A 57671-nucleotide genomic window follows, 5' to 3' on the forward strand; every position below is an offset into this window, starting at 1 on the left:
GACCGTGAAAGGCTTGACCACGTAGGCCATGGCCCCGGCCTCGCGGGCGCGCTCCACGAGCTCGCGCTGGCTGAACGCCGTGAGCAGGACGACGGGCGCGATCCGCTGGCCCGCGATCTGCTCCGCCGCTGTGATGCCGTCCATCACGGGCATCTTCACGTCCATGAGCACCACGTCCGGGCGGTGCTCCGCGGTCAGGGCCACGGCCTGCTCGCCGTTCTCCGCCTGCGCCACCACGCGGTAGCCGGCGTCCTGGAGCATCTCGACGATGTCCATGCGGATCAGCGCCTCGTCCTCCGCCACCACCACGGTGCGGGTCTCGCCGGCGCCGGGCGCGGCAACGGTGTCCTCCTGCGAGGCTTCCGCCGGGACGGGCTCGGGCGCGGCGTTGTCCGGGGTGCTGGGTGAATCCGTCACGGGATCTCCTCGGTTCGGGGTCGGACGTCCGTCACGGGCGGACGCGGTACGGCGGTGCAGACGACATGTGGACGACGACGCCGCACGGCACGGGTCCTCACGGTCGGGGCCCGTGGGCGCGCCGCCCGGTGTCCCGCGCAGCCGTTCTTACGGCCTCTGCGGGGGCCTCCGGGGCGTCGTCGCAACGGTCTCCAGCCTAGTCCCATCATGTATGCTGTGAGCCGCGCCAGCGGGGTGCCTCCGGTGAGAGGCCCACCACTGACCGGCCCAAGTGGCGGAATTGGCAGACGCGCCGCACTCAAAATGCGGTATGGAGACATGTGTGGGTTCGAGTCCCACCTTGGGCACCGCAACGCTCCCGGTGGGAGCAGCACAGGAACGGCCTCGTTGACGCGGGGCCGTTTTTCGTTGCCACCGTGCCGCCCGTAAGGACCCCGGGCCATGAGCAGTGCCCCGTGAGCCACGTACGCGGACCCCGGCCGCCAAGGCGCCAGGCCTCACTCGCCGCACGCCACGGGTTCGACGCCCGTCACGACACGTTGTGACGTAGAACGCAGTCAGTGGCCCTCCCCGGTAGGTTGGTGCGCACGCACTCATTTGCTATCGCAAGAGCGATCCGTCACGCAGACCACAGCAGGGAGAACACCATGAGCACCCCCACCAACGGACCCGCCCCGAGGGGCAGCCCGGGAACCACCGCCCCCAGGACGGCCAGCCCTACGGGCAGCAGGGCCATCCGCAGCAGGGCTACTACCAGGAACCGCCGAAGAAGAAGCGGAAGAAGTGGCCGTGGATCGTGGGCATCATCGTGGTGGTCGTCCTCCTGCTCTTCGCCGGGTGCGTCACCCTCATCGGCGGCGCCGCGAAGACCGTGAACGACTCCATCCAGTCCAGCGCCGCGACCAGCTCCGCGGACAGCAACAGCAGCGCGGGCTCGGCGGACGGCAAGGACCAGCTGAAGCTCGACGCCACCGCTTCGGAGTCGGCCTCCGTCTCCTACGGTGCCGGCGGCTCCATGAGCACCGCCGACATGACCACCACGTGGACCGAGACCGTGACCGCCAAGACCACGGACTTCTACTCGGTGACGGTGCAGGACAAGTCCGGCGCGTCCGACGCAAAGGTCAGCTGCACGCTCACGCGCGACGGCAAGAAGACGAAGGAGAACAGCGCCACCGGCGCCTACTCCATCGCCACCTGCTCGGACACGCCGTAGGCACCACGGCGCAAGGCACGCATCAGGGCGGGGCCGGATTCGTCCCGGGCCCCACCTGATCTGCCCACCGCCACCACAACCTGGTTGAACGCACGTTCCACCAGCGACGAACGGCCCCGTGGGAACGGGGCCGTTCGCATGTCCGCACCGTTTCGCACCGTCGCGCCCGCGGGCACCGGCGCGCGGGCCCCGGACATGGAACGACGACGGCGCGGGGCTGCGGATCTGCTCGATCCACGGCCCCGCGCCGTCGTCGTTCACTCAGCGTGTCGCCGGGCAGTGCTCACCGCGCGGCGCGCCGATCACGGCTCGCGCTAGGACGCGGAGCCGTGCAGCTCCCCGCCGCCCCAGGGGCGAACCTCCTCGTGGCGCTCACGCTGGGGCGCCTCGCCGGCGTCCTGCAGGTCGCCCACGCGGTGGACCTTGACCAGGTTGGTGGACCCGGCGTGTCCGGGAGGAGACCCGGCGCAGATGACGACCATGTCCTCGGTGCTCGCGAGCTCGTGCTCGAGCAGGTAGTGGTCCACCTGGCGGGTCATGTCGTCCGTGTGCTCCACGCGCTCCACGCGGATGGGCTGCACGCCCCACAGCAGCTGCAGCCAGGACTGCACGCTGCGCTCCGGGGTGAAGGCGAGGATCGGGCGGTCCGGGCGCAGGCGGGAGAGCCTGCGGGCGGAGTCGCCGGACTGGGTGAACGTGCAGATGTAGCTCACGTCCAGCTGCCGGGCGATGGTCACCGCGGCGAGGGTGATCGCACCGCCGCGCGTGCGGGGCTCGGTGCCCAGCGGCGGCATGCGGTCCATGCCCTGGGTCTCGGTGGCCACGATGATGTTCGACATGGTCTCGAGCGTCTTGATGGGGTACTTGCCCACCGAGGTCTCGCCCGAGAGCATCACGGCGTCCGCGCCGTCGAGCACGGCGTTCGCGCAGTCCGAGGCCTCCGCGCGCGTGGGGCGCGGGTTGTCGATCATGGACTCGAGCACCTGGGTGGCCACGATCACGGGCTTGGCCCAGCGGCGGGCGAGCTCGATCGCGCGCTTCTGCACGATCGGCACGGCCTCCAGCGGCAGCTCGACGCCCAGGTCACCGCGGGCGACCATGATGCCGTCGAACGCGTCGATGATCTCGTGCAGGGCGTCCACGGCCTGCGGCTTCTCGATCTTGGCGATCACGGGGAGCTTGCGCCCCTCCTCGGCCATGATCTCGTGCACGCGCTCGATGTCCTTGGCGTCGCGCACGAAGGACAGCGCGATGATGTCCACGCCGCGCTGCAGCGCCCAGCGCAGGTCCGCCTCGTCCTTCTCGCTCAGGGCGGGCACGTTGACGGCCACGCCCGGCAGGTTGATGCCCTTGTGGTCCGAGACGGTGCCCGGGACCACGACCTCCGTGGTGACGTCCGTGTCCGAGACGGCGGTGGCGCGCAGGGCGACCTTGCCGTCGTCGATCAGCAGCGGATCGCCCACGCTCACGTCACCGGGCAGGCCCTTGTGCGTGGTGGAGCAGATGTCCTTGGTGCCGGGGATGTCCCGCACGGTGATCGTGAACGTGTCCCCGACCGCGAGGTCGTGGGGGCCGTCCGCGAAGTTGCCGAGGCGGATCTTGGGACCCTGCAGGTCCGCGAGGATGGCCACGGTGGTGTCCAGCTCCTCGCTCGCGCGCCGCAGGTTCTCGTAGGACGCGTTGTGGACCTCGTGGTCGCCGTGGCTCATGTTCAGGCGAGCCACGTTCATCCCCGCCTGGATCGCTCGGGTGATGTTCTCGTACGAGGAAATGGCGGGGCCGATGGTGGCTACGATCTTCGCTCGACGCATGGGGTGACTCCCTTTCGATTGGCGGATGGTCTGCACACACGGCAAAGCGGCCGGGCCGGGCAACGAAGTGCTGCATGGCCGCGGCCGCTCCGCCGATGTCTGCCTCCACCTTAGCAACGTGCACCGTGAATGGATACGACCTCGTTCACGCCACGGCGTCCCGTGGATCACGTCCGGACGTGCTCGGACAATCGTCCAGACGTTCGGTCAGACACTCAGGTCGATCGCGCGCTCCGACGGCTCCACGGGCTCGGGCAGCCGGGTCTGACCGGTGAGGTGGCGCTCCACGTGCGCCGCGCACGCCCGGCCCTCCGCGATGGCCCACACCACCAGGGACTGCCCGCGCCCGGCGTCGCCGCACGAGAACACGCCGTCCACGGCGGTCATGTAGGTCTCGTCCCGCGCCACGTTGCTGCGCCGGTCCAGGGACACGGGCAGCTGGTCGGTGAGCTCCTCCGACTCGTTGCCGGTGAAGCCCAGGGCCAGGAAGACGAGGTCCGCCGGGAGCACCTTCTCCGTGCCGGGCTTCGGCACGCGGGAGCCGTCCTCGCGGTACTCGGTCTCGGCGACCCGCAGACCGGTCAGCACGCCGTCGTCGTTGCCCACGAACTCCACGGTGGAGGCGAGGTACGTGCGCTCCCCGCCCTCCTCGTGGGACGTGGAGACCTCGAAGACCCGCGGCATCATGGGCCACGGCTCCTCGTCCGCGCGGTCCGCCGGCGGCTTGCGGCCGATGGCCAGGGACGTCACCGACGCCGCGCCCTGCCGCAGCGCGGTGCCGATGCAGTCGGAGCCCGTGTCACCGCCGCCCAGGACGATGACGTTCTTGCCCTTGGCGTCGATCAGGTCCGGAACCTCCTGGCCGGCCACGTGCTTGTTGGAGCGCACCAGGTAGTCCATCGCGTAGTGGATGCCGTCCAGCTGCCGGCCGGGGATGTCCAGGTCGCGCGGGCGGGTGGCACCGGTGGCGACGATCACGGCGTCGTAGCGGCGGCGCAGCGCGTCCCACGTGATGTCCTGGCCGATCTCCACGCCGGGGCGGAACTTGGTGCCCTCCTGGCGCATGATCTCCAGGCGGCGCTCCAGCACCGACTTCTCGAGCTTGAAGTCCGGGATGCCGTAGCGCAGCAGCCCGCCGATGCTGTCGTCGCGCTCGTACACGGCCACGGTGAAGCCCGCCTGCGTGAGCTGCTGCGCCGCGGCGAGACCCGCCGGACCGGAGCCCACGACCGCGATGGTCTTGCCCACGAGCCGCTGCGGGATGTACGGCTTGATGAGCTCGTCCTCGAACGCCTTCTCGCCGATCGCGTACTCGACCTGCTTGATGGTCACGGCCGGCTGGTTGATGCCCAGCACGCACGAGGACTCGCACGGCGCCGGGCACACCCGCCCGGTGAACTCCGGGAAGTTGTTGGTGGCGTGCATGCGCTCGGACGCCTCGTCCCACTGCTCGCGCCACACGAGGTCGTTCCACTCCGGGATCAGGTTGCCCAGCGGGCAGCCCTGGTGGCAGAACGGCACGCCGCAGTCCATGCACCGGCCGGCCTGCTCGTTGATCGTGCCGTCCTCCTGCCGCTGCTGGACCTCCTTCCAGTCCATGAGTCGCACGGGAACGGGTCGCTTGGGGCGGTCCTCACGCGTGCGGACCTTGAGAAAACCACGGGGATCAGCCACGGTCGGTCACCTCCAGGATCTTGTGCCAGGTGGCGTCGCCGTCCGGGTCGTCCCCGGCGGCCTCGGCCTCGTTGCGCAGTGCGAGCACCGCGGAGTAGTCCCGCGGGAGCACCTTGGTGAAGCGGGTCGCCAGGGCGTCCGGGTCCGCGAGCAGCTCGCGGGCGAACTCCGAGCTGGTCTCCTCTCCGTGGCGCTTGATCAGCCCGGTGAGCAGCTCGCGGTCCTGCGGGTCCAGGTGATCCAGCTGCAGGTCCCCGCTGTCGCGGGCCTGCTTGTTCACGTCCACCGGGTCCAGGTCCAGCACGTAGGCCACTCCCCCGGACATGCCGGCACCGAAGTTGCGGCCGGTCTCGCCCAGGACCACGGCCACACCGCCGGTCATGTACTCGCAGCCGTGGTCGCCGATGCCCTCGACGACCGCCGTGGCACCCGAGTTGCGGACCAGGAAGCGTTCGCCGACGACGCCGTTGAAGAACATCTCGCCGCTGGTCGCGCCGTAGCCGATCACGTTGCCGGCGATCACGTTCTCGTGGGCCACGAACCCTGCGTCGCGCGGGGGCCGCACGACGATCCGACCACCGGAGAGTCCCTTGCCGGTGTAGTCGTTGGCGTCTCCCTCGAGCCGCAGCGTGATGCCGCGGGGGATGAACGCGCCGAGCGACTGCCCGGCCTGGCCCGTGAGGGTCACGTCCACCGTGTCGTCCGGCAGCTCGCGCAGGCCGAGGGCGTTCGTGACCGTGTAGCCGAGCATGGTGCCCACCGCGCGGTCCGTGTTGACCACCCGTTCCTGGATCCGCACGGGCTCGGCGGAGTCGATGGCCGGGCCCACGAGCGGGATCAGCTTGTTGTCGAAGTGCTTCTCGAGCTCGTGGTCCTGCACGGTGGTGTTGCGCAGCCCGTCCTTGACGCCCTCGGCTCGGAACGAGTCCAGCACCGGGCTCAGGTCCAGGCCCTTGGCCTTCCAGTGCGCCACGGCCTCCTGCGTGCGCAGCACCTCGGCGTGGCCCACGGCCTCCGCGATGCTGCGGAAGCCCAGCTCCGCGAGCAGCTCGCGCACCTCCTGCGCGATGAACTCGAAGAAGTTCACCACGTGCTCGGCCTTGCCGGTGAAGCGCCGGCGCAGCTCCGGGTTCTGGGTGGCCACGCCCACGGGGCACGTGTCCAGGTGGCACTTGCGCATCATGATGCAGCCCTCGACCACCAGCGGGGCGGTCGCGAAGCCGAACTCCTCCGCCCCGAGCAGCGCGGCGACGACGACGTCGCGTCCGGTCTTCAGCTGCCCGTCCGCCTGCACGACCACGCGCTCGCGCAGCCCGTTGAGCCGCAGCGTCTGCTGCGCCTCGGCCAGGCCCAGCTCCCACGGCATGCCCGCGTGCTTGAGCGAGTTCAGGGGCGCGGCACCCGTGCCGCCGTCGTGGCCGGAGACCAGCACGACGTCGGCCTTGGCCTTGGTCACCCCCGCCGCGACCGTGCCGATCCCCCGCTCCGACACGAGCTTGACGTGCACCCGCGCGCGGGGGTTCGAGCGCTTGAGGTCGTAGATCAGCTGCGCGAGGTCCTCGATCGAGTAGATGTCGTGGTGCGGCGGCGGCGAGATCAGGGACACACCCGGGGTGGAGTGCCGCGTGCGGGCGATCCACGGGTAGACCTTCTGCGCCATCAGCTGGCCGCCCTCGCCGGGCTTGGCGCCCTGGGCCATCTTGATCTGCAGGTCGTCCGCGGAGGCCAGGTACAGGCTCGTCACGCCGAAGCGCCCGGAGGCCACCTGCTTGACCGCCGAACGGCGCTGCGGGTCCACGAGTCGCTCGGGGTCCTCACCGCCCTCGCCCGTGTTGGACTTGCCACCGAGCATGTTCATGGCGATCGCGAGCGTCTCGTGGGCCTCCATGGAGATCGAGCCGTAGCTCATGGCCCCGGTGGAGAACCGCTTGACGATCTCGCTGACGGGCTCGACGTCGTCGATGTCCACGGGCTCGCGCCTGGAGGCGAAGCTCATGAGGCCACGCAGGGTGGCGATCTCCTTGGCCTGGTCGTTCACGCGGGAGGTGTAGGACTTGAAGATGTCGTAGCGTCCGGTGCGCGTGGCGTGCTGCAGCCGGAAGATGGTGTGCGGGTCGAAGAGGTGGCGCGGGCCCTCCCTGCGCCAGTTGTACTCGCCGCCGGTCGCGAGGTCGCGGTGCGGCTCGGTGACACCGTCCTCGGGGTACGCCAGGCGGTGGCGCGACTCGGTCTCCGCCGCGATCACGTCCAGGCCCACGCCCTCGATCTGGGTGCGGGTGCCCGCGAAGTAGTCGTCCACGAGCTCGCTGGACAGCCCCAGTGCCTCGAAGGTCTGGGCACCGCAGTAGGACTGCACCGTGGAGATGCCCATTTTGGACATGATCTTCTGGACGCCCTTGCCGAGCGCCTTGATGAGGTTGGCCACGGCCTGCTCCTCGGTGACGCCCGTGATGCGCCCGCGGCGCACGAGCTCCTCCGCGGACTCCATGGCGAGGTACGGGTTCACCGCCGAGGCCCCGTAGCCCAGCAGCAGCGCCACGTGGTGCACCTCGCGGACGTCGCCGGACTCCACGATCAGCGCCACCCTGGTGCGGGTGGCCGAGTGCAGCAGGTGGTGGTGCACCGCGGAGGTCAGCAGCAGCGACGGGATCGGCGCCCACACGCCGTTGGAGTCGCGGTCGGAGATGATGACGAACTGCACCCCGCGGTTCACGGCGGCGGAGACCTTCTCGCAGATCTCGGCGATCCGGGCGCGCAGGGACTCCGCACCGTCCAGCGGGCGGTAGAGTCCGCGCACGCGCAGGCTCAGCGGCACACCGTCCTCGTCGTCCAGGTGCACGAACTGGTCCAGCTGGTCGTTGTCGATCACCGGGAACGTCAGGCGGATCTGCCGGGTCCGGGTCTGCTGCGTGGAGAGCAGGTTGGCCGTGGGGCCCACGGAACCGGCCATGGACGTGACGAGCTCCTCGCGGATCGCGTCCAGCGGCGGGTTGGTCACCTGGGCGAAGGACTGCACGAAGTAGTCGTAGAGCAGCCGGGAGCGGTTGGAGAGCACGGCCACGGGAGTGTCGGTGCCCATCGCGTAGATCGGCTCGGCCCCGGCCAGCGCCATGGGACCGATGATCATCTTCAGCTCTTCCTCGGTGTACCCGAAGGTCTTCTGTCGCAGCCGCACCGAGTGCGCCGGGTGGGTCATGTGCTCGCGCTCGGGCAGCTCGCCCACCGGCAGCACCGAGTCGCGGACCCAGTCCTGCCAGGGCTTCGCGGCGGCGAGCTCGGCCTTGATCTCGCTGTCCTCGACGATCCGTCCCTCGTCCGTGTCCACCAGGAACATGGTTCCCGGGGAGACCCGGCCCTTGCGCACGACCGTGCGGTCCCCCACGTCCACGACGCCCACCTCCGACGCGAAGATCACCAGGCCGTCATCGGTCTGCCAGAAGCGGCCCGGGCGCAGCCCGTTGCGGTCCAGCACCGAGCCCACGCGCACACCGTCCGTGAAGGACACGCACGCCGGGCCGTCCCACGGCTCCATGAGCGTGGAGTGGTACTCGTAGAACGCCTTGAGCTGCGGGTCCATGGTCTCGTGGTTCTGCCACGCCTCCGGGATCAGCATGAGCATGGTCTCGGTCACCGGGCGGCCGGACAGCTGCAGCAGCTCCGCGACCTCGTCCAGCGACTGCGAGTCCGAGGCCCCCTCGGAGCAGATGGGGAACAGGTCCTCCGGCTGACGGCCCAGCACCGCGCCGGACATGGAGGACTGCCGGGCGCGCATCCAGTTGCGGTTGCCCACGACCGTGTTGATCTCGCCGTTGTGCGCCAGTGTGCGCATGGGCTGCGCGAGCGGCCAGGACGGGAACGTGTTGGTGGAGAAGCGCGAGTGCACGACCGCGAGCTTGGTGGTGTAGTGCGGGTCCGAGAGGTCCGGGTAGAACGGCTCGAGCTGCGCGGTGGTCAGCATTCCCTTGTAGACCAGGGTCCGGGAGGAGAAGGACGGGAAGTACACGCCGAACTTGTTCTGCGCGCGCTTGCGCACGCGGAACGCCTTCTGGTCCAGCTCCAGCTGGGCGGCGGCGGGATCGTACGACGTCGCGTCGCGGGCGAAGAGGGAGGCGGCACGTTCGTTGTGGCTCTTGTCCGAGACGAAGAACTGCACGAACGTGGGCATCACGGCGCGCGCGGAGGCGCCCACGACGTCCTCCTCGACCGGGACGTCGCGCCAGCCGAGCACCGTGAGGTGCTCCGTGCGGGCGAGCTCCTCGAGGGAGCGCTTGAGGTCCTCCAGGTGCTTGCCGCCCGTGGGCATGAACGCCGTGCCCACGGCGTAGGCACCCTGCGGCGGCAGCGCGAAGTCCACCTGCTCGCGCAGGAACTCGTCCGGGATCTGGGTCAGCAGCCCCGCGCCGTCGCCCGTGCCCTCGTCCCCGCCCACGGCTCCGCGGTGCTCGAGGTTGCGCAGGGCGGTGAGGGCGGCGTCGACGATGTCGTGCGACGCCACGCCGTCGAGGGTGGCGATCACGGCGAGGCCGCAGGCATCCTTCTCGTCCTCGCGGTGGTACAGCCCGGTGTCCTCGGGAACGGCGGAGAACTGCTCGAACGGCGAGACCACGGGGGCGCCGTCGTCGACCGTGTCCCCGGCTGACGACGCGTCCGTGCGCGGTGCGGCACCGGAGGTACGGGGATGCTGATGGGTCATGGATGCTCCTCACCACGGGGTGGGCAGGTCTGGTGCGTCGACGATGCCCGGGGAACACTCGTGTGGGTGTGCAGCGGGCGCCGTGGGATCCAGGTGACGCGCGATGTCCGCCCCATTGCGGAAGGAGACGGTCCGAGAGGACCGAGGATCGGGCCCGGGAACCTTGCGGGTGAGCGGTTTCGGCGGGCGCGTGGGTAACTTACCACGTAACGCGTGTCACCCCGTGCCGCGGGGCGTAGATGACGCCCCACGATGACGACTGCGGCTGACGCAGCATGCACAGGACCCCGGGACACGACGGTCCCGAGGTCCTGTGCGAGGCAGCCGGCCGCGCGGCCAGGCGGTCTCAGGCGGTGGCGTCCGGGGCGGCCTGAGCCGCAGGCGCCGCGGGCTCCGTCCCGTCCCGGCGGCCCCTGCGTCCGACGACCACGAAGATCACGAGACCCGCGACCACGATGGCCAGCGAGGTCCACACGTGCACGCGCACCCCGCCGATCATCAGCGCCGGGTCCACGCGCAGAAACAGCTCGATCATGAGCCGGCCGAAGCCGTAGTACACCATGTACAGGGCGAAGAGCCGGCCGTGGCGCAGCTGGAAGCGGCGGTCCAGCGCCAGCAGGACCACCACACCGAGCAGGTTCCACAGGCTCTCGTAGAGGAACGTGGGGTGGAACAGGGTGTCCGCGGGCAGCCCCGCCGGGAAGTTCGGGGAGGAAGGTGAGATCTCCAGGCCCCACGGCAGCGTGGTGGGCTTCCCGAAGAGCTCCTGGTTGAACCAGTTGCCCCAGCGCCCGCACGCCTGGGCCAGCAGCAGCGCGGGCGCCACGCAGTCCGCGAAGACGGACAGGGGCAGCCCGTTCCGGCGCGAGACGAACCACGCGGCACCGGCCCCGAAGAGGACCGCGCCCATGATGCCGAGTCCGCCCTCCCAGATCCGGAACACCGCAGTCGGATCGGCCCCGGGGCCGAAGTACCCCTTGGGGTCCGTGATGAGCACGTGGTAGGCGCGCGCACCGATGATCCCGGCGATCACCGCCCAGAAGACGATGTCCCACAGCACGTCCGGATCCTGACCGCGCTGCCTCCACCGGCGGGTCGTGAGCCAGATGGCCAGCCCGATCCCCACCAGGATGCACAGCGCGTAGAAGTGCAGCGTGAAGAAGCCCAGGTGGATGCTGCTGATGCCCGGCGAGGGGATGGACGCGGGCACCAGGAGGGGCGTCACTCGCGTCCCGCCAGGTGCGCCGCGAGCCTGCCCACGGCCTCGGGGCCACCCTCGCCCAGCGCGCGGACGAGTGCCGTGCCCACGATCACGCCGTCCGCGTACTCGCCGATCTCGAGCACGTGCTCGCGCGAGGAGACGCCCAGGCCCACGCACACGCGCTCGGCCCCGGCGGCCCGGGCACGGGCGACGACGTCCTCCGCGGCGGAGGACACCTGGTCGCGGGTGCCCGTGACGCCCATGACGGACACGGCGTACACGAAGCCGGACGCCGCGCTCACGGTCATGTCCATGCGCTCGCGCGTGGTGGACGGAGCCACCAGGAAGATCCGGTCCAGTCCGTGCTCCTGGGACGCCGCGAACCACTCCGAGGCCTCGTCCGGGATCAGGTCCGGGGTGATGACCCCGGCTCCCCCGGCCTCGGCCAGGCGGCGGGCGAACTCGTCCACGCCCTTCTGCAGCACGGGGTTCCAGTAGGTCATCACCACGGGTACGGCGTCCGTGCGCTCGGCGACCGCGCGCACCACGGTGAACGCGTCCGCCACGCGGAAGCCGTTGGCCAGGGCCGCGGTGGTGGCCGCCTGGATCACCGGACCGTCCATCACGGGGTCCGAGTAGGGAATGCCGATCTCGATCACGTCCGCGCCGTTGCGACCCAGGGCGACGGCGGCCTCGACCGACTCCTCGACCGTGGGGTACCCGGCGGGCAGGTACCCCACGAGCGCGGGGCGACCCTGCGCGCGGCACTGCTCGATCCGCCGCGAGAGCGCGGAGTCGGGGTTGCGGGACAGGCCCTTGGGGACGATGCGTTCGGTCAGCGTGACGGGCGTGCCGCCCGTTGCGGGGGTGCTCACAGTTGTTCGCCTTTCTGGGCCACGCGTTCCTCGTGGCTGTCGTCCGGGAGCATGTCGAACCACTCGGCGGCCGTGGCGACGTCCTTGTCGCCGCGCCCGGAGAGGGAGACCACGATGATCTTCTGCGCGGCCGCCTCCGGGCCGAGCTCGCGCACCCAGCGGGCGGCGACCTCGCGGGCCCCCGCGAGTGCGTGCGAGGATTCGATGGCGGGGATGATGCCCTCGGTGCGGCACAGCAGCCGGAAGGCGTCCATGGCCTGGACGTCCGTCACGGCCTCGTACTTCACGCGGCCGATGGAGTGCAGGTAGGAGTGCTCGGGACCCACCGCGGGGTAGTCGAGCCCGGCGGAGATCGAGTGGGACTCCACCGTCTGCCCGTCCGTGTCCTGCATCAGGAACGTCCTGGAGCCGTGCATCACGCCCGGGCGGCCGAGTGTGATGGTCGCCGCGTGACGGCCCGTCTCCACGCCGTCGCCGCCGGCCTCGTTGCCGTAGAGCTCCACGGAGGCGTCGTCCAGGAAGCCGTGGAAGATGCCGATGGCGTTAGATCCGCCGCCCACGCACGCTGTGACGGCGTCCGGGAGGCGACCGGCCTTCTCGAGGATCTGCGCGCGGGCCTCCTCGCCGATCTGCTCGTGGAAGTAGCGCACCATCGCGGGGAACGGGTGCGGCCCGGCGGCCGTGCCCAGCAGGTAGTGCGTGGTGTCCACGGAGGCCACCCAGTCCCGCAGCGCCTCGTTGATCGCGTCCTTGAGGGTGCGCGAGCCGTTCGTCACGGCCACGACCTCCGCACCGAGCAGGCGCATGCGGGCCACGTTCAGGGCCTGGCGACGGGTGTCCTCCTCGCCCATGTACACGCAGCACTCCATGCCGAACAGCGCCGCGGCGGTGGCGGTGGCCACGCCGTGCTGGCCCGCGCCGGTCTCCGCGATCAGCCGTGTCTTGCCCATGCGCCGGGCGAGCAGCGCCTGGCCCAGCACGTTGTTGATCTTGTGGGAGCCCGTGTGGTTGAGGTCCTCGCGCTTGAGGAAGACCCGCACACCCAGCTCCGCGCCGAAGCGCTCCGCCTCGGTCAGCAGGGACGGGCGGCCCGAGTACTCGCGCGAGAGCCGGGAGAACTCCTCCAGGAAATCCTCGTCCGTGCGGGCCTTCTCGAAGGTCTCGGTGAGCTCGTCGAGCGCGGCCACGAGGGACTCGGGCATCCAGCGCCCGCCGAAGTCCCCGAAGTACGGCCCCGGGGCCTCGCGCAGGGTCGACGGCGCGCCCTGCGCGGCCTCCCCCGTCACCTGCGCGGCGGCGAACTCCTCCTGCGCGGCCGGCGGGGTCACGCCGTCGAGGAACTCCCCGCGGGCGAGGGCGCCCACCTCACGGAAGCGCGCGATGCTCTGCGCCGGGTCCTCCGAGCACACGAGCACCTCGCCCGCGAGCACGGCGTTCGCGCCGTGGCCGGCGTAGAGCCGGATCTGGTCCTCGCCGAGCACACCGGACTCCGCCACGACGACGACGTCCCCGGGGATCTCCCCCGCCACGCGGCCGAAGGTGTGGACGTCCACGTCCAGCGTCTTGAGGTTGCGCGTGTTCACGCCGATGATCCGGGCGCCGGCGGCCACCGCCCGCCGGACCTCCTCGGACGTGTGCGTCTCCACGAGGGCGTGCATGCCCAGCTCGTGGGTCAGCTCGAGCAGGCGGCGCAGGTGGGCGTCGTCGAGGGCGGCCACGATGAGCAGCACGAGGTCCGCGCCGTGGGCCCGCGCCTCCCACACCTGGTACTCGTCCACGACGAAGTCCTTGCGCAGCACCGGGACGTCCACCGCGGCACGCACGGCGTCGAGGTCCTCGAGCGAGCCCCCGAAGCGGCGCTGCTCCGTGAGCACGGAGATCGCCGAGGCTCCCCCGCGCTCGTAGCTCGCGGCCAGCGCGGCAGGATCGGCGATCTCCGCCAGCGCGCCCTTGGAGGGGCTGGAGCGCTTGACCTCCGCGATCACCTGCACGGAGGCGGGCGCGGTGCCGCGCAGTGCCGCCTCCGCGTCCAGCGCCGGTTCGCGCTGCTCGGCGGCGCGCCGCACCTCGTCCAGGCCCACCCGGGCCCTGCGACTCGCGAGGTCCTCGCGCACCCCCGCGATGATCTGGTCCAGCACCGTGCCGGTGTGCTGCTGCGTCATGCGACTCCTCATTCGTCGGTCCGCGGGCCGGTGCCGCAGCACCCGGCGTGCGGAAGACGATGACCAGTTCCACGCACTGCGGAACTGGTCATCGTCGGTGGTTCTCCGTGCCGATCCCCGGGCGGGTGATCAGTGGGAGGCGGTCTTGGAACCGCCCTTGCCATAGCCCATGGCCTTGAGCACGCCGCCCACGATCACGCCGAGGACGATCAGGCCGATGCCGACCACCGTGACCGGGGTCGAGGCCATCACGAAGCCGGTGCAGCCTACGAGGACGCCCACGGTCATCACGGCCACGCAGGCCCAGGCGGCCACGGTGTTGCCGTGGCCCACCGCGGCGGTGTGGTCCAGGATGATCTGATCGGTGTTCGACATGCGTGTCCACTCTCCCGTGCCGGTCGGGCCGCTCGGCCCGTGGTGTGCTGTGCCCGCGCCGGGGCGCGGGACGAAATCTCTGGGTCCATTGTGCCACGTGCCCGGGGAGCAGACCGGGCAGTCGTGGCGTGTCAGTCCTCGCGGGTGGGGTCCTCGCCACGCGTGAGGGCGTCCCACGTGTCGATGTCGTCCGCGTGGTCCAGGGCCTGGGCCTCCCCCGCGGTCGCGGGCGACGTCGTGGTTCCCGACGCCGCGGCGTCGGCCCCGGCACCGCCCGTACCCGTGACGGCGGCGCGGTCGTAGCGCTGCGAGACGCGCCGCCGGGCGCGCTGGGCGACCAGTACGAGCCACACACCGCACAGCCCGAGCAGCACGCCGGCGGCCACCGCGCCCCACGGCCAGCCGGTCAGGGCGTAGTCCCCGCCCTCGCTGATCACGCCGGTGCGCGTGCCCACGGTGGGCTGCGCCGCCGCACGGGGGTCGGAGGTCACGGCGAGCACCGCGACCACCGCGCCCACGCCCGCCAGGGCGACAACGACGCCGACGACGCTGCGTAGCCACCGGCCACCGAGCACCGAGGCCACGGCGGCGACGGCCGCCACCAGCCCCAGGGCCGTGACGGCCGGAGCGGCATCCGAGCCGGTGACGTCCACGGTGACCGGTTGCAGGGACGTGGTGACCCCCGCGTGGATCCACGTCAGCGTGGTGGTGCCGAACAGGGCCAGGGCGCACAGCAGCGTGACCAGGACGGCGGGGGCGGTACGGCGCAGCAAATGGGGGCTCCTCGAGGGACGCGGTGTCGGGGGTGTCAGCGCTGCAGGGAGCGCAGCGACTCGGCAATCAGGGCCGCGCGCAGGGGTGCGGTCGCCTTGTTCAGGGACTCCAGGGCCTCGGCCTCGGGGTCCGAGTCCGCCACGATACCGCCGCCCGCCTGGACGTACGCCGTACCCCCGAGCAGGAGCGCGGTGCGGATCGCGATGGCCATGTCCATGTTTCCCGCGAAGTCCATGTAGCCCACGACGCCGCCGTAGACGGCCCGGCGCAGCGGTTCGTACTCGTCGAGCAGCTGCAGCGCCCGGGGCTTCGGGGCGCCGGAGAGGGTGCCCGCCGGGAAGGTCGCGGCGAGCACGTCGTACGCGCTCACGTCCTCGCGCATCCGGGCCACCACGGTGGAGCACAGGTGCATGATGTGGCTGAAGCGCTCGATCTCCATGAACTCGCTGACGTCCACGCTGCCCGGCTCGGCGATCCGCGAGAGGTCGTTGCGCGCGAGGTCCACCAGCATCAGGTGCTCCGCGCGCTCCTTGTCGTCGGCAAGCAGCTCCTGGCCCAGGGCGAGGTCCTCGTCCACGGTGGCGCCGCGGGGCCGAGAGCCCGCGATCGGGTGCGTCACGGCCTGCTTGCCGGTGACCGTCACGAGCGCCTCGGGCGAGGAGCCGACGATCGAGTAGGGCCGGCCGTCCGCGTCCTCGAACGAGTACAGGTACATGTACGGGCTCGGGTTGATCCGCCGCAGGGTGCGGTAGACGTCCAGGGAGCTGGCGCGGCACTCGGCCTCGAAGCGGCGGGAGACGACCACCTGGAAGATGTCGCCGTCCACGATCGCCTGCTTGCCGCGGTCGATCGCGGACATGAACAGCTCGCGGTCCCACGACTGGCGCACGAGGGACTCCACGTCCCCGGAGGCGAGGTCCTCACGCTCCGACACGGAGACCGTGGTGTGTCCGAGCGGGGTGGCCAGCCGCTCCACCATGGAGCGCACGCGGCGTACGGCGTCGTGGTAGGCGGCGTCCAGGCCCTCGTCCGTGTCGTTGAGGTTCACCGCATTGCCCACGAGCGTGACGGTGCCGTCCTTGCTGTCGTGCACCGCCATGTCCGCGACGAGGTTCATCGCGAGCTCCGGGACGTGCAGGTCGTCCTGCGGCGGGTGCGGCAGCTTCTCCCAGCGCCGCACGGCCTCCCAGCCCACGAAGCCGACCATGCCGCTCGTGAGCGGGGGCACGCCCTCGAAGGGGTCGGTGTGCAGCAGCTCCATGGTGGCGCGCAGGGCATCGAGGGGGTCACCGCTCGTGGGTGCACCGGAGGGCGCCTCCCCGAGCCAGTGCGCCTCGCCGTCGCGCGCGGTCAGCGTGGCCAGGGAGCCGGCGCCCACGAAGGAGTAGCGGGACCACACCCCGCCCTCGGCCGCGGACTCCAGCAGGAACGTCCCGGGGGCCGGGTCCCCGTCACGCGTGACGAGACACCGGTACAGGCCCACGGGCGTCAGGGCGTCCGCGAGCACGGTGGTGCGCACGGGAATCACGCGGCGCGTGCGCGCGACCTCCCGGAACTCCTCGAGGGTGGGTGTGATGGTGCCGAGTTCCCGCATTCAAACCGCCTTTTCCGCGTGGAGGTCCCGCTCGTCGAAACATGTGCGCGAGCCCGTGTGGCACGCCGCGCCGGTCTGGTCCACCCGCACGAGCAGGGCGTCGCCATCGCAGTCCAGGTGCACCGAGTGCACCGCCTGGACGTGGCCGGAGGTGTCCCCCTTGCGCCAGTACTCCTGGCGGGATCGGGACCAGAAGGTCACCCGGCCCTCGGTCAGGGTGCGGCGCAGGGCCTCGTCGTCCATCCAGCCCAGCATCAGCACCTCCAGGGTGTCGTACTGCTGCACCACGGCCGCCACGAGTCCGGCGGGGTCGCGCTTGAGCCGCTCGGCGACGGCCGGGTCCAGGGTGTCCTCGTTGCGCGCCGCACTCATCGCCGCACCTCGTACCCGGCGGCGTGCAGGGCGTCCTTGACCTGCGCAATGGCCTCGTGCGGACCGAAGTGGAAGATCGAGGCGGCCAGGACGGCGTCGGCCCCGGCGGCCACCGCCGGCGGGAAGTGCTCGGGGGCACCCGCTCCGCCGGACGCGATCAGCGGCACGCGCACGCGCTCTCGCACGGCGGAGATCATCTCCAGGTCGAAACCCTCGCGGGTGCCGTCCGCGTCCATGGAGTTGAGCAGGATCTCCCCCACCCCGCGCTCCTCGGCCTCGTGTGCCCACTCGAGGGCGTCCATGCCGGTGAGCGTGCGGCCGCCGTGGGTCGTGACCTCGTAGCCCGACGCCGTGTTGCCCGTGCGGCGCGCGTCGAGGGAGAGCACCAGGACCTGGTTGCCGAAACGGTCGGTGATCTCGTCGATGACCTCCGGGCGGGTGACCGCCGCGGTGTTGATGGACGCCTTGTCCGCGCCGCAGCGCAGCAGCCGGTCCACGTCCTGCGGCGTGCGCACGCCGCCACCCACGGTCAGCGGGATGAAGACCTGCTCGGCGGCCCGGCCCACGACGTCGAACATCGTGTCCCGTTCAGCCGAGGACGCGGTGACGTCCAGGAACGTGAGCTCGTCCGCGCGGGCCAGGTTGTACCGCGCGGCCAGCTCCACGGGATCCCCGGCGTCGCGCAGGTTCTCGAAGTTCACGCCCTTGACCACACGCCCGGCGTCCACGTCCAGGCACGGGATGACCCGTACGGCCACACCCATCACGTCACCGTCCTCACTGTTGCGAAAGTTTCTTGGCGGCCCGTCCCCGGGCCGCTCGGCGCGGGTCAGATCCGCGCGGCCTGGATGGGCGAGACCAGGATGGCCCTGGCCCCGACCTCGTAGAGCGCGTCCATCACGTTGTTGGTGTCGCCCTTGAGGACCATCGCGCGCACCGCCACGGCGCCGTCGCGGCCGAGCGGGGAGATCGTGGGGCCCTGCATGCCGGGGGTGATCTCCATGGCGGCAGGCAGCAGCTCCTCGCTGATGTCGTAGTCCATCATCACGTACTGCCGGGCCACGAGCACGCCCTGCAGACGGCGTCGCAGCACCTGCAGCCCCTCCGGCTCGGGCTCGTCCCCGCGGCGGATCAGCAGGGCCTCGGAGTGCATGATCGGCTCGTCGAAGATCTCCAGCCCGGCGGCGCGCAGGGTGTTGCCGGTCTCCACGACGTCTGCGATCGCGTCCGCGACGCCCAGCCGGATCGAGGACTCCACCGCACCGTCCAGGCGCACGACCTCCGCGTTCACGCCCTGGCTCCGCAGGTGACGCTCGAGCAGCAGCTGATAGCTCGTGGCGATCCGCTTGCCCTCGAGCTCCCGGAGGTCCTGGAACTGGCCGCGGGGCCCCGCCAGGCGGAAGGTCGAGCGGGCGAAGTCCAGGCCCAGCTCCTCGTGGGCCTGCGCCCCGGAGTCCAGCAGCAGGTCCCGACCGGTGATGCCCAGGTCCAGGGTGCCGCCGCCCACGTAGATCGCGATGTCACGGGGCCGCAGGTAGAAGAACTCCACGTGGTTCTCGTTGTCCACGAGCACGAGCTCCCGGCTGCTGCGCCGCTGCCGGTAGCCGGCCTCGGTGAGCATGGTGATGGCGGCTTCCGACAGCGCACCCTTGTTGGGCACGGCGACTCGCAGCATGGTGTTCCTTTCCGCGGTGGCGGGCGGTGGGGCGTGGGCGGGGAAGATCCGGGCGGGCGGCGCGCGGGATCAGAGGTGCTTGTAGACGTCCTCGAGGCTCATGCCCTTGGCGATCATCATGACCTGCAGGTGGTAGAGCAGCTGGGAGATCTCCTCCGCTGCCTCGGCGTCCGTCTCGTACTCGCACGCCATCCACACCTCGGCGGCCTCCTCCACGACCTTCTTGCCGATCCCGTGCACCCCGGAGTCCAGCTCCGTGACGGTCTTGGAGCCCTCGGGGCGCCGCGCGGCCTTGTCGCTGAGTTCGGTGAAGAGGTCTTCGAAGGTTTTCACCGTTCTAGGGTAATGCGTGTGCGCGCCGCCCTCGAACCGCCCGGTGTCCCGGGCCGACGACGCCGCGGGACCACCCGACGTCGTCGTCGCCCTCCGCGCGGGCCCGCGCCCGCCGCCCGCTCAGATCTCGAGCGCCCGCAGGGTCAGGGCGGTGCTCACCGCGGCGTGGACCGCCTCGTAGCCCTTGTCCTCGCTCGATCCCTCCAGCCCGGCGCGATCCAGGCCCTGCTGCTCGGTATCGCACGTGAGCACGCCGAAGCCCACCGGGGTGCCGGTGGCCACGGAGACCTCCGTGAGCCCCGTGGTGGCCGCGCTGCAGACGTAGTCGAAGTGCGGGGTGCCGCCGCGCACCACCACTCCGAGGGCGACGACGGCGTCCACCGAGTCCGCGAGCCGCCTCGCCGCCACGGGCAGCTCGAAGCTGCCGGGCACGCGCACCTCCACGACGGATCCCACGCGGGACTCCTGCAGGGCGCGGCGCGCCCCGGCCACGAGCCCGTCCATGATGGTGGTGTGCCAGCTCGCGGCCACGACGGCCACGCGCAGCTGGGAGGCGTCGAGGTCCGAGGCCTGGATGGTGGGGGCTCCGTGTCCGCTCATGGTGTCTCTCCTGGTGTGAGGTGGGTCAGGTGGTGGTGCATGCGGTCGCGCTTGGTGCGCAGGTAGTTCACGTTCTCGTCGCGCGCGTGGACCTCGTGGGGCACCATCTGCGTGACGGTGATCCCGAGGGCCTCCAGCTTGGCGACCTTGTCCGGGTTGTTGCTCAGCAGCCGGATCCGCGTGAGCCCCATGGCCGTGAGGATCCGCGCGGCGGCGGTGTAGTCGCGGGCCTCCGCGGGCAGCCCGAGCATCGTGTTGGCGTCCACGGTGTCCGCGCCGGCGTCCTGCAGCTTGTAGGCCCGCAGCTTGTTGATCAGCCCGATGCCCCTGCCCTCGTGGTTGCGCAGGTAGAGCACCGTGCCGCCGTGGCGGGCGATCCGCTCCATGGCCAGGTGCAGCTGCGGACCGCAGTCGCAGCGCCACGAGCCCAGGACGTCGCCCGTGAGGCACTCGGAGTGCAGCCGCACGAGCGGCGGCAGGTGGGCCTCCTCCGGCGGCGGGCTCGCGGAGAGCGAGAGGTGCTCGGCCCCCGGTGCGCCCGAGGGCACGGGGACCCGCCAGCCGACCGTGTCGAAGGTCCCGAACTCCGTGGGCACGACCACGGGGTCGCTGTGCACGAGCGCCTCCTGTTCCGCTCGGCTCATGCTGACATCCCATCCTCCGGGCGGGCCTCGGCGGGTGTGCGGTTGTCCGCGGCGTCCAGGTGCTCGACCAGGTCCGCGATGCTGACCATGACCAGTCCGTGCTCGTCCGCGAAGCGGCGCAGGGCGGGGGCGCGCAACGGCTGGCCGCCGTCGTCGACGACCTCCGCGATCGCCCCGACCGGGGTGCAGCCGGCCAGGCGGGTGAGCTCCACGGCGGCCTCGGTGTGTCCCGCGCGCTGGCGGACACCGCCTGCCACGGCGCGCAGCGGCAGCACGTGCCCGGGGCGGGTGAGGTCCGCGGCGGACGTGGTGGGCAGGGCGAGCAGGCGCGCGGTCAGGGCACGGTCCCGCGCGCTGATGCCGGTGGTGACGCCCACGCGCGCGTCGCACGTGACCGTGTACGCGGTGCCCTTGGCATCCTCGTTGTGGGCGGTCATCGGGGGCAGGCCGAGCCGGTCCGCGACGTCGTCCGGCATGGGCACGCACACCACGCCGGAGCTGTGCCGGATGGTGAAGCCCATGAGCGGCTGCGTGGCGTGCTGGGCCGCGAAGACCAGGTCCCCCTCGTTCTCGCGGTCCTCATCGTCCACGACCACCACCGCCGCACCCGAGGCGATGGCCGCCACGGCGTCTTCGACGGGATCGAGCACCACGCCCCGCTCCGCGGTCCCCGCAGGTGCTGCGAAGGACGCGAGCCGTTGCGCGTACTTGGCCATCACGTCCACCTCCAGGTTGACGTGCGCGCCGGGTGGCCGGGTGCCGAGCGTCGTCGCCCGCAGCGTCTCCGGGATCAGTCCCACCTCGAACCACGCCTCCGGCTCCTGCGGTCCCGACACCGCGGTGACCGTGAGGGAGACGCCGTCCACGGCCACCGAGCCCTTGACCGCGACGTAGGGCGCCAGGGTGCTAGGCAGACCCACGCGCACGGTCTCCCACCCGGTGTGCGCCACGCGGGAGAGCACCGTGCCCACGCCGTCCACGTGGCCCTGCACCACGTGGCCGTCCAGGCGCTGGCCCGCGGCCGTGCAGCGCTCCACGTTGACCTGCTCGCCGTCGTGCAGCTCGCCCAGCGTGGTCAGGCGCAGGGTCTCGCCCATCACGTCCGCGGTGAAGTCGGCGGAGAGGGCACCCGGGGCGGGAACGGCCGTGAGACACACGCCGTTGACCGCGAGCGAACCGCCCTCGGGGAGGTCCTCGACGAGCGCGCCCGCGCGCACGTGCAGACGGGCGGCGTCCTCGGCGAGCCGCTCGACGCGCTCGACGGTGGCCTGGGCTTCGACTATTCCTGTGAACACTGGTTCTCCTCGGGAACGGGGTCGGGTCAGATGAGGTGGTGGTCGGGGACCGCGGGCGGCTCGATCACCGGGGGCGCAGCGGGCGCGAGGTGCCAGCGGCAGTCCTCCCCCACGCTCCCCACGGCCGGAACGCCCCCCGGGAGTCCCACGGGATCGCTGCGCCAGCGCCGGGCGTCCGCGAGCGTACCGATCCCCAGCGGGGCCACGGCGGCGGCGCCCTCGCCCAGCAGGACCGGGGCCTGGTACAGCCACAGCTCGTCCACGAGGTCCTCCGCCAGGAATGCCGCGCTCACGGTGGGCCCGCCCTCCACGAGCACGTGGCCCACGCCTCGGGAACGCAGCTCAGCCAGCGCCTCGTGCGGGTCGTGGGTGGGCAGGTGCACGAACAGGCCGTCATCCGGGGCGTCCGGGGCCACACCGCGGCGCACGCGGGCGTCGTCGGGAACGGGGCGCGTGGACATCACCGCGCGAAACGGCTGCCGGGCGAGCGGCGTCCCGTCCTCGGCGCGCGCCGTCAGCGCGGGATCGTCGAGCCGCAGCGTGCCCCCGCCCATGAGGATCGCGTCCACGCGCGTGCGCAGGGCGTGGCCCTCCGCACGGGCGGGCGCGCCGGTGATCCACTGGCTCGTGCCGTCCGCGGCGGCCACCCTGCCGTCGAGGCTCTGCGCGATCTTCAGGCTCACGAACGGCCGACGACGCCGCTGCGCCAGGAACCAGCGGTCGTTGAGTTCGCGCGCCTCGCGTTCCAGCAGTCCGTGGGCCACCGAGACTCCGTGCTCGGCGAGGAAGGCACCGCCACCCCCGGCGGTCTCCGTGCCGTCCGCGACGGCGTAGACCACACGCGGGATGCCCGCGGCGAGAATGGCCTCCGCGCACGGCCCGGTGCGTCCGGTGTGACGGCAGGGCTCCAGGGTCACGACCATCGTGGTGCCGTGCAGCGGCGTCCCGGCCTCGTGGGCCTGGCGCAGCGCGTCCACCTCCGCGTGCTCCGTCCCCGCGCCGCGGTGGTGTCCCACGTGCAGGAGCGTTCCGTCCGCCCCGAGGAGCGCGGCACCCACCACGGGATTGGCGCCGCGCACCCCGAGTCGCGCCGCGTCCAGGGCGGCGCGCATGGCGGTCTCCTCGGCGGCGGTGAAGGGGCCCCGGGAACCGGGCGCTGCGGCGTCGTCGGCCGTGGTCACCGGTCCTGGTCCCCCACCGAGAGGTGCAGGTCCGGGAAGCCGGTGCCGATCGTCGCACTCTTGCGCTGCCGCGTGTTCACGCGCCACCACACGAAGAACCCGGCGAGCGTGAAGCCGCCGTAGAAGACGTACATCAGGCCCGAGGCGTAGTAGCCCGCGGAGAAGAGCAGCGGCACACCCACGAGGTCAACGGCCACCCAGAAGAGCCAGAACTCGACCCAGCCCTTGGCCATGCCGAGGGTCGCGAGCAGCGAGCCCATGAAGATCCACGCGTCCGCCCAGACCGGCTCGTAGGAGCCCAGCATGCGGAAGACCGGGGTCAGCACGGCCGTGCCGGCCACCAGCGCGATCACCATGAACAGCCGCTGCCGCCCGGTCGCCCAGCGCGGCGAGACCGCCTCCTGCTCCTGGCCCCGCGAACGGCGCCACTGCACCCAGCCGTAGACCGACACCGCGATGAACATGACCTGCCGCCCGGCCTGGCCCAGCAGGTTCACGGGATTGGGGGTGTCGAAGACCGCGCCCAGGAAGACCGTGAGGAGGATCGCGTTGCCGATGATGCCCACCGGCCACGCCCACACCTTGCGCCGCATGCCGCCCAGCGCGGAGAGCAGACCGAACACGTTGCCGAGCACCTCGCGCCACAGGATGAACCCGTCACCCACGCGGATCTGTGCGTCGAACAACCACCGCAGAACATCCATGGAGTCTCCTCTCACCCGCCACGACCAGTGGTTCCGGGGAGGAGGACGCACGCCGACCTCAGCGGCCGCGCGGCGGACGGCGTCACAGGGCACGGTGCCGTGACCACCCGGTGAACGGGCGGGCACCGCAGGCTCCTGCGACGCGCACGTGTGCCTACCATCCAGACTGTACTGTCGGCACCGGAATTCCACCGGTTCGGCCGCGGTCCCGTGCGCTGCCCTGCGGCTCCCCCCACGGGGTGCTGCGATCGTGGCGCACGGTGCTCGCGGTTCGCGGACTGTCACCGCCGGTTCGGAATTCCACCGACCCCGGAACACGTTGCTGCCCCACAGTATGCCACGGCACACGGGGGTGGACGTGACGCCGGTTACCGCCGGTGACCTCCGCGACCGCTCAGGCCATGTGGGCCCGCGCGGTCTCGCGCAGCGCGGCGATGGCGGCCCCCGGGTCGTCCTTCCCGTAGACGGCCGAGCCGGCGACGAACGTGTCCGCGCCCGCCTCCGCCGCGCGCACGATGGTCTCCTCGGTGATGCCGCCGTCCACCTGCAGCGCCACCGTGCCGCCGTGCGCCTTCACCGCCTGCGCGGCGCGGCGCAGCTTGGGCAGGGTGACGTCCAGGAACTTCTGGCCGCCGAAGCCGGGTTCCACGGTCATCACGAGCAGCATGTCCAGCTCGGGCAGCAGGTCCAGGTACGGCTCGATGGGCGTGGCCGGGCGCACGGCCAGGCCGGCCTTGGCCCCGGCGGCGCGCAGCTCACGGGCGAGCTTGATGGGGGCGGCGGCGGCCTCCGCGTGGAACGTCACGGACGCGCACCCGGCCTCCGCGTAGGCCGGCGCCCAGCGGTCCGGGTCCTCGATCATCAGGTGTAGGTCCAGGGGGATCGGCGAGACGGCCTGGAGACTCTCGACCACGGGCAGGCCCAGCGTCAGGTTCGGCACGAAGTGGTTGTCCATCACGTCCACGTGCGCGGCGTCCGCGCCGCAGATGCGCTCGAGCTCCTGCGCGAGACGCGAGAAGTCCGCGGAGAGGATGGACGGGTGGATGTCGCAGCGGGACATGGGGTGCTCCTGGGTTGCGGTGGCCGGCGGTGCGGCCGGGGTGGCTGGTGCGGGTGGGCTGGTGGGGTGGCGATGCCGCGGACGGCGTCGTGACGGACGGTGTCCTGCCCAGGGAGTCACTCGCGGGGGCGGTCCCGCAGGCGGCTCCCCGGGGAGTGCTGCTCAGCCGAGCTTGCGCAGGGCGACCATGAACATCGCGTCCGTGCCGTGCACGTGCGGCCACAGCTGGACGCTCGTGCCGCCGGCCACCTCGTGGCCCGCTGCGCGCTCACCCTCGAGGGCACCGGGCAGGGCGGCCTGACGGGCGAGGTCCGCGGTGTCCAGGACCTCGACGTCCTTCCGCGCGTCCAGGACGTCGTGGAGGATGTCGTGCGTCTCGGCGGTGTGCGGCGAGCACGTGGCGTAGAGGACCACTCCCCCGGCGCGCGTGGCGTCCAGGGCGGCGTCGAGCAGCTCCCGCTGCACCGGCGCGAGGTTCCCCACGTCCGACGGCGTGCGCCGCCACCGCGCCTCGGGACGACGCCGCAGGGCACCGAGCCCCGTGCACGGCACGTCCACGAGCACGCGGTCGAAGCGAGCCGTCTCCGTCCGGGCGAGGTCCCGGGCGTCCGCCGTGCTCACGCGCCAGGCCTCCTCGGGCACCGGGGCGAGCGCGTGGCGCACCAGCTCGCTGCGGTGCTCGCTGACCTCGTTGGCGAGCAGCTGCGCGCCCTGTTCGTGGGCGAGAGCGGCCAGCAGGGCGGCCTTCCCGCCCGGCCCGGCGCAGAAGTCCGCCCACGCGCCCCTGTCCTCCGCCACGGGGGCTTGGGCGAGCACGCGGGCCACGAGCTGCGACCCGGCGTCCTGCACGCGCACGACGCCCTCGCGGGTACCGGGGATCCGGTGGACGTCCCCGCCCGGGCTGACGGCGCTGTCCGGGACGAGGTCGCCGGGGGTGGCCCCGTCCTCGAGGGCGGCTTCGAGCGAACCGATGCCGGGCAGCGCCACGAGGTGGACGCGCGGCGGCTCGTTGTCCGCCTCCAGCAGGGCCTCGATCTCGGAGGCGTCGCGGCCGTTGGCGCGCAGCGCCCGGCGCATGGCGCGGATCTCCCACACGGGGTGGGCGTGGCGCAGGCCCATGCGGCGCAGCTCGTCCGGCTGCTCGGCGGCGAGCTCGTCCAGCCACTGCTCCTGCGTGGCCCGGGCGACCTTGCGCAGCACGGCGTTGACGAGTCCCGCGGGACCCTGGCCGATCTCGCCGCGCACCAGACCCACGGTGGCGTCCAGGGCGGCGTGGTCCGGCACGCGCATGGCCAGCAGCTGGTGGGTGCCCAGGCGCAGGGCGTCCAGCACGGCGGGGTCGAGCTCGTCGAGGGGACGGTCCACGCACGTGGCGAGCACGGCGTCCCACGTGCCGCTCCAGCGCATGGTGCCGTACGCGAGCTCCGTGGCGAACGCGGCGTCGCGCTTGTCCAACCGGTTCTCCCGCACGAGCCGCGGCAGCACCAGGTTGCCGTAGGCGTCCTCGGAGTTCACCGCGCGCAGTGCCTGGAAGGCCGTCAGCCGCGCCGGGTCCGAGCGACGACGCCGCTGCCCCGGCGCCTGCGCCGAGAAGGTCCTCTCCTGCTGGGAGCGGCGGTTGCGCTCGTGCCCGCGCGCGTTGCGACGCCTGTTGTGATGCGATCCGTCACTGCGCGCCCTGTCGTCGCGGCCGCCGGAGGGGCGGGATCCGCGCTCGTGTCCGTCCGGGCTCATACGAAGACCACCTGTTCCCTGTTCTGCTGTCCCCGCGCCCAGTCCAGCGCGGCCATCGGTTTCTTGCCGGCGGGCTGCACGCGTGTGAGTTCCACCGCGCCCCCGCCCGTTCCCACGTACACGTGCTTCCCCCGGATCTCGACGCCGCCCGGCGCGAGTCCGGTGGCGTCCGGTGCGGGGGCCACGCGCTCGAGCTTGACGCGCTGCCCCTCGTACTCCGTCCAGGCACCCGGTTCCGGGGTGACACCGCGCACGCGGTCCACGACGGCGTGCGCCGTGTCCTCCCAGCGCACCCGGCCGTCCGCCCCGACGAGCTTGTGCGCCGCGCTCGGCTCACCGCTCTGCGGCACGGGTTGCAGCCGCCCGGAGGCCACGCCCAGCAGCGAGTCCACGAGCAGCGGTGACCCCTCGACCGCGAGCCTGGCCAGCACCGAACCCGCGGTGTCGTCCTCGCGGACCTCGTCCGTGAGCGTGGCGACCACGGGACCCGTGTCCATGCCCTCGTCCAGGACGAAGGTCGTGGCTCCGACGGTCCGCTCCCCCGCCATCAGGGCGCGCTGGACCGGGGCGGCCCCGCGCCAGCGCGGGAGCAGGGAGAAGTGCAGGTTGATCCAGCCGTGCTCGAAAACCGCGAGGGCCGGCGCCGGGAGCAGTGCACCGTAGGCCACGACCGCGGCGATCTGGGCCCCGGTCGCCCGCAGGTCGTCCAGCAGCTCCTCCGTCACCCGGTTCGCGGTCAGCACGGGCAGACCGAGTTCCTCGGCTCGCCGGCCCACGGCCGAGGACGTGAGGACCTTCTTGCGTCCCACGGGGGCGGGTTCACGCGTCAGCACCGCCACGACGTGGATCCTGGGATCCGCGTGCAGTGCTTCCAGGGGCGCCACGGCGGTCTCGGGAGTTCCCGCGTAGAGAACCTTCAGCGGCTCGGCGGCAGCGCTCGTGACCTCGGTCATCGCGCACCCCCTCGTCCGAACGAGGAACCAAAAGCGGCAACCGACCCCCGGGACAAACCGTCGGCCTGGATGCCTGCAGGAGCGCCGAAGGCCGCGCCGGTGCGGCGAGGCGGCTGCGCCCCGGAACCGTCCCGGGCGGCGTCGTCGCCGGTGCTGTGCGCAGCGCCGCCAAGGCGCTGCTCCTCCCGCTCCCGCGTGATCCGGGCGGCCGTCTCCCCGAACGAGGCCTGACGCAGCTGCCGCATGGCGTCCTTGCGCTGCTCCCCGACGAGGCGGTCCACGTAGAGCATGCCGCGCAGGTGGTCCGTCTCGTGCTGGAAGCAGCGGGCCAGCAGACCCGTGGCCTCGCGGCTCACCGGTTCGCCGTGCACGTCCAGGGCCGTGAGCACGGCGCGCTCGCGGCGCGGGGTCTCGTAGGAGAGGCCGGGCACGGAGAGGCAGCCCTCGCCACCCTCCTGGGGGTCGTCGCCGAGCTCCAGGTGCGGGTTGATCGCGTAGCCCTCGTCCCCCTGGATGCCCCACGTGAAGATCTGCAGTCCGACGCCCACCTGTGGCGCGGCGAGACCGACACCGCCCACGGCGTACATGGTCTCGAACATGTCACGGATCAACGTCTCCAGGGACTCGTCGAACTGCGTGACCTCCTGGGCGGGGGTCCGCAGCACGGGATCCCCGATCGTGCGGATGCGCAGAATACTCACCGGGCGGTGCTCTCCTAGCTGGTGTCGGGGTGGGGGTTCGTGGTGCTCAGTCTACGGCGGGACCCGCGACCGTCCGGGCCGTGGCCGACTCCGGGACCCCGCCGCCGCGGCCCGTGGGGTTGCCCTCGAGCGGGGGTGGGGCGATGCTGCGCAGCTGCACGCCGGCGGTCTCGAGATCCGCCGAGCGCGCCCACACCTTGGCCAGGGCGCAGAACTTAAACCAGTGCAGCGGCAGGTGGTCCGGCACGGCCTGCACGGTCAGCGCCTCCGTCTCGCCGATGGCCACGGCCATCAGCACCTCGGCATCCCCGTAGCGCCACGGTTCCCACTGCCCGGTGGCGGCGTCCACCAGGGACTCCTCCGCCTTGAGGCCGGCCACGAGCTGGGTGACCACCTTGGGGTCCGGGGGTTTCACCCGCCCCGAGCGGTCCGTGCCGCGGGTCTTGTAGTCGATCAGGCAGACCTTGCCGCCGATGCGCGCCACCAGGTCAAGTGTCCCGGCGTAGCCCACCGTGGCGTTCCAGACCGTGATCTCCGCGGCCAGGGGCTCGGGGCGGTAGAGCTCCCACCACTGGTCCGCGCTGTCCGCGAAGCGCGTCTCGTGGTGCTCCGCGAGGTCTTCGCGCGCGGCCTCCACCCGGTGCTCGCGGCCCATGGCCCGCAGCGCGAGCTGCTCGCAGTAGTCGTGGACGCGGTCCCCGCGCTGGGCGGCCTGGTCCCGGTGCCGCTCGGCGGCCTTGGCCGCGTGGTTCACCAGGGCACGACGACGCCGCGAGTCCCGCAGCGCGTCCGGTAGCTGGGGATCCGAGGCGAGGGCCTGCGCGGCGCTGTAGCCGTACCAGCCGCCGAGGTCGTTGGCCTCGCAGCCGATGATGGTGGTGATGGACGGGACCTGCAGGTCCCCACCCTCCTGGCGCGCGTACATGCGGCCGGTGGCGGTCTGGCGGGCCAAGCGGGGTTGCGTCATGGGGCTCAGCGTAGGAACGGACTCAGACACGGACAACGGCGCCACAGAACCCTGGAATGCGAAGGAACCCGACCCCTCCCGGGACCGGGTTCCTTCGTGTCGTGCGCGATACTGGGATCGAACCAGTGACCTCTTCGGTGTGAACGAAGCGCGCTACCGCTGCGCCAATCGCGCTTGCAACGTTGAAAACTCTAGAGCACCTCCACCGGGATGAGCAAATTGCGGTTGCCGGCGCGCGTTCCGGGGCGGATGACCGGCGTCTGGCTGAGATGCCGGTAGCGCCGATTTGCCCGCACCCGGTCCGGTGGGTAATGTTTCTGCTCGTTGGAAACGCCCCGACGCGAAGCCTTCCGGAACACGGAAGGGCAACGCAGAGGACAGCGCGAGAACCTGTGATAAAGTTTCCGCTCGGAAGATCGGAGCACTGCAGAAACAGGGCCTCGATCAACCAACAATGCGGACGTAGCTCAGCTGGTAGAGCATCACCTTGCCATGGTGAGGGTCGCGGGTTCGACTCCCGTCGTCCGCTCGCAGTTTTCGACCCTGGTCGAGACCTGAGACCTTGTCCTCCAAGGATCTGGTCCCCGGTGGGGTGGCCGAGTGGTTAGGCAGCGGCCTGCAAAGCCGTCTACGCGGGTTCGAATCCCGTCTCCACCTCGGTGCAACCACCTCGTTCAAGAGATTGAGCGCGATTGGCGCAGCGGTAGCGCGCTTCCCTGACACGGAAGAGGTCACTGGTTCGATCCCAGTATCGCGCACCACCGAAACCCCGGAACACGTGTTCCGGGGTTTTTTCTGTGCCCTCCCCTCATGGCTCCCGCGGCGGCACACTCTCCACGCCGTCACGCGTGAGGAGCGGCCGCCCGGGAGAACCCCTCACACGTCGTCGTTCTCGGAACCCTCCACGATGCCCACCGCAACGGCCAGGTCCTCCCAGCTCATGCCCACGCACTTGAACACCCGGGGACGGTCCGTGGCCGGCGCCACGGCACCGGTGACGATGTCCGCGAGCGGGACCAGCGACTCCTCGCACAGTGTGCCGTCCTCGATGGCCAGCACCACGTCGCCTGCCTCCCGCAGCGCGGTCGCGGCGTCCTCGACGACCACTTGCGCGCGGCCCATGAGGGCGGCGTCGAGCTCGCGGGCGCCCGGCTCGTGGGAGCCCATGGCGACGACGCACGCCGAGTCCGGGACCAGGGCGCCGTCGAACAGCGGCTCCGAGGCGGACGTTGCGCACACCACCACGTCCGCGGAGCGCACGTCCTGCGCATCCCCGGCACGGGCCGCGAGCCCGAGCCCCCGAGCGTGCTCGACCGCGACCTCGACCTTCTCCGGGGAGCGCCCGCACACGACCACCTCGGTGAAGTCGCGCACGACCGCAAACGCCTCGATGTGCGCCAGCGCCTGCGGCCCCGTCCCGAAGACCACGAGAGTGCGCGCGTCCCGTGGCGCGAGGTGGTCCGCGGCGACCGCCGAGATGGCCGGCGTGCGCAGCGTGGTGAGGGAGTTGCCCTCCAGGAACGCGCGGACGCTCAGCGTGGCGGTGTCCATCAGCAGGTAGGTGGCCTGGATGCGCGGCAGACCCCGCTGCGGGTTGCCGGGGGAGACCGTGGCGACCTTGATCCCGCTCCACTCCCCCAGCACGGACGGCATGAGCAGCATGTGCCCCTCGCCGGCGGCCACGTTGTCACGGGCCGGATCCTCCTCGGGGCGAAAGCCGCCCGCGAGCGTGGCCTCCAGCAGCTTCCGGGCGCGGCGTGGGCTCACCGACTCGAGAATTTGCTCCTCGCTGTAGTGCCTGGGCTGCTGGGGCTCGGGCTCGGTGCCCTCGGCCGTGCGGCGGTCGTTCGTGCTCACCATGCGGTTGCTCCTCGGGTTGGGGGTGGTGGCGCGCACTCGTCGCGCCTGTCTGATGACAGCTGCCCCGCCGTGCCGGAGCAGGACGGGGCAGCAAGAACGGGGGCCACGGGAACGCGGGCAGCGCGCGGAGGGCGCGGGCGGCGTCGTCGTCCCGGAAACCGGATCACGGCGACGACGCCGCGCCACCCCTCAGCGGTGGCCGCGCCACGCTTGGACGGCCACCTCTCAGCGGCCGTCGCTCGCCCGTGGCGGGGTGGGCGTCAGAGCATGCAGGAGACGCAGCCCTCGACCTCGGTGCCCTCGAGCGCCAGCTGGCGGATGCGCGAGTAGTACATGGTCTTGATGCCCTTGCGCCACGCGTAGATCTGCGCGCGGTTGATGTCGCGCGTGGTGGCGGTGTCCTTGAAGAACAGCGTCAGGGACAGGCCCTGGTCCACGTGCTGCGTGGCCGCGGCGTACGTGTCGATGATCTTCTCGTAGCCGATCTCATACGCGTCCTGGAAGTACTCCAGGTTCTCGTTGTCCATGAAGGGTGCCGGGTAGTACACGCGGCCCAGCTTGCCCTCCTTGCGGATCTCGATGCGCGAGGCGATCGGGTGGATCGAGGACGTGGAGTTGTTGATGTACGAGATGGATCCGGTGGGCGGGACCGCCTGCAGGTTCTGGTTGTACATCCCGTCCGCCATGACCTTCTCGCGCAGCTCGCGCCAGTCCTCCGGGGTGGGCAGCTGGACGCCGGCCTCGGCGAACAGCTCGCGGACGCGGGCCGTGGCGGGCTCCCACGTGCCGTCGATGTACTTGTCGAAGTACGTGCCGTTCGCGTAGTCCGACTTCTCGAAGCCCACGAAGGACTCCCCGCGCTCCTTCGCGATCAGGTTCGAGGCCCGGATAGCGTGGTAGGTCACGGCGTAGAAGTACATGTTCGTGAAGTCCACGCCCTCCTCGGAGCCGTAGTAGACGTGCTCCTTGGCCAGGTACCCGTGCAGGTTCATCTGCCCCAGGCCCACGGCGTGGGACATCTGGTTGCCGCGGCGGATCGAGGGGACGGAGTCGATGTTCGACATGTCCGAGACCGCGGTCAGACCACGGATCGCGGTCTCGATGCTCGCCCCGAAGTCCGGGGACTCCATGGCCATGGCGATGTTCATGGACCCCAGGTTGCACGAGATGTCCTTGCCCACCTCCGCGTAGGTCAGGTCCTCGTTGTACGTGGAGGGCTCGGAGACCTGCAGGATCTCGGAGCACAGGTTGGACATGATGATCTTGCCGTCGATGGGGTTCGCCCGGTTCACGGTGTCCTCGAACATGATGTACGGGTAGCCGGACTCGAACTGCACCTCCGCCACGGTCTGGAAGAACTCGCGGGCGTTGATCTTGGTCTTCGAGATCCGGGAGTCGTCCACCATCTCGTGGTACTTCTCGCTCACGTTCACGTCCGAGAAGGGCATCCCGTAGATCCGCTCCACGTCGTACGGCGAGAACAGGTACATGTCCTGGTTCTTCTTGGCCAGCTCGAACGTGATGTCCGGGATGACGACGCCGAGCGAGAGGGTCTTGATGCGGATCTTCTCGTCCGCGTTCTCGCGCTTGGTGTCCAGGAAGTTGAGGATGTCCGGGTGGTGCGCGTGCAGGTACACGGCGCCGGCGCCCTGACGCGCGCCCAGCTGGTTCGCGTAGGAGAAGGAGTCCTCCAGCAGCTTCATCACGGGGATGACGCCCGAGGACTGGTTCTCGATCATCTTGATGGGCGCACCGGACTCGCGCAGGTTCGTCAGCGCGAACGCGACACCGCCGCCGCGCTTGGACAGCTGCAGCGCCGAGTTGATGTTGCGCCCGATGGACTCCATGTTGTCCTCGAAGCGCACCAGGAAGCACGAGACCAGCTCGCCGCGCTGCTTCTTGCCCGCGTTGAGGAACGTGGGCGTGGCCGGCTGGAAGCGCCCGGAGATGATCTCCCCCACCAGACGCTCCGCCAGGGCCTCGTCCCCGTCCGCAAGGTACAGGGAGACCATGACCACGCGGTCCTCAAAGCGCTCCAGGTAGCGCTGGCCGTCGAAGGTCTTCAGCGTGTAGGACGTGTAGAACTTGAACGCGCCCAGGAAGGTCTGGAAGCGGAACTTGTAGCCGTACGCCTGCTTGGAGAGCTTCTTGATGAACTCGACGCTGTACTTCTCCAGGACCTCGGCCTCGTAGTACTGGTGGTCCACCAGGTACTGCAGCTTCTCCTCGAGGTCGTGGAAGAACACCGTGTTCTTGTTCACGTGCTGCAGGAAGTACTGGCGCGCCGCCTGCCGGTCCGCCTCGAACTGGATCTTGCCGTCCGCGTCGTAGAGGTTCAGCAGGGCGTTGAGCTCGTGGTAGCCCAGCCCGCGGTACTTCTCGGAGCAGGTGGGGTCCTCGTGGCCGGGCTCGATGCTCACGCCCGGGGTTGCATGGATGCTTGCCAAAACTCTTCCAATCCTTGGGTGACTTTCTCGACGTCCTCGTCCGTGCCCATCAGCTCGAACTTGTAGAGCAGCGGGACCTCGCACTTGGCGGCGACCTTCTCCGCCGCCACGCAGTACAGGGGACCGAAGTTGGTGTTGCCGGCTCCGAGCACGCCCTTGAGGTGCGCGCGGGACACGGGGTCGTTGAGAAATTTGACGACTTGCGGTGGGACCGACCCGGCTCCCCCGGGGCGGCCGTAGCTGGGGACCGCGAGCACGTACGGTTCGGTGATCTGCGGTGCGGGCTCGGTGGTCTTCAGGGGCAACCGGACGGATCGCACGGGGAGCTTGGCGATGAACCGGTCCGTGTTGCGCGTGACGGAGGAGAAGTACACCACCAGGGGTGCGTCCTCCCCCACGACGACGGGGGTGTTGCGGTGTTCCCGTTCCCTCGCCTGGGCGAGGACGGAGGCCAGGGCACTCATGCCGATTCACTTCGATTCTGGGGGAGAAACGGTGGGTGGCGAGTACCGGTGGCCGCCGGGACGCTCTCGCGTGCCGACGACCACCGGGTGCGGGCCGCGGGTTCCGTGACGCCCGAGGACGTCACGGAACGGTTGTCATGCGGTGCGCAGCAGCGCCAGGGTGTTGATCTTGTCCGGGCGGAAGCCGGACCAGTGCTCGCCACCGGCCTCGACGACCGGCACCTGCTGGTAGCCCAGGCCCACCACGTGCTCGTACGCGGTGGTGTCCTCGGTGACGTCCACGACGGTGTAGTCGATGCCCTTCTTGGTGAGGGCGCGGTAGGTGGCGTTGCACTGGACGCACGACGGCTTGGAATACACGGTGACTGACATAGCCCATCTCTCCTTGCGGGAAGTCCCGGATCTCCGGCGCTTCCGGGGCTTTTCAGCGTGAGGTCCGGATGGTGCGCCAGGTGGTTGAACATCTGGGTCAATACTACATCTAGTGTCGCGCGCAGGGACATAGCCCTAGATGATGTGGTCGCTCCGTCCACAGGCCGCCACACGTTTTCCCGGGGTTGTCCACAGGACGCCCCGTGCGGGCCGCCCGGCATCACGCGGTTTTTCAGGACCCGGTGTGGATAAGCAGAGTTCCCGACGTCACGAAAAATCTTTTTCCACCGCGTGTCAGACCCCCGCCGGGCCCGTGTCGCACCGCGCGGGCGGCACGGCTCAGTGCCGGCGCAGGACGTCCTCCAGGGACAGCGGCGCGTGGCCCGTGAGCTCGCGGACGTCGTCCGTGACCTCCGCGAGCTCCCCGGACGCGATGGCCGTGTAGGTGGAGACCCACGCCTCCATCTCCCACGGCTCGGGGTCCAGGACCGCCCGGGACTCGTGCGCGGCGTCGATCGTCTCGGCCTCGTAGCGGTAGGTCTGTCCCGTGACACGCGTGAGGATCTCCGCGACCTCGGTCATGGTGAGCGACTCGGGGCCAGTAAGGGTGTAGGCACCACGGGAGTGGGTCTGCGGATCCAGCAGGACGGCCACGGCGGCGTCGGCGACGTCCGCGCGGGCCACCGCGGACACGTGCCCGTCCCCGGCGGGCCCGCGCAGCACACGGTCCTCCCCCGCGAACAGCGGCAGGACGTCCAGGTAGAAGTTGTCCCGCAGGAAGGTGTGCTCCAGCCCGGCGCGCTCGATCGCCTGCTCCGTGGCGTAGTGGGTGCGGGCGAACGTGAAGGTGGCCTTCGGGGAGGGCGAGGCGAAGGACGTGTAGACCACGCGCTTCACACCGGCCTTCGTGAGTGCCTCCACCATGGCGAGCTGCTGGGCCTCACGCTCCGCGGTCTCCGCGGCGGAGACCAGGAACACGGTGTCCAGGCCCGTCATGGACTCGGCCGTCTGCTCCGGGTCCGCGAAGTCCAGCGGCGCGGAGTCCAGCAGCCCGGCCGAGGCGGCGACGCGCTCGTCGAAGCGCTGGGGGTTGCGCCCCAGCAGGCGGTGGGCGACGCCCTTCTCCTCGAGGGCCCGCGAGACGGCCCCTCCGATGTGTCCGGTGACGCCGGTGATGCCGATGGTGCTGGTCATGAGGTGTTCTCCGTTCGTGGGGGGGGTGGGGTCGCCCCTCCGGTGCCGGCCGGGGTTCGGCCCGCAGCGGGAGGAGCAGGGGTCAGAGCAGTCCGGTGGCCTGGAGCTGGTCCGAGATGGAGGCACCGTCGTTGGCCTCGATCCACAGCACACCCTCCGGCGAGATCACGCGGTGCCCGTCCGAGGGGCGCGCGCCCGAGGCCAGGACCGCCTCCGTGGGCGAGAGGTTGCGGATCACGATGGCCGCCACCGAGTCCGGGTAGCGCTCGGCGAAGCCCGCGTAGATCTGCGGGTCGTGCTGGCCGTCGTCCCCGATCAGGATCCACTTCACGTGCGGGAAGTTCAGCGCGAGCCGGCGCAGGTTCTGCACCTTGTGCTGCGCCCCCGAGCGGAACCAGCGTTCTGTGGTGGGACCCCAGTCCGTCAGCAGCAGCGCCCCGGCGGGGTACGCGTTGCGGGTCAGGAAGCGGCGCAGCGTGGGCGCCACGTTCCACGCCCCCGTGGAGAGGTAGAGGAACGGCGCGTTCGGGTGCTTGCGCCGCAGCCGGTCCATCATGGTGGACATCCCCGGGGTGGGGATGCGGGCGTGCTCGTTGGCCACGAAGGAGTTCCAGGCCGCGAGCATCGGGCGGGGCAGCGCGGTGACCATCACGGTGTCGTCCACGTCGCACACGACACCCAGGTACTGCTGGTCCGAGACCACGGTGACCTTGGCCTCCGTGACCTCCGAGCCCTCGGCCTGCATGTAGATGGAGTGCACGCCCGGGGCCATGGAGACGTTGAGGTCGACGTCGATCACGCCACCCTTGTCCGCCACCAGGTGGAACTCATGGTCCCCCAGCCAGATGTTCACGTGGGCGAACGCGTAGGGCACGGACGAGAAGGAGCGCCAACCGCGGATCGACTCGGCGGCGTCGTCGGTGTCCCGGCTCAGCGAGCGCGTCTTGAGCAGCACGCGGCCCAGGGCGCGGACGTAGCGGGGGCTGCCGTAGCCGTCGAAGGCGAGCATGGTGGGGATGTCCCCGCGCTGGACCGCCCGGGCCTGCCGCCACCGCTGCAGCTTCTGGTCGAAGCGGTAGCCGATGTTGATGGCCTCTTCGGCCACCTGGTCCACGGTCGGCAGCAGGTCCCCTCCGCCACTGTCTTTCGCCATGATCCTCAGTCTCCCACAGCCCGGGGCTCCCGACGCCGCGGTGGTCGACCGGGTGCGGGTCGGGAGCCGAGCAGGGTGGCGGGGTCCGGGAGGGTCTGCGGGCGGGAGAGGTCCCAGGCGCGGGCCGCCTGGATGCCGATGCCCCGCGGGCCGGTGCGGCGGGTGTGGCCGTGGACGAGCAGCAGGGTGGGGGCGAAGAGCACGTCGCCGGACTCGGCCTGGGCCTCGTCGAAGAACGTGCAGTCCACTGCTCCGGAGCCGTCGTCGAGGGAGATGAAGACCACGCGTCTGCCGCTGCGCATGGGCGGTGTCATGGTGGAGACGCGCACCCCGGCGACCAGCACCTCGGTGCCGTTGCGCAGTCCCAGCAGGTCCTCGGCACGGGTGGCCCCGTAGCGGCGCATGAGCTCCGCGTGGGAGTCCATGAGGTGGGCGCTGACCTCCACGTCCATGGTGTCCATCTCCGCCCGGACGCGTTCCCCGGTGCTGGGCTCGGGCAGCCGTGCGGGCAGGGCCAACAGGTCCACGTCCCCCAGGGGCAGGCTCAGCTGCCCCTCCCCCGGCTGGGAGCGGGACGAGCGGCCGGCCCCGGAGGCGGGGCGGTCCGCCTGCTCGCGGAGGAAGTGGACCATGTCCGCGTGGGAGGCACGGGTGCCGGCGGCGCGCAGCAGACCGTCGAGGGCGCCGGCGGAGGCGAGGCGCTGCAGGCTGCGGCGTGAGGGGCGGGCGCGGGTGCGCAGGTCCGCGAGGTCGGTGTAGGGCTGGCCGGCGAGGAGGCGTTCGGTCTCCGCGGTGCTGATGCCGGTGATGGCGTGCAGGGACATGCGGATGCCCCAGGCGCCGTCCTGGGTGTGGGGGATGCCGTGGTCGAGGTCTCCGGGGGTCACGGTGCCGGGCCTGGGGGTCACGGACTCCACGCGGTGGTGCCCGCCGCTGCGGTTGACGTCCGGGCCGAGCACGGGGATGCCCATGCGGCGGGCCTCGCCCACGAGCAGCCGGGCGGGGTACATGCCGGGGTCGTGCTCCCAGACCCCGGCCATGAAGGCCTCCGGGTGGTGGGTCTTCAGCCACGCGGACTGGTAGGTGGGGACGGCAAAGGCCACGGCGTGGGCCTTGCAGAAACCGAAGCTGCCGAAGGCGTGGAGGGTGTCCCACACGGTGTCGATGGCGCGGGAGGTGTAGCCGCGGCCGCGGGCGCCGTCGCGGAAGGCGGTCTCCACGGGGGCTTCCCCCGGTGAGCCGAGCAGCCGGCGCCAGACGTCCGCACGGCCGAGTCCGCAGCCGGTCATGCGGTCCATGATGCGCATGATCTGTTCGTGGTAGACGGCCACGCCGTGGGTCTCGGCGAGGATCTCGCGCAGGTCCGGGTGCAGGGGTGCCGGGGTGGACCAGCCGTGGCGGGCCTCGAGGTAGGGGCGGACCATGTTGGCCTGCATGGGGCCGGGGCGGAAGAGGGAGATGTCCACGACGAGGTCGTTGAACTCCTGCGGCCCCATAGTGCCGATCAGCTCCCGCTGCCCCGGTGACTCGATCTGGAAGCAGCCGAGGGTGTGGGTGGAGCTGATCAGCCGGTAGGTGTCGGGGTCGTCCCGGGGCATGGTGTCGAGGTCCGGGGGTGGTTCGTGGGGGTGCAGCCGGGCGGTCTCGGCGACGGCGTGGGCCAGGGTGGACTGCATGCGCACGCCCAGGACGTCGAGCTTGATGAGTCCCATGGGGTCCATGTCGTGCTTGTCGTATTGGGACATGGGCAGCCCGATCCCGCTGGTCTGCACCGGGGTGCGGTCCAGGAGGGTGGTGTCGGAGAGGATCACGCCGCAGGGGTGCATGGAGATGTGCCGGGGTAGCCGGTCGAGGCGTTCGGTGAGGTCCACGAGCAGGTCCAGCTGGCGGTTGCTGCGCAGCCGTTCGGCGAGTGGGGCGAGCTCGGGGCGGCGGGTGAGCTCCTCGCGCAGGGTGGCTCCCGGCACGCGCCACAGCTGGCCGGCGACGTTGTCCACGTCCTGCGCGCCGATCCCCAGGGCCAGCCCGGCGTCCCGCACGGCCCCGCGGGAGCGGTAGGCGTTTTGCATGCTCATGAGGGTGACGCGCCGGGGTCCGAAGCGTTCGAAGATCCGCCGGTAGACGGCGTGGCGGCGGGCGCTCTCGATGTCGATGTCGATGTCCGGGAGGTTGGGGCGCAGCGGGGAGAGGAAGCGCTCGAAGACGAGGTCGTACTCGAGCGGGTCCGCCGGGGAGATCCCCAGCAGGTGCACCACCAGGGAGGAGACGCCCGAGCCCCGGGCGGCGTGGCGCACCCCCATCTGCCCCATCAGCTCCGAGACCTCCCCCACGGTGAGGAAGTAGCCCGCGAACCCCAGGGCGGAGATCACGTCCAGCTCGCGCTCCAGCCGCGAGCGCAGGGACTCCCGGTTGAGGCCGGGGACGGTGCGGTCCCAGTCCTCGTGGCCGTGCAGGCGGGCGAGTCCGGCGTAGCAGCGGCGGGCGAGTTCGCGGTCCGGGTCCCCGGTGAGGCCGAGCACGGAGGCCTCGGGGATGACCGGGTGGCCGATTCCGAGGTCCTGTGCGACGTCCAGGGCGCAGCGCTGGGCGAGGCGGTGGGTGTCCGCGAGCAGCCGGTCGCGTCCGGCATCCCCGTGGTCCGCGGCGTGGGCGATCTCGTGGGCGAGGCCTGTCATCTCGCGCTCGTCCTTGAGCCAGCCCTGTCCGTTGGGCTGCAGCACTCCGCGGTCCGCGCCGGCCAGTTCGTCCAGGGATATCAGGGTGCGGGCGGCGTCCAGGACGTCCGCCGTGACGGCCTGCCCGGGGTGGGCGTAGCGCACGGCGTTGCTCAGCACCACGGGCACCCGGGCCTGGTGCCCGGTCTGGAGCATCCGCACGGCGTGGCCGGTGCTCAGCGGTGCCCCCTGGGGAGAGAGGTGGGTCACGGTCTCGACCACGAGGGTGTCCGGGGGCAGGGTGCGGCGCCACCGGTCCATGGCGGCGCGTGCTCTGCCGTAGTGGTGGCCCACCAGCAGCCGTCCGACGTCCGAGTCCGGACCCACGAGCACCACGAGTCCGGGCTGGCCGTGGGCGGCGGCCCGGTGGACGTGGCGGGCCAGCTGGGCGGCGGTGAGACCGATGGGGTGGGCCGCGTGGCGGTCGTGGGCGCGGTGGGCGGCGGAGACCAGCCGGCACAGGGCGGCGTAGCCGGCCCCGGCGTTGTGGCCGGTGGCCAGCACCACCACCCGGCCGACGACCCGGGGCGGGCGCGGGCGGAGTCGTCCTCCCCCGCTCGCTGTCCGGGGAACCGCGCCCGACGCCGCCCCGGAGGCCCCGGAGCGGGGACCCGCACCGGCGGTGGCGGGGCCGAGGAGGGCGAGGTCCACCCCCAGCACGGGGGCGATCCCCCGGTCCCGGCAGGCCAGCACGTGCTTGACCGCGCCGTAGAGACCGTCCCGGTCCGTGCACGCCAGGACCTCCGCGCCGTGGTCCCGGGCGGTGTCCGCCAGCTCCGCGGGACGCGCCACCCCGTAGTGCGCGCTGAAGGCGGAGGCCACGTGGAGGTGGGGGAACGACATGGCCCTATTCGAATCTTTATTCTAACAACTGTCAACCCCGAGCCACCCCCGCAGGGGCACCCCGACACACCGCGGGCACCGCTCAGCCACGGGTCACCGACAGCAGCCGCCACCACCCGGTGGACTGGTCCCGCAGCAGCCGGAACGTGGCGGGGAGCACCGCCCCGCGCTGCACCGCCTGCACCTGCCACAGCTCGTGGTCCACGAGGCTCGTGCGGGACTCGCGGGGCACCCGGTCCACGAGATCCCACCAGTTCCGGCGGTCGTACCAGCGCACGGGCTGCTCGACCACGCGGTGCGCATGCCCCCGGTGGAGCACTTCCCGCGGGGCCCCGGTCTCGTCGCAGCGCACGACCACCTGCCCACCGAGATCCTCCGGAACAATCTCCCGCGCACCCTCGGCGAGCGCCGCACTGACCCCTGCGCCGATCACCGGGACCGAGTCCCAGGGGTCCTCGTGGACTCCGATCTCCGTGCTCTCCAGAACCGTCATGGTGGTTCACCCTCCCCAGGTGTTCGAAACTTTATTCGATTCCTGAACGGTGCCAAGGCCGTCCGACACGCATAAGCGACGGCGTCGGGACGGGCCCCGCCGAGGGTGGTGGTCGCGGCGGGGATGGTGGTTGCGGCGGAGCCGGGGCGGTCCCGTGGGCGGCGCGGACTCCGGCGTGGCGCTCGTGGACGAACGGGAGCGCCCCTCACCGGCTCCGCCATCCCACCGGTCCCGCCACACGACGTCATGCGCGCCGGGCCCCGGCTTGTCCGGTGCGCGGCGGGTGTGGTTGTGTGATCGCACAAGAATCACGAGTTCCGGTGCGAAGCCCTGGCTGGCCGGACGGCAACCCTCTGACGCTGTCGTGGGGTGCCCCAGGTGATGATTCGGCCCGTGGCCACACCGGCGCGGGCAAGGACGGCGTCCGCTCACCTATGCTTCGTGACGCCCCGCTCCGAAGGATTGTCCATGGGCGACACAGCACCCGGCCGCACCCACCACGCGGTTCTCCCCCGCACCGACGACGCGGCCACCGGTCCCGAACACCCTGCCACCGGCCCCGAGGGCGCGACGCCCGGGGACCTGCGCACCGCCGCGGCAGCGGTGCGCTCGAAGAAGCGGGTGCTGGCGGCGTCGTTTGTGGGCACGACCATCGAGTGGTACGACTTCTACCTCTACGGCGCGGCCGCCGCGCTGGTCTTCAACCATTACTTCTTCCCGCAGGGTTCCGGGGTGGGGGCGGTGATCGCCTCGTTCGCGACTTTCGCGATCGCGTTCTTCTTCCGTCCCCTGGGCGGGATCGTCGCGGGGCACCTGGGTGACCGGATCGGGCGCAAGGCGCTGCTCGTGGCGTCCCTGCTGGCCATGGGCCTGGCGACCACGCTGATCGGTCTGCTGCCCGGCTTCGACCGGATCGGGTGGGCCGCGGTGGTGCTGCTGGTCGCGTGCCGGATCCTGCAGGGGCTCTCCGCGGGCATGGAGTGGGGCGGTTCGGCGGTGCTGTCCGTGGAGCACGCCCCCGCCGGGATGCGCGGGCTGTTCGGTTCGTTCACGCAGGTCGGCTCCGCCGCGGGCATGCTGCTGTCCACCGCGTTCTTTGCCGTGGTGCAGGCCGTGACCACCGCCGAGCAGTTCCAGGCGTGGGGCTGGCGGGTGCCGTTCGTGTTCTCCGCGGTGCTCGTGGTGATCGGCCTGGTGATCCGCGCCGGTGTCTCGGATGCGGACGAGTTCCGCGAGGTCAAGGCCGAGAACCACCAGGCGCTCTCCCCCGTGCGGGAGGTCCTGACCCGCTACCCGCGCGGTGTCATCGTGTGCATCGGCCAGCGCATGGTCCAGCCCGCGATCTTCTCGATCCTCACCGTCTACACCCTCACCTACGTCACCCAGCACCGCGGGCAGAGCCAGTGGGTCATAGTCTCGATCCTGATCGCCGCGGGCGTGGGCATCGTGGGCGGGCCCTTCTGGGGCTGGCTCTCGGACCGTGTGGGGCGCCGGCGGATCTCCGTAGTCTCCGCCGCGCTGATCGGGGTGTTCGTGTGGCCGTACTTCCTGTTCCTGGACCGGGGTCCGCTCGCCCTGCTGCCGCTCGTCTACCTGCTGGGCCTGGCCGTGCTGCACGACAGCATCTACGGCCCCCAGGCCGCGCTGTTCGCCGAGCAGTTCCCCGTGCACCTGCGCTACTCCGGGGTCTCCCTGGGCTACCAGGTGGGCACGATCCTCTCCGGCGGCCTCACGCCCATGATCGCCGCGTGGCTCGTGGCCACCGGCGGCGGCACCCCCTGGCTGCTGTGCGGCTACCTGGCCGTGCTCGCGGCGGTCTCGGTTCTCACCGGGCGCATGGCCCGGGACTCCGTGGCCGACGGCGCCCGCGTGGTCCCCACGCGCCTCGCCGCCCCTGTCCCCGCCTGAGCGCAGGACGACGCCGCCGGGCAGGAACCCTGCGCGGCGGCGTCGTACCCGGCGAGCCCCCACCCCGCGCGCTCCACCCGGCCAGACACCCCGGCCTGAGAGCCCCTCCGGCCCCACCAGACCTCGACCCGATCCCACCCGAAAGGACCCCCATGCCCCGCCCGCTGCTGTTCAACGCCTTCGAGATGCCCGTGCCCGTCCACCAGTCCCCGGGGCTGTGGCGGCACCCGGAGGACGAGTCCCGCGACTTCGCCTCCCCGGCGCACTGGGAGAAGGAGGCGCGGATCATCGAGGACGCCGGTTTCCACGGCATCTTCCTCGCGGACGTGCTGGGTCTCTACGACGTGTACGGCGGCAGCCCGGACGCCGCCCTGCGCGGTGGGGTGCAGGTGCCGCAGCTGGACCCCCTGCTGCTGGCCCCGCTGCTCGCGAAGGCCACGGAGCACCTGGCCGTGGGCGTCACGGCGTCGGTGACCTACGCGGCCCCCTACGACCTCGCCCGCCGCTTCGCCACCCTGGACGCCCTCACGGACGGGCGCATCGCGTGGAACGTGGTGACCTCCTACCAGGAGTCCGCCGCCCGCAACCTGGGCCTCGGCACGCAGCTGCCCCACGACGAGCGCTACGACCGCGCGGACGAGTACATGGACGTGGTCTACGCGCTGTGGGAGGGCTGCTACGAGGACGACGCGTACGTCGCGGACCCGGCGAGCGGCGTCGTCGTGGACCCGCAGAAGGTGCGCGGCGCGCAGCACCACGGCACGTACTTCGACGTCACCGCCCCCGCGCTCACGGCCCCCACCCGCCAGCGCACCCCGTTCCTCTTCCAGGCCGGTGCCTCCCCGCGCGGCCTGGAGTTCGCCGCCAAGCACGCGGAGGCGGTGTTCTTCTCCGGGCCCACGCCCGAGCACGTGGCGCGCTGGACCGGCAGGCTGCGCGAGGAGGCGCGGGCCGCCGGCCGCGCACCCGAGTCCGTCAAGGCGTTCACGAACGTCGCGGTCGTGGTCGCGGAGACGGACGAGGCCGCCCAGCAGCGCCTCGCCGAGTACCGCCGGCACGTGGACGTCCCCGCCGCGCTGGCCCTGTTCGGCGGGTGGACCGGCGTGGACCTCTCGGACGCGGACCCGGACGCGCCCTTGGAGCACGTGGAGACGGACGCCAACCGCTCGGCGCTCGCGTCCTTCACGACCATGGACCCGGACGCCGCCTGGACCCCGCGCCGCGTGGCCGAGTTCGTGGCCGTGGGCGGGCGCGGACCGGTGATCACGGGCTCCCCCGAGACGGTCGCGGACGAGCTCGAACGCTGGGCCCGGGACGCGGACGTGGACGGCTTCAACGTCAACGCGTGCGTGCGCCCCGCGGACTTCGAGCGCTTCGGCCGCTTCGTGGCGCCGGTGCTGCGCGAGCGCGGACTTCTGGGGCCCGCCCGCGAGCGCCACGACGACGCCGCGGCCCCGGCCCGCACCGCCCGCGAGGTCTTCGGCGGGGGCGGGAGCCGGCTGCCCGCCGATCACCCGGGGGCGGCGTACCGGCGGTGAGGCGGCCGACCGGTCGACGGTGGAACCAGTGCTGAGCCCGGGAGGCGGCCCCGTCGCCTCCCGGGCTCGGCCCTGACCGTTCAGCTCTGCGCGGGGAGCACGTACCGCCCGGTCTTGTCCGTGGCCAGGGCGAGCGAGGAGATGTGCTGCACCTCGCCGTCGGGCCCGGGCTCGTTGGAGCGCAGCATGTCCGGGCGCTCGAAGTCCAGGCCGGTGACGTGGCACGTGAGGGTCACGTCCGAGGGGTTGCCGTCCTTGTCCGTGTAGGGCAGGTCGATGCCGTCGTCCGTGCGCCGCAGGTAGTAGCGACCGCGCGTCAGGATGGCCATGAGAGGCGTGGCGACCACCGCGATCAGCACCGCGAAGATCGGGGAGAACGGGGCGATCCCCGGTCCGAAGGCCCCGAAGAACATGGCGATCGAGATCCCCGCGGAGAGCCCCAGCGAGACGAGCCCCACGGGGTTCCAGTTGTGCAGCATGCCGCGGCGGAACTCGGGGACCTTGGGCGAGAGCCCCAGGACGTGCTTGTTGACCACGATGTCCGTGGCCACCGTGACGATCCACGCCATCGCGCAGTTCGCGTAGAAGCTGAGCACGGTGTTCAGGAAGTCGAACATGTTCAGTTCCATGAGCGTGAGCGCGATCGCCAGGTTCACCCCCACGAACACCAGCCGCCCCGGGTAGGTGCGGGTCACGCGGGTGAACGAGTTGGTCCAGGCGAGGGAGCCCGAGTACGCGTTGGTCACGTTGATCTTGATCTGCGAGATCACCACGAGCACCACGGCCAGCAGCATCGCGAGCCACCCGGGCATCATGTGCTGGTAGACCCCCAGGAACTGGTGGACGGGCTCGTTGGCGGTCGCCGACGCCGCCGGGTCCAGCCGCGCGATCAGGTACACCGTGATGAACAGGCCGGTGATCTGTTTGGCCGCACCGAAGAGCACCCAGCCCGGGCCCGCGAGGATGACCGCGCGCCACCAGGCCACCCGGTTCTCGTCCGTCTTGGGAGGCATGAAGCGCAGGTAGTCGATCTGCTCGGCGATCTGCGCGATCAGGGACAGGCACACGCCCGCCGCGAGCATCACGGCCGCGAAGCTCGGCCCCTGGCCGGACTCGCCCCGGTAGTCCAGGAACTGCCCCACGGAGGAGGGGTCGGAGACCACCAGGTACCCCACGGGGATCACCATCAGCACGAGCCACAGGGGCGTGGTCCACACCTGCACCTTGGCCAGGGACTTCATCCCGTAGATCACCAGTGGGATCACGATCAGTGTGGCGATCGCGTAGCCCACCGGTTTGGGGATCCCCAGGCCCAGCTCCAGCCCCTGGGCCATGATCGAGCCCTCCAGCGCGAAGAGGATGAACGTGAACGTCGCGAAGATGACGTTGGTGATGATCGAGCCGTAGTACCCGAAGCCCGAGCCGCGGGTGATGAGGTCGAGATCCAGGTTGTAGCGCGCCGCGTAGTACGCGAGCGGTAGCCCCGTGACGAAGATGATCACCGCGGCCACCAGGATCCCCAGCAGGGCGTTGGTGGTGCCGTGGGCCATGCCGATGTTCGCCCCGATCGAGAAGTCCGCCAGGTAGGCGATGCCACCGAGCGCGCTCGTGGCCACCACGCCCGGGCCCCACGTGCGGTAGGAGCGCGGGGCGAAGCGCAGCGTGTAGTCCTCCAGGCTCTCCTTCGCCGCCGAGCGGGCCCCGGTCTCCGCCGGTGGCGCCGGGGTGGAGAGTTCGTTGCGGGCATCCACGTCCAGGGACATGCCGCCATCCTTTCGTCGCGCACGGGAGCGGACCCCTCGGGGAATCCCCACCGGGCGGCACACGTGCGCGTCCGGTGGTCCGCGGTCTGCGCGGATGACCCGATCCTGACGCGGTCATGTTTCCGGGATGTTGACGGCGTGAGTGCGGCGTGTATCGCGCGGGCACCTCGTGTAACGGTCGTGGGACGGCGACGCCGCGGTTCGCCGAGCGCCCGCGGTCACCGCGGCGTCGTCGTGCGTGGCACGGGCCTCGCAGCTCAGGGGGCGCGGGCTCAGGCCTCGAAGAGCTGCTGCCCCAGGTAGGCGTTCTCGTCCGCCGGGACCCCCGGGGGCACCGCGAAGAGCCCGGAGCCGGTGTGGCGCAGGTACTCGCTCAGGGCGTCCTCCCGGGCCAGCTTCTTCTGGATCGGCACGAATCCGGTGGCGGGGTCCTTGACCATGGCGATGAAGAACAGCCCCACGTCCATGTTGCCCAGGGTGTCCGTGCCGTCCGCGTAGTTGTAGCCGCGGCGCAGCATCTGCACGCCGTGGTTGGTGTCCGGGTGGGCCAGGCGCACGTGGGAGTCCACGGGCACGATCGGCTGGTTGCCGGAGCCCATCATGTTCAGGTCCACCGGGGTGAACTCCTCACCGCCGGACAGGGGTGCCCCCGTGCCCTTGGTGCGCCCGATGATCTTCTCCTGCCCGGACAGCGCCTCACGGTCCCACGTCTCGAGGATCATGCGGATGCGGCGGGCCACCAGGTAGGTGCCACCGCTGAGCCAGGAGTCGTCCCTGACCCACACGTGGTCGTCGATCGCCGCGGAGTCCTCCGCCTTGAGATTGGCGGTGCCGTCCTTGAAGCCGAAGAGGTTGCGCGGCGTGGCCTGGGCGGTGGAGGTCGAGGACGTGCGCCCGAAACCCAGCTGCATCCACCGGGTGGAGACCACCCCGAAGCCCATGCGGATCAGGTTGTGCACCGCGTGAACCGCCACCTGGGGATCGTCCGCGCACGCCTGGATGCACAGGTCCCCGCCGGTGCGCGCGTCCTCGAGCTGGTCCCCCGCGAAGTGCGGCAGCTCGATCAGCCCCTTCGGAAGGTGGGCCTTGAGCCCGAAGCGGTCCTTGCCGGAGGAGTCCTGGAACAGCGAGCGCCCGAAGCCCACGGTCACGGTCAGGTGGGCGGCACTGAGGTCGTGGGCCTCCCCCGTGTCCTGGGGCGGGGCGTACTCGGAGCCGCCGTCGAAACCGGTCTCGGTGACGTCCAGGCCCCGGGTGATGCGCCGGCACGCGGCGGTCCAGTCCTTGAGCAGGGAGATCAGTTCGGCCCGGTCCTTGGTGAGCACGTTCAGGGACGCGAAGCACAGCCGGTCCTGGGCCGGGGTGACGATCCCGGCCTGGTGCTCGCCGTGGAAGTCCACGACGTCCTGCGGCTCGTGGTCCCCGAGGGCGTCCTCGAGCGCGGCCACCGCGGGACGACCCGCCGCCCCGAGTCCCGCGCCGACCGCGAGCGCCCCGGCGCCGGTGCCGAGCAGGGCGCGCCGGGAGAACCCGCGGCGGGTGGGTGTGGTGGGGGTCTCGTCCCGCGGTGTCTCGCCCACCTGTTTACTCCACGACCTTGTCCGTGACGGTGGACAGGGGCTCGGACAGCGCGTTGACGGCGTCGGAGAGCTCCTTGACCTCGGCCTTGCTCAGCGTGTCGTAGATGACGAAGCCGTCACCCTCCTTGTGCTTGTCGAGCAGCTTCTGGAGGTCGTCGAAGCGGGTCTTGAGGGTGGAGTCGAGGTTCGCGTCGCGCTTCTTGAGCAGCGGGGAGAGGTCCTCGTAGGCGATCCGGGCGCCGTCCACGTTGGCCTGGAAGTCCCACAGGTCCGTGTGGGACCAGGTCTCCTCCTCGCCGGTGACCTTGCCGGTGGCGACCTCGTCCAGCAGCTCCTTGGCGCCGTTGGAGAGCTGGTCCGCGGTGAACGTGATGTCGCGGGTGCGGTCGTAGAGAGTCTGGGTGTCGGCCACGAGCTGGTCCGCGAGCGCGTCGCGGTCCTTCTGCGCGAGGGCCGTGTAGCCGGTGGCGGGCGGCCACAGGTCCTTCTCGATGCGGTGCCAGCCGGTCCACTTCTGGCCGGACTCGAGGTCCGCCTCGCGCAGGTCCAGCTTGGGGTCGAGGTCACCGAAGGACTCGGCCACGGGCTCGATACGCTCCCAGTGCATGCGCACCGGGGCGTAGAGCTCGCGGGCCGCGGCGTCGTCGCCCTTCTTGTAGGCGTCCGCGAACTGCTTGGTGCCGGTGAGCAGCTGCTCGGCCTGGTCCTTGACGTAGGAGGCGTACTGGGTGGTGGCCTGGTTCTTGAGGTCGCCGTCCTGGACGTCCTTCTGGTCCCCGCCCTCGCCCTTGGTCACGGTGAAGTCCCCGCGGATGCCGTCCCCCACCATGCCGGGCTTGCACGCGGTGAAGTACCTGCCCTCGGGGACGGAGACGGTGAGCTGGCGGTTCAGGCCCGGGGCGATGTTCTCGACCTCGCCCACGATCCGCAGCCCGTCCTCGCCGAGCAGGTAGAACTCGGTGACCTTGGAACCCTCGTTCTTGACGTCGAAACGGACGGTCCCGGAGGGGGCCTCGGTGGCGGAGACGTCGCACGTGTCGTCGGTGCTGGTCACCGAGATCGTGCCGTCGTCCTTGCCGCCGGACTGGTTGTTGGGCTGGCACGCAGCCAGGGTGAGGAGCAGGCCCGTGGCAGTCACCAGGGCGGGAAGGGTTGTGGCACGACGGGGCATGGGAGTCCTCGGTCTGGGCCGTCGACGTCGACGGCGGTGGGTGGGGTGGGCGGGTCAGGCGGCGGTGGTCACCGGGGCCGCGGCGGCCGGTGCCGTGGCACGGCGCCCGCCCTGGCGGGAGCGCAGAACGAACAGCGGCATCACGATCAGCACGTAGAGCCACCACGCGGTGAACTCCAGCCAGGTGGTGGCCGGGGAGAAGTTGAAGACGCCCTTGAGCAGCACGCCGTACCAGCTGGTGGGCGGGATCACGGCGGAGAGGTCGAAGGCCAGGGAGTTGAGCCCGGGCAGGATCCCCGCCTCCTGGAGGTCGTGGAAGCCGTAGGCGAGCACGCCCGCGGCCACGACCACCAGGAACCCGCCGGTCCAGCGGAAGAAGGTGGACAGGTTCAGGCGCAGCAGTCCGCGGGTGATGGCCCACGCGATGACGACCGCCACGAGGATTCCGGCCACGGCCGCGAGCGCGGGTCCGAGCATCCCGCCCGAGCCGCCGGCCGCGCGGGTGGCGGCCCACAGGAACAGGGCGGTCTCCAGACCCTCGCGGCCCACGGTGAGGGCGCCCAGCACCACGATGCCCACCGTGGAGCCCTGGACGGCCACGGCGGCCCGGGACTCCAGTTCGTGCTTGAGGTTGCGGGAGGCGGCGGCCATCCAGAAGATCATCCAGGTCACGAAGCCCACGGCGATGATGGACAGCGAGCCGCCGATCGCCTCCTGCGCCTCGAAGGTCAGCGTGGAGGGCCCGAACGTGAGCAGGGCACCGAAGCCCAGTGCCACGAGGATCGCCGCGACCACCCCGGTCCACAGGGGCTTGAGCGCCGAGCGCTGTCCCACCCGCTTGAGGTATCCGATGAGGATGGCGACGATCAGCGCCGCCTCGAGCCCTTCGCGCAGGCCGATCAGAAATGCCTGGAACATGTCCCCGTCTTCCACCATAAGGTGAGGCAAACCTAAGAATATGGTGTCAAATTACCACGCGGGAACCGTGCTTCCGGGGCTGTGGGGCTGTGTGCCGATATGTGTCAGGTGTGTCGCGGATCCGGGGCCGCGACCGCTGCGAAGATCGCCCCGGTGAGCTGCGCGAGGTCGGCCGGGGCGAGCCCCACGTCCAGGCCCCGACGACCACCGGAGACGTACATCCTCTCGAGGTCCCGGGCGGAGTCGTCGAGCACCGTGGGCAGCTTCGTGCGCTGCCCCAGGGGGCTCACCCCGCCCAGCACGTAGCCCGTGAGGCGCTGCACGTCCGCGGGCTGCGCGAGGTGGGCCTTCTTCGCTCCCAGGGCGGCCGCGGCGGCCTTGAGGTCCGCGCGCAGCTCCACCGGGACCACGCACACCCCGAAGCCACCGTGCTCCAGCTCCACCACGAGGGTCTTGAACACGGCCTCCGGGGAGACACCGAGCTGCTGCGCGGCCTCCAGGCCGTAGGACTCCGCCCGCGGGTCGTGCTCGTAGGCGCGCTCCTCGAACGCGACACCCGCCGTCGTGAGCTCACGCGTGGCCGGGGTGGCCGATGCTCCGTGCTTCTTCTTCGCCATGACCGTCTCCTTCTCCTTCGTCTCGTGCCGTGCCGTGCGGGTCACGGTGCGTCCACGCACGGACACCTCCCGGACGGTGTGGGTACTGTTGTCCCTAGTCCGAACGGTGCAGCGCCCCCGCGGAGGTCGCCCCCTCGACCACCGAGCCTACGACGCCACCGCCGCCCGGACGAGCTTCTCCCCCAGCGCCACCCCCGTCACGCCCCACCCCCGAGCGGGCCCGCAGCCGCCGGCCGGTGCGCACCGCGATCCCCCGATCCGCGCGCACCACGCCCCGACCCCCGCGGCCCTGCCCGGAGGGGTGTCCCGGTGGATGGCACCCCCACCCGATCCCAGGAGGTCCGGGACGTTGGCCACCACCCCTCCCCCCGACGCCACTCCCCAGCCCGACCCCGCCCGGCAGCCCGTGCCGCCCGCCACCGCAGTGCACCGCTGGAGCGCGGCCGGCCCCGCCCCGCGGCGCCGTCTCGTCCTGTTCCCCCACGCGGGCGGCGGCGGCCTCACCGGCAGGAGCCTGCAGCTGCCGGGCACCGAGATCCTCGTGCACCGCCGCCCGGGCCGCGAGTCCCGCATGGCGGAAACCGCCACCGTGACGGCGCAGGACGCCGTGGCCGAGGCACTGGCCGCGCTGCTGCCCGTGCTCGACGCGGACGAGATCCCCACCACCGTGCTCGGCCACTCGTTCGGTGCGCTGATCGCCGCCGGATTCGCCGCGGCCGTGGACCGGCTGCGCCCGGGGCGCCTGGAGTGCGTGGTGCTCTCGGCCAAGGCCGCACCGCCGGCGCCGGACCCGGAGCTCGCCGCGATCCTCGAGGACGACGACGCCCTGGCCGCCTGGGTGCTCGCCCTGGGTGGCACCCCCGAGGAGCTGCTGGCCGATCCCGGTCTGCGCGAGATGGTCCTCGCGCCGCTGCGCAGCGACCTGCGCGCCTCGCTCTCCCACGACGCCCCACCCCCGCGCTTCACCACGCCCCTGCTGCTCGTGCACGCCCGCGAGGATCCCGGGGCCACGGCGGAGTCCATGACGGGCTGGGCCGCCGCCACGAGCGGTCCGGTGCGCCGCCTGGAGGTCCCCGGCGGCCACCACGGCCTCTACGGGCAGGCCGAGCTGCTCCGCGCGGGCATCGACGAGACCGTGGGCGGTGTGCGGTGAGCACCCGGACCGCCCCGCTGCGGCAGCCGGTGTGGGCGCAGCTGCGACGCCGCGTGCCCGGGGCGCCGGCGGACCTCACGCTGCACGTGCTGCCCCTGGACCAGGTGCGCGCCTGGGCGCAGTCCGCGACCGCGTGCCTGAGCGAGGAAGAGCTGGCCCGCGCGCACGGCATCGAGGAGACCTCCGCGCGGGAGCTGTTCGTCGTCTCCCGTGTGGCGCTGCGCCACGTGCTCGGCCACCGGCTGGGCTGCTCCCCGCGGGACGTCCCGGTGGCCCACGACCCCCTCACCGGCGCGCCCCTCGAGGTGCACGGCCGGGCCCGCACGGTGGCCGGAGCGCACGGCGACGCCGGTCCCGAGCTCGGCTTCTCACCCGTCCTGGGCGGCGTGCGTCCCGTCCGGTTCTCGGTGTCCCGGGCGGCAGGCATCGTGGCCGTGGTCACGGCCCAGTGCGAGGTGGGCGTGGACGTCGAGCGCGTGCAGAGCGGGGTGGAGACGGACGTGCTCCTGGAGATCCTGCGCCCCGTGGACCGCACCCGGCTGCTGAAGCTGCGCGGGCGGCGTCGTGCCCTGGAGGTCACCCGCGCGTGGGTGCGTGTCGGGGCCCTGCTGAAGGGCTGGGGCACCGGACTCGCGCGCGATCCCGCGAGCGTCAACGTGGGCCCGGGCACCCGCGCGAGCTACGGCCGCGGCTGGAGCGTGGGCGACGTGCGCTGCCCCGCCCGGGAGAACACCCGCCTGGCCGTGGCATGGCGAACGGACCCCGCCCCGCAGGGCTGAGGTCCGTTCGTCCGGTGCGCCGGAAGCCGGCGCGGCTCAGGCCGGGGTCAGCGCTTCCGCGCCCGCGTGCCCGTCTGCGCACGACGCCGCGGCGTCGTCCTCTCCGGCGGCACGACGGCCGCCGCCACGCCCTTGGAGACCTTCGTGACCAGGCGCTCGAGCGGGCCGTTGCCCACCGCCTTCTGCCAGGCCACCGCGAACAGTGCCGCGACCACCACCTGCACGAAGTACCAGAACCACGGCGCACCGTCCGTCCACACGAACGCCAGGAACACCAGGTGGCTCACGTACAGGGTCAGCGTCATGGAGCCCATGGCACCGAGCCAGGTCAGCCACTTGCCGATCACGCGGCTGAGCAGCAGGAACGCCCCCAGGGCGATCATGGCCATGCCGGCGCTCTCGGCCAGCGCGAACGGGGTGTTCGTGTGCGGGCCGGAGAGCAGCAGCCACAGGTTCGTGGTGTTCGGCATCTGGGGGTCCGGGCCGAAGAGCTGGATGTTCCAGACGTCCTCCCACGTCATCCACGGGGTGGCGTCCACCAGGGCCTCCTCGAGGTCGAAGCGCCACAGCATCAGCATGGCCACGCCCTTGCCGATCGCGGCCACCACCGCACCCACGATCACGAGCAGCACCTGCACGCGGTCGCGGGACAGCGGCATCCGGCCAAGGGCCATGCCCAGGCAGATGAACGTCATCCACGGCAGCGCGGGGTAGGTGCCCGTCAGGAACAGCTCCGCGAGCACGGCCCCGGGATCGGTGAACAGTGCCACGAAGCCCGGGTTGCCGTACACGTGCGCCGGCAGCACCGAGAGGGACCACTGCATGAAGAACGGCATGACCACCGCGAAGAACACGGAGGAGGCCAGCAGCCACCGCACGCTCAGCAGCGTGAACGGGATGGCCACCAGGAACATCAGGCCGTAGTAGATCAGGATGTTGAAGACCGGCAGGTCCAGGAAGTTGACCGTCATGCCGATCAGGAACAGCACGATCGCACGCACCAGGATCGAGACCCGGGCCCGGCGCCCGTCACGGCCCGTGCGGGGGTGGCGGCCACCGGTCATGAAGGCGAGGCTCACACCGGCGAGCATCGCGAACAGCGCCGCGGAGTGACCCGCGAACAGCGTCCACTCCAGGGAGGGGTCGTCCTCCGGGCCCACGGTCGAGGGCAGCACGTGCACCGCGATCATGCCGATCAGCGCGAAGCCACGGGCCACGTCCACACCCATGATGCGGCGCTTCGTGCGCCGCCCGTCCGCGCTGGTCACGTTGCGGGTGACCGCCCCCTGGCGGGGCGCGGAGGTCGAGCGCGGGGGCGCGGTGACCACCGGGGTGGCCTGCGTCCACAGACCGCTCTCCGCGGCCGTGCGGCCCTCATCTCCGCGGTCCCCGAGCCACACCTCGCGCGGTGGGCGCGGCCCCGGCTGCGGGCGCTGCCCGACGGGGAGGTCGCCCTCCACGACGTCCTCGTTCACACTGTGCTGCGTCATTCGCTGGCTCCCTCGTGGTGGGTGGTGGCGTCCCCGAGGGGCATGGTCACCGTTCGGGTCGACGGCGCCGCGGTGGAGCCCGCGGACCGCTGCGGCTCCGCGGCGCTCGCGGCACTCGTGGTTCCGGCGCCGTCCGAGCCGGTGCCGGCGGTGGGCGGTGCCGGGGTGGGCACCACCAGGGCGCTGACCACCTGGTCACCCGGCTCGAGGTGCCGGATGGGGTTGCCGCCCCAGTTGCCGTCCGAGGGGACCGTCTCCTGGCGCATCACCAACGAGCCCGGAGCCACCGTGGTGCGCTCCTCGATCGTGGCGCCCGGCAGCACGAAGCTGTTGGGGCCCAGGGTGGAGCCCCTGCGCATGGTCACCGGCTCCATCCGCATGATGCGGTCGTGGAACAGGTGGGTCTGCAGCACCGTGCCGCGGTTCACGGACACGTTGTCCTTCAGGTGCACGAGGTCGAACTCGGGCAGCCACCAGGTCTCGCACCACACGCTGCGCCCCACCTCGGAGCCCATCAGGCGCGCCCACACATTGAACATGGGTGAACCCACGCTCAGGCGGATCATGGAGGGCACGGCCAGGGACTCGGCGAAGACGTCCGTGAGCTCGTTGCGCCACACGAAGGAGCTGAACAGCGGACGCTCCGAGGGCCGGAAGCGGCCCATCAGCGCCCACTTCACGAGCACGGGCACCAGGCACGCGAGCGTGCTGGCCACCGTGAGCACCACACCGGCCCACGCGAACGCGGCGAGCACGCCGTCGAGCCCCATGCCGTGAGACATGTAGACCTCGGTCAGCACGTACACGATCATCAGGTCCAGCCAGGCGGAGACCATGGCCGGCAGGAAGCGGAAGCACTCCACGAACGCGCGGGCGGCCTTGAGCCGGCGCTGCGGCTGGAACGTGGACTCGGAGTCCGCCTCGGTCTTGGCGCGGGCGATCGGCTCCGCGGTGCGGCCCAGCCAGGAGGAACCTGCCGGGGCGTGGTACGGCGCCGAGCTGAGCACGGCCACGAGGGCGTCCGCCGGCAGGTCCCGGTCAGGACCCACGATGCCGGAGTTGCCCACGAACGTGCGCTCGCCGATCACCGAGGTGCCCACGTGCAGCCAGCCGAAGCCGGCGCGGTGGGAGGTCACCAGGGCGTGGTCCGCGAGGAACGAGCCGTCCTTCAGCGTGGTCAGGTGCGGGATGGTCTCCGCGGTGGAGATCTCCACGTTGTGGCCCACCTTCGCACCGAGCAGGCGCATGAACCACGGGGTGATGCACGAGGCGTAGATCGGGTAGGTGGAGATCAGCGTGCGCTGCATGAGGGTCTCCGTGAGCCACATGGCCCAGCCCACCGTGCTCTCCTGCGGGAAGTAGCCCGGGACGATCTTCCCGGCCAGCAGCCGCACGATCGCGACGACGAGCAGCAGCCACACCACGGCCGTGACGACCGTGAACACCGGGACCCACACGGCCACGATGGGGAACACGATCTCGTACTCCTGGATGTGGATCACGCGGGTGAGCACGATCAGCGCGCCGGGGATCAGCGCGATCAGCGGCAGCAAACCCACGAGCACCGTGCCGAGGCAGTACATGAGGTAGGAGCGTCCTGCGCCCCAGGTCTTCAGACCGCCGGTGGACTCCGGGGAGCCCTCCGGCCAGGTCAGTCCGGCCGTGCCCCGGTGGCGCAGCGGGGACCCGCCCCACAGCTCCCCGTCCGGGATGCTGTGGGTGACGTGCGAGCCGGGCAGCACCTCGGCGCCGTCGCCCACGCGCGTACCCGGGTCCATCAGGGTGCGGGTGCCCACGCGGGCGTTGTCGCCGACCTCGATGGCACCGACGTGGAAGACGTCGCCGTCGAGCCAGTAGCCCGCGAGGTCGGACTCGAACTCCACGGTGGAGTGCGCGCCCACGCTCACCAGACCGGTCACGGGCGGCGTGTGGTACAGGTGCGCCCCCTTGCCGATCCTGTTGCCGAACAGGCGGTGCAGTCCGCGCGCCATGGGTGTGCCGGTGAGGACGTCGTACTTGTTGTAGACCACCACGCGCTCGGCGGCCCACACGCGCACGTGGTTCCAGCTGCCGCGCGGGTAGTGCCCGGGTTTCAGCCCGGCGGTGAGCAGCCGCACCGTGGCGGCGCCGATCAGCACGCGCCCGGGCAGGGAGAACATCACGAGCCAGCCCACGATCAACGGCAGCAGCGGGGGCCTGGGCACCCAGCCGGCGTCCGCGACGACCGCCAGGATCCACACGACGATGATCGAGCCGACCACGTAGCGGAAGCCGTTGAGCACGTTCAGGGCCAGCAGGAACAGCCCCTGCAGCCACCCGGCCGATGCCGGGATGGGCTCCGGGTCCCGCTTGACGTCGTGGGACTCCACCAGCGTGGCCAGGTAGCCGGCCATGGACTCCAGGGTGGGGTGCGAGTAGATCTTGGCGATCTCGGTGTCCGGGTGCGTCCTGCGCAGCGCGGAGACCAGGCGCGCGAGCGCCACGGAGCTGCCGCCCATCGCGAAGAAGTCGCTGTCCGCGGTGAAGGGCAGCGGGCCGAGCTGGTCCGCCCACAGCTCCGCGAGCCAGGCGAGGTCACCCTCGAGCGGCGCGGAGCCGTCGTCGTTCGTGGTGGGCAGCGGCCAGGGCAGGGCCTTGCGGTCCACCTTGCCGGAGGTCTTCATGGGCAGCTCGTCCATGAGGCACAGCGCCGGGACCATGCCGCCGGGCAGGCGCTCCACGAGCCAGCGGCGGGCCTCGGAGAGGTCCACGGAGCCCTCGAACTCGGGCACGAGGTAGCCGGCGATCACGCTGCCGCCGCCCGGGGTGGAGTGCACGGCGCACGCGCCGAGCTTCACGCCGGGGACCTCGGTCATCTGGTTGTCGATCTCGCCGAGCTCGATGCGCCGCCCGGAGACCTTGACCTGGTCGTCCGCGCGCCCGGCGAAGACGATGCCCTCTTTCTCGGCACGCACCACGTCCCCGGAGCGGTAGGCACGGTCCCAGCCCAGGGAATCGAGCGGCGCGTACTTCTCGGCGTCCTTGGCCGGGTCCAGGTAGCGGCCCAGACCCACGCCGCCGATGATCAGCTCGCCGGTCTCCCCCACGCGACGGGCTCGCCCGCGGCGTCGACGACGGCCAGCTCCCACCCGGGCACGGCCAGGCCGATGCGGATGGGGGCCTCGCCGTTGAGCAGGGCGCCAGTAGCGATCACGGTGGCCTCGGTGGGGCCGTACGTGTTCCAGACCTCGCGGCCCGGGCGCACGAGGTGCTTGGTGAGCTCCAGCGGGCAGGCCTCGCCGCCGAAGATCAGCAGGCGCACGCGGTCCAGGGCCTCGCTGGGCCACAGGGAGGCCAGCGTGGGGACGGTGGAGACCGCGGTGATCTGCTTGTCCACGATCCACTGGCCGAGGTCCGGGCCGGAGCGCACAATCTTGCGCGGTGCGGGCACCAGGGTGGCGCCGTGGCGCCACGCGAGCCACATCTCCTCGCACGAGGCGTCGAACGCCACGGAGAGCCCGGCCATCACGCGGTCACCGGGGGCCAGCGGGCGGCGCTGCAGGTACATCTGGGACTCGGCGTCCACGAGGGCCGCGGCGGAGCGGTGGCTGATGGCCACGCCCTTGGGCTTGCCGGTGGAGCCCGAGGTGAAGATGATCCAGGCGTCGTCGCGGGTGCGCGGCGTCTCGGTCTGCTCACCGGCGGCAACGGCGGGGTTGCGGGTCAGTTCCAGACCCTGGCCGAAGACGGCGGCGACGCCGGCCTCCTCCCACACCGTGTTGGCGCGCTCGTCCGGGTCGTCCCAGTCCACCGGCACGTAGGCCGCGCCGGCGAAGAGGGTCGCGAGGATCGCGATGTAGAGGTCGACGCCGCCCGAGGGCACGCGGATGCCCACGCGGTCACCGCGGCCGATGCCCAGGTCCCACAGGCGCTGCACGTGCGTCTCGATGCGGTCCTCGAGCTCGCCGTAGGGCACGCTCTCGTCCTCGTCCTCGAGCGCGATCGCGTCCGGGTACTGCTCGACGGTGTCCAGGACGATGTCCACCAGGGTCCGCGGTGCGGGTGGCTGCTCCACCGGGTACACCGCACGGTCCGGGCCGGCGCCCGCACCCGCGGTGGCCGGATGGGCCCCGCTGCTCTGTTCTTGGCTGTCCACTACGTGTAGCTCCCCCTCGCTGAGGACCGATGGGGCAGGAGGAGACGCACGTGTCCCTCGGATACGAG

The 57671-nt window shown here is 71.5% G+C and carries 45 protein-coding genes, 5 tRNA genes and 2 riboswitches (1 of these 52 only partly in view); of the genes, 9 read left to right on the forward strand and 41 right to left on the reverse strand.

Annotation, left to right across the window (positions count from 1 at the left end):
• On the reverse strand, window positions 1-309 hold the 5' portion of the coding sequence (locus KVA01_RS03930; protein WP_068467245.1) for an ANTAR domain-containing response regulator. 249 nt of this gene lie to the left of the window's left edge; 309 of the gene's 558 nt are visible here — the first part of the coding sequence; its start codon is at window positions 307-309; its stop codon lies beyond the left edge, outside the window.
• A gap of 373 nt (window positions 310-682) precedes the next feature.
• On the opposite strand from KVA01_RS03930, the gene KVA01_RS03935 reads away from it, so the two are divergent.
• Both KVA01_RS03935 and KVA01_RS03940 read left to right on the forward strand, forming a co-directional pair.
• Window positions 683-764: transfer RNA gene (locus KVA01_RS03935), tRNA-Leu, on the forward strand.
• A 449-nt stretch (window positions 765-1213) separates the two neighbouring features.
• Window positions 1214-1633, forward strand: coding sequence for a hypothetical protein (locus KVA01_RS03940; RefSeq protein ID WP_141269025.1), 420 nt, complete (start codon window positions 1214-1216; stop codon window positions 1631-1633).
• Between the two features lie 314 nt (window positions 1634-1947).
• Here the strand turns inward: KVA01_RS03940 and pyk are convergent, their stop codons facing one another.
• The 24 genes from pyk to KVA01_RS04060 form a co-directional block, all read right to left on the reverse strand.
• Complete coding sequence (gene pyk, locus KVA01_RS03945; protein ID WP_068467208.1) at window positions 1948-3444, reverse strand: pyruvate kinase; 1497 nt, start codon at window positions 3442-3444, stop codon at window positions 1948-1950.
• Window positions 3445-3651: 207 nt separating this feature from the next.
• Window positions 3652-5118, reverse strand: a complete 1467-nt coding sequence (locus KVA01_RS03950; protein WP_141269027.1) for a glutamate synthase subunit beta — start codon at window positions 5116-5118, stop codon at window positions 3652-3654.
• A complete protein-coding gene (gene gltB / locus KVA01_RS03955) occupies window positions 5111-9811 on the reverse strand; it encodes a glutamate synthase large subunit (protein WP_233438747.1) in 4701 nt (1566 codons plus the stop codon). Before gltB ends, KVA01_RS03950 begins: the two co-directional genes overlap by 8 nt.
• A 346-nt stretch (window positions 9812-10157) precedes the next feature.
• Window positions 10158-11024, reverse strand: coding sequence for a prolipoprotein diacylglyceryl transferase (gene lgt, locus KVA01_RS03960; protein WP_233438755.1), 867 nt, complete (start codon window positions 11022-11024; stop codon window positions 10158-10160).
• A gap of 8 nt (window positions 11025-11032) precedes the next feature.
• Window positions 11033-11824: a tryptophan synthase subunit alpha gene (trpA, locus tag KVA01_RS03965; protein WP_068467249.1), complete on the reverse strand. Its 792-nt coding sequence runs from the start codon at window positions 11822-11824 to the stop codon at window positions 11033-11035.
• 59 nt (window positions 11825-11883) lie between these two features.
• The gene (locus KVA01_RS03970; RefSeq protein WP_307723011.1) at window positions 11884-14061 is read right to left on the reverse strand and encodes a bifunctional phosphoribosylanthranilate isomerase/tryptophan synthase subunit beta; all 2178 of its coding nucleotides are present in this window, start codon (window positions 14059-14061) and stop codon (window positions 11884-11886) included.
• Window positions 14062-14178: 117 nt separating this feature from the next.
• Window positions 14179-14424, reverse strand: a complete 246-nt coding sequence (locus KVA01_RS03975; protein WP_068467215.1) for an HGxxPAAW family protein — start codon at window positions 14422-14424, stop codon at window positions 14179-14181.
• Window positions 14425-14555: 131 nt separating this feature from the next.
• Window positions 14556-15197 carry a Trp biosynthesis-associated membrane protein gene (locus tag KVA01_RS03980; RefSeq protein ID WP_068467217.1) on the reverse strand — a complete coding sequence of 214 codons (642 nt, stop codon included), beginning with the start codon at window positions 15195-15197 and terminating at the stop codon, window positions 14556-14558.
• 35 nt (window positions 15198-15232) lie between these two features.
• The gene (locus KVA01_RS03985) at window positions 15233-16792 is read right to left on the reverse strand and encodes an anthranilate synthase component I (RefSeq protein ID WP_068467219.1); all 1560 of its coding nucleotides are present in this window, start codon (window positions 16790-16792) and stop codon (window positions 15233-15235) included.
• Window positions 16793-17164 (reverse strand): phosphoribosyl-AMP cyclohydrolase, encoded by a 372-nt coding sequence (gene hisI / locus KVA01_RS03990; RefSeq protein WP_068467221.1) that lies wholly within the window; start codon window positions 17162-17164, stop codon window positions 16793-16795.
• Window positions 17161-17928: an imidazole glycerol phosphate synthase subunit HisF gene (hisF, locus tag KVA01_RS03995; protein ID WP_068467222.1), complete on the reverse strand. Its 768-nt coding sequence runs from the start codon at window positions 17926-17928 to the stop codon at window positions 17161-17163. The genes hisI and hisF overlap by 4 nt, the downstream gene beginning before the upstream one ends.
• Before the next feature lie 65 nt (window positions 17929-17993).
• Window positions 17994-18839: an ATP phosphoribosyltransferase gene (hisG, locus tag KVA01_RS04000; protein ID WP_141269029.1), complete on the reverse strand. Its 846-nt coding sequence runs from the start codon at window positions 18837-18839 to the stop codon at window positions 17994-17996.
• A 69-nt stretch (window positions 18840-18908) separates the two neighbouring features.
• Window positions 18909-19172: a phosphoribosyl-ATP diphosphatase gene (locus KVA01_RS04005; RefSeq protein WP_068469324.1), complete on the reverse strand. Its 264-nt coding sequence runs from the start codon at window positions 19170-19172 to the stop codon at window positions 18909-18911.
• Between the two features lie 120 nt (window positions 19173-19292).
• Window positions 19293-19772, reverse strand: a complete 480-nt coding sequence (gene ribH, locus KVA01_RS04010) for a 6,7-dimethyl-8-ribityllumazine synthase (protein WP_068469325.1) — start codon at window positions 19770-19772, stop codon at window positions 19293-19295.
• Entirely contained in the window at window positions 19769-20416 is a 648-nt protein-coding gene (gene ribA / locus KVA01_RS04015; RefSeq protein WP_068469327.1) for a GTP cyclohydrolase II, read from the reverse strand. The genes ribH and ribA overlap by 4 nt, the downstream gene beginning before the upstream one ends.
• On the reverse strand, window positions 20413-21711 hold the full coding sequence (gene ribB / locus KVA01_RS04020) for a 3,4-dihydroxy-2-butanone-4-phosphate synthase (protein ID WP_068469329.1): 1299 nt from the start codon (window positions 21709-21711) through the stop codon (window positions 20413-20415). The genes ribA and ribB overlap by 4 nt, the downstream gene beginning before the upstream one ends.
• A gap of 26 nt (window positions 21712-21737) precedes the next feature.
• Window positions 21738-22892 carry a bifunctional diaminohydroxyphosphoribosylaminopyrimidine deaminase/5-amino-6-(5-phosphoribosylamino)uracil reductase RibD gene (ribD, locus tag KVA01_RS04025; RefSeq protein WP_233438748.1) on the reverse strand — a complete coding sequence of 385 codons (1155 nt, stop codon included), beginning with the start codon at window positions 22890-22892 and terminating at the stop codon, window positions 21738-21740.
• Complete coding sequence (gene pnuC / locus KVA01_RS04030; protein WP_068469331.1) at window positions 22889-23596, reverse strand: nicotinamide riboside transporter PnuC; 708 nt, start codon at window positions 23594-23596, stop codon at window positions 22889-22891. The genes ribD and pnuC overlap by 4 nt, the downstream gene beginning before the upstream one ends.
• A gap of 145 nt (window positions 23597-23741) precedes the next feature.
• Window positions 23742-23917: riboswitch (FMN riboswitch) on the reverse strand.
• A gap of 73 nt (window positions 23918-23990) precedes the next feature.
• Window positions 23991-24656: a ribulose-phosphate 3-epimerase gene (rpe, locus tag KVA01_RS04035; RefSeq protein ID WP_068469333.1), complete on the reverse strand. Its 666-nt coding sequence runs from the start codon at window positions 24654-24656 to the stop codon at window positions 23991-23993.
• Window positions 24657-24818: 162 nt separating this feature from the next.
• On the reverse strand, window positions 24819-26390 hold the full coding sequence (locus KVA01_RS04040) for an RsmB/NOP family class I SAM-dependent RNA methyltransferase (protein ID WP_068469335.1): 1572 nt from the start codon (window positions 26388-26390) through the stop codon (window positions 24819-24821).
• Window positions 26387-27310: a methionyl-tRNA formyltransferase gene (locus KVA01_RS04045; protein WP_068469357.1), complete on the reverse strand. Its 924-nt coding sequence runs from the start codon at window positions 27308-27310 to the stop codon at window positions 26387-26389. The genes KVA01_RS04040 and KVA01_RS04045 overlap by 4 nt, the downstream gene beginning before the upstream one ends.
• Window positions 27311-27339: 29 nt before the next feature.
• On the reverse strand, window positions 27340-28044 hold the full coding sequence (gene def / locus KVA01_RS04050; RefSeq protein ID WP_141269031.1) for a peptide deformylase: 705 nt from the start codon (window positions 28042-28044) through the stop codon (window positions 27340-27342).
• Between the two features lie 46 nt (window positions 28045-28090).
• Entirely contained in the window at window positions 28091-29011 is a 921-nt protein-coding gene (locus KVA01_RS04055; protein WP_141269033.1) for a cytochrome, read from the reverse strand.
• Window positions 29012-29113: 102 nt separating this feature from the next.
• Window positions 29114-29185, reverse strand: a tRNA-Val gene (locus tag KVA01_RS04060).
• Between the two features lie 282 nt (window positions 29186-29467).
• On the opposite strand from KVA01_RS04060, the gene KVA01_RS04065 reads away from it, so the two are divergent.
• From KVA01_RS04065 to KVA01_RS04075, 3 genes are all read left to right on the forward strand, one after another.
• Window positions 29468-29540: transfer RNA gene (locus KVA01_RS04065), tRNA-Gly, on the forward strand.
• A gap of 57 nt (window positions 29541-29597) precedes the next feature.
• Window positions 29598-29668, forward strand: a tRNA-Cys gene (locus KVA01_RS04070).
• 29 nt (window positions 29669-29697) lie between these two features.
• Window positions 29698-29772: transfer RNA gene (locus KVA01_RS04075), tRNA-Val, on the forward strand.
• Window positions 29773-29887: 115 nt separating this feature from the next.
• Here KVA01_RS04075 and KVA01_RS04080 read toward each other — a convergent pair.
• The 8 genes from KVA01_RS04080 to KVA01_RS04115 form a co-directional block, all read right to left on the reverse strand.
• Window positions 29888-30871 carry an ornithine cyclodeaminase family protein gene (locus tag KVA01_RS04080; RefSeq protein WP_141269035.1) on the reverse strand — a complete coding sequence of 328 codons (984 nt, stop codon included), beginning with the start codon at window positions 30869-30871 and terminating at the stop codon, window positions 29888-29890.
• A 260-nt stretch (window positions 30872-31131) separates the two neighbouring features.
• On the reverse strand, window positions 31132-33291 hold the full coding sequence (gene nrdE, locus KVA01_RS04085; protein ID WP_068469341.1) for a class 1b ribonucleoside-diphosphate reductase subunit alpha: 2160 nt from the start codon (window positions 33289-33291) through the stop codon (window positions 31132-31134).
• Window positions 33288-33782 carry a class Ib ribonucleoside-diphosphate reductase assembly flavoprotein NrdI gene (gene nrdI / locus KVA01_RS04090; protein ID WP_068469342.1) on the reverse strand — a complete coding sequence of 165 codons (495 nt, stop codon included), beginning with the start codon at window positions 33780-33782 and terminating at the stop codon, window positions 33288-33290. The genes nrdE and nrdI overlap by 4 nt, the downstream gene beginning before the upstream one ends.
• Before the next feature lie 135 nt (window positions 33783-33917).
• Window positions 33918-34154: a glutaredoxin-like protein NrdH gene (gene nrdH / locus KVA01_RS04095; protein WP_068469344.1), complete on the reverse strand. Its 237-nt coding sequence runs from the start codon at window positions 34152-34154 to the stop codon at window positions 33918-33920.
• A gap of 339 nt (window positions 34155-34493) precedes the next feature.
• On the reverse strand, window positions 34494-35348 hold the full coding sequence (locus KVA01_RS04100) for an NmrA family NAD(P)-binding protein (protein WP_141269037.1): 855 nt from the start codon (window positions 35346-35348) through the stop codon (window positions 34494-34496).
• A gap of 82 nt (window positions 35349-35430) precedes the next feature.
• The gene (locus KVA01_RS04105; RefSeq protein WP_068469348.1) at window positions 35431-36501 is read right to left on the reverse strand and encodes an App1 family protein phosphatidate phosphatase; all 1071 of its coding nucleotides are present in this window, start codon (window positions 36499-36501) and stop codon (window positions 35431-35433) included.
• Window positions 36502-36506: 5 nt separating this feature from the next.
• Window positions 36507-40058, reverse strand: coding sequence for a DNA polymerase III subunit alpha (locus KVA01_RS04110; protein ID WP_141269039.1), 3552 nt, complete (start codon window positions 40056-40058; stop codon window positions 36507-36509).
• Between the two features lie 82 nt (window positions 40059-40140).
• Window positions 40141-40551, reverse strand: a complete 411-nt coding sequence (locus tag KVA01_RS04115; RefSeq protein ID WP_068469352.1) for a hypothetical protein — start codon at window positions 40549-40551, stop codon at window positions 40141-40143.
• Window positions 40552-40857: 306 nt separating this feature from the next.
• Window positions 40858-40975: riboswitch (SAM riboswitch) on the forward strand.
• A 44-nt stretch (window positions 40976-41019) separates the two neighbouring features.
• Here KVA01_RS04115 and KVA01_RS04120 point away from each other — a divergent pair.
• Both KVA01_RS04120 and KVA01_RS04125 read left to right on the forward strand, forming a co-directional pair.
• Entirely contained in the window at window positions 41020-42459 is a 1440-nt protein-coding gene (locus KVA01_RS04120) for an MFS transporter (RefSeq protein WP_141269041.1), read from the forward strand.
• A gap of 152 nt (window positions 42460-42611) precedes the next feature.
• Complete coding sequence (locus KVA01_RS04125; protein WP_141269043.1) at window positions 42612-43997, forward strand: NtaA/DmoA family FMN-dependent monooxygenase; 1386 nt, start codon at window positions 42612-42614, stop codon at window positions 43995-43997.
• An 80-nt stretch (window positions 43998-44077) separates the two neighbouring features.
• Here the strand turns inward: KVA01_RS04125 and KVA01_RS04130 are convergent, their stop codons facing one another.
• The 5 genes from KVA01_RS04130 to ybaK form a co-directional block, all read right to left on the reverse strand.
• A complete protein-coding gene (locus tag KVA01_RS04130; RefSeq protein WP_141269045.1) occupies window positions 44078-45760 on the reverse strand; it encodes a purine-cytosine permease family protein in 1683 nt (560 codons plus the stop codon).
• A 272-nt stretch (window positions 45761-46032) separates the two neighbouring features.
• A complete protein-coding gene (gene efeB / locus KVA01_RS04135; protein WP_068468616.1) occupies window positions 46033-47340 on the reverse strand; it encodes an iron uptake transporter deferrochelatase/peroxidase subunit in 1308 nt (435 codons plus the stop codon).
• 4 nt (window positions 47341-47344) lie between these two features.
• Entirely contained in the window at window positions 47345-48511 is a 1167-nt protein-coding gene (gene efeO / locus KVA01_RS04140; RefSeq protein WP_141269047.1) for an iron uptake system protein EfeO, read from the reverse strand.
• A gap of 54 nt (window positions 48512-48565) precedes the next feature.
• Window positions 48566-49429: an iron uptake transporter permease EfeU gene (gene efeU, locus KVA01_RS04145; protein ID WP_141269049.1), complete on the reverse strand. Its 864-nt coding sequence runs from the start codon at window positions 49427-49429 to the stop codon at window positions 48566-48568.
• 104 nt (window positions 49430-49533) lie between these two features.
• Window positions 49534-50046: a Cys-tRNA(Pro) deacylase gene (gene ybaK / locus KVA01_RS04150; RefSeq protein ID WP_141269073.1), complete on the reverse strand. Its 513-nt coding sequence runs from the start codon at window positions 50044-50046 to the stop codon at window positions 49534-49536.
• A 349-nt stretch (window positions 50047-50395) separates the two neighbouring features.
• On the opposite strand from ybaK, the gene KVA01_RS04155 reads away from it, so the two are divergent.
• Both KVA01_RS04155 and KVA01_RS04160 read left to right on the forward strand, forming a co-directional pair.
• Window positions 50396-51199: a thioesterase II family protein gene (locus tag KVA01_RS04155; protein ID WP_233438749.1), complete on the forward strand. Its 804-nt coding sequence runs from the start codon at window positions 50396-50398 to the stop codon at window positions 51197-51199.
• Complete coding sequence (locus KVA01_RS04160) at window positions 51196-51978, forward strand: 4'-phosphopantetheinyl transferase family protein (protein WP_141269053.1); 783 nt, start codon at window positions 51196-51198, stop codon at window positions 51976-51978. Before KVA01_RS04155 ends, KVA01_RS04160 begins: the two co-directional genes overlap by 4 nt.
• A 47-nt stretch (window positions 51979-52025) precedes the next feature.
• Here KVA01_RS04160 and KVA01_RS04165 read toward each other — a convergent pair whose 3' ends face one another.
• Genes KVA01_RS04165 through KVA01_RS13270 form a run of 3 tightly spaced genes read right to left on the reverse strand, consistent with a single transcriptional unit; the run spans window position 52026 to window position 57603 of the window.
• Complete coding sequence (locus KVA01_RS04165) at window positions 52026-53468, reverse strand: DUF418 domain-containing protein (protein ID WP_068466992.1); 1443 nt, start codon at window positions 53466-53468, stop codon at window positions 52026-52028.
• Window positions 53465-56554, reverse strand: coding sequence for a Pls/PosA family non-ribosomal peptide synthetase (locus tag KVA01_RS04170; RefSeq protein ID WP_233438750.1), 3090 nt, complete (start codon window positions 56552-56554; stop codon window positions 53465-53467). Before KVA01_RS04170 ends, KVA01_RS04165 begins: the two co-directional genes overlap by 4 nt.
• Window positions 56533-57603, reverse strand: a complete 1071-nt coding sequence (locus KVA01_RS13270) for an AMP-binding protein (RefSeq protein WP_231860523.1) — start codon at window positions 57601-57603, stop codon at window positions 56533-56535. Before KVA01_RS13270 ends, KVA01_RS04170 begins: the two co-directional genes overlap by 22 nt.
• Window positions 57604-57671: the final 68 nt, after the last annotated feature.

The sequence above is a fragment of the Kocuria varians genome (assembly GCF_006539885.1).
In the GTDB taxonomy this organism is placed as follows: domain Bacteria; phylum Actinomycetota; class Actinomycetes; order Actinomycetales; family Micrococcaceae; genus Kocuria; species Kocuria varians.

What these genes read in the sequence shown, in the direction of transcription:
- pyk (WP_068467208.1), bottom strand. Translation starts at nt 3,444, where the DNA reads ATGCGTCGAGCGAAGATCGTAGCCACCATCGGCCCCGCCATTTCCTCG.
- gltB (WP_233438747.1), bottom strand. Translation starts at nt 9,811, where the DNA reads ATGACCCATCAGCATCCCCGTACCTCCGGTGCCGCACCGCGCACGGAC.
- KVA01_RS03970 (WP_307723011.1), bottom strand. Translation starts at nt 14,061, where the DNA reads ATGAGGAGTCGCATGACGCAGCAGCACACCGGCACGGTGCTGGACCAG.
- KVA01_RS03975 (WP_068467215.1), bottom strand. Translation starts at nt 14,424, where the DNA reads ATGTCGAACACCGATCAGATCATCCTGGACCACACCGCCGCGGTGGGC.
- KVA01_RS03985 (WP_068467219.1), bottom strand. Translation starts at nt 16,792, where the DNA reads ATGCGGGAACTCGGCACCATCACACCCACCCTCGAGGAGTTCCGGGAG.
- hisI (WP_068467221.1), bottom strand. Translation starts at nt 17,164, where the DNA reads ATGAGTGCGGCGCGCAACGAGGACACCCTGGACCCGGCCGTCGCCGAG.
- hisF (WP_068467222.1), bottom strand. Translation starts at nt 17,928, where the DNA reads ATGGGTGTGGCCGTACGGGTCATCCCGTGCCTGGACGTGGACGCCGGG.
- hisG (WP_141269029.1), bottom strand. Translation starts at nt 18,839, where the DNA reads ATGCTGCGAGTCGCCGTGCCCAACAAGGGTGCGCTGTCGGAAGCCGCC.
- ribH (WP_068469325.1), bottom strand. Translation starts at nt 19,772, where the DNA reads ATGAGCGGACACGGAGCCCCCACCATCCAGGCCTCGGACCTCGACGCC.
- ribA (WP_068469327.1), bottom strand. Translation starts at nt 20,416, where the DNA reads ATGAGCCGAGCGGAACAGGAGGCGCTCGTGCACAGCGACCCCGTGGTC.
- pnuC (WP_068469331.1), bottom strand. Translation starts at nt 23,596, where the DNA reads ATGGATGTTCTGCGGTGGTTGTTCGACGCACAGATCCGCGTGGGTGAC.
- rpe (WP_068469333.1), bottom strand. Translation starts at nt 24,656, where the DNA reads ATGTCCCGCTGCGACATCCACCCGTCCATCCTCTCCGCGGACTTCTCG.
- KVA01_RS04040 (WP_068469335.1), bottom strand. Translation starts at nt 26,390, where the DNA reads ATGAGCCCGGACGGACACGAGCGCGGATCCCGCCCCTCCGGCGGCCGC.
- KVA01_RS04055 (WP_141269033.1), bottom strand. Translation starts at nt 29,011, where the DNA reads ATGACGCAACCCCGCTTGGCCCGCCAGACCGCCACCGGCCGCATGTAC.
- KVA01_RS04080 (WP_141269035.1), bottom strand. Translation starts at nt 30,871, where the DNA reads ATGGTGAGCACGAACGACCGCCGCACGGCCGAGGGCACCGAGCCCGAG.
- nrdI (WP_068469342.1), bottom strand. Translation starts at nt 33,782, where the DNA reads ATGAGTGCCCTGGCCTCCGTCCTCGCCCAGGCGAGGGAACGGGAACAC.
- nrdH (WP_068469344.1), bottom strand. Translation starts at nt 34,154, where the DNA reads ATGTCAGTCACCGTGTATTCCAAGCCGTCGTGCGTCCAGTGCAACGCC.
- KVA01_RS04100 (WP_141269037.1), bottom strand. Translation starts at nt 35,348, where the DNA reads ATGACCAGCACCATCGGCATCACCGGCGTCACCGGACACATCGGAGGG.
- KVA01_RS04105 (WP_068469348.1), bottom strand. Translation starts at nt 36,501, where the DNA reads ATGGCGAAAGACAGTGGCGGAGGGGACCTGCTGCCGACCGTGGACCAG.
- KVA01_RS04110 (WP_141269039.1), bottom strand. Translation starts at nt 40,058, where the DNA reads ATGTCGTTCCCCCACCTCCACGTGGCCTCCGCCTTCAGCGCGCACTAC.
- KVA01_RS04115 (WP_068469352.1), bottom strand. Translation starts at nt 40,551, where the DNA reads ATGACGGTTCTGGAGAGCACGGAGATCGGAGTCCACGAGGACCCCTGG.
- KVA01_RS04120 (WP_141269041.1), top strand. Translation starts at nt 41,020, where the DNA reads ATGGGCGACACAGCACCCGGCCGCACCCACCACGCGGTTCTCCCCCGC.
- KVA01_RS04125 (WP_141269043.1), top strand. Translation starts at nt 42,612, where the DNA reads ATGCCCCGCCCGCTGCTGTTCAACGCCTTCGAGATGCCCGTGCCCGTC.
- KVA01_RS04130 (WP_141269045.1), bottom strand. Translation starts at nt 45,760, where the DNA reads ATGTCCCTGGACGTGGATGCCCGCAACGAACTCTCCACCCCGGCGCCA.
- efeO (WP_141269047.1), bottom strand. Translation starts at nt 48,511, where the DNA reads ATGCCCCGTCGTGCCACAACCCTTCCCGCCCTGGTGACTGCCACGGGC.
- efeU (WP_141269049.1), bottom strand. Translation starts at nt 49,429, where the DNA reads ATGTTCCAGGCATTTCTGATCGGCCTGCGCGAAGGGCTCGAGGCGGCG.
- ybaK (WP_141269073.1), bottom strand. Translation starts at nt 50,046, where the DNA reads ATGGCGAAGAAGAAGCACGGAGCATCGGCCACCCCGGCCACGCGTGAG.
- KVA01_RS04165 (WP_068466992.1), bottom strand. Translation starts at nt 53,468, where the DNA reads ATGACGCAGCACAGTGTGAACGAGGACGTCGTGGAGGGCGACCTCCCC.